Genomic DNA, 45,344 nt, shown 5'->3' on the forward strand with positions numbered 1-45,344 from the left:
CCCCCCAAGGGGAAGGCTTGAGGATAATACCAAAAACCTTCCCCCAAGGGGAAGGCTTAAGGATAATACCAAAAACCTTCCCCTCAAGGGGAAGGCTTGAGGATAATACCAAATGCCTTCCCCCTCTGGGGGAAGGTGTCACGAAGTGACGGATGAGGGTTACAAATCTTTTATATTTAGTTAATGGTTATGCGGTTTTCAATGTGTTACAATGCACATAGCAATACAATAAAAGGAGTATGCTCAAATGGAGAGGTATAAGGAAGAGTTTATCGAGTTTATGGTGGACAGCAATGTCCTTAAGTTTGGAGATTTTACTTTGAAAAGCGGCCGCAAGTCACCGTTTTTCATGAATGCAGGAGCATATGTTACAGGTGCTCAGCTTAAGAAGCTTGGAGAATATTACGCAAGAGCAATTCATGATACTTATGGTCTTGAGTTTGATGTTTTATTCGGACCTGCGTATAAGGGAATCCCGCTTACCGTAGCTACAACAATTGCGATAAGCGAACTCTACGGAAGAGAGATTCGTTACTGCTCTAACCGCAAAGAGATCAAGGATCACGGAGACAAGGGAATACTTCTTGGATCAAAGCTTCGTGATGGCGACAGAGTTATGATCATCGAGGATGTTACTACTTCTGGTAAATCCATCGAGGAGACAGTGCCGATCATAAGAGAGCAGGCTGACGTAGATATCGTTGGAATGATGGTATCCTTAAACAGACAGGAGAAGGGACAGGATTCCGATAAGAGTGCACTTGAGGAGATAACTGACAGATACGGCTTTGAAGCCAGTGCGATCGTCTCCATGAGTGAGGTTGTAGAATATCTTTACGGTAAGACCTTTGATGGCGAAGTTATCCTTTCAAAGGACATCAAGAAAGCTATCGATGAGTATTACAAGGAGTACGGAGCAGCAGGAATCTAAGCTGTTTCACTGATATATGGAGGAGAGAAAAAAGAGGAAAAAATTTAATATAAAGCTTCCTTCGCCGCGCCGCGGGAGGTACGTATTTACTGATAAGAAGCACCCTGAAAAAGGAGTTCTTTCAGCAGCGCTGGGGCTGATTTCGGTAGCCACCATTTTCTACGCTGTTTTTCTCAGCTACAAAAATGGAGGACTGGCTGAAGCTAAATACGGTGTTGCGGTTTTGTTCTGCACAATATATTCTGTGGCCGGACTGATCCTGGGGATCATGGCCAGGATGGAGAGGGACATATTCAAGCTTTTTCCTAATCTGGGGATATTACTCAATGTGCTGTCGCTCATATGGGTAGGGTTGTTGTTGTACTTTTCTGTATTGTGAGGTGCAGGTATGGACAGAAACAAGCGGAATGAGGAAATACGCAAGAGTATTCAAATAGTGATACTTTTATGTTACACCTTGTATTCTGTCGGCCTCGCGATCGTTTCAATTGCTAATAAATGGGAGTTTTGGGCGGTTCCGATTATCTTTATCGGAGCTGTCATCTCCTGGAGTCTTTATGTGGCCGGACAATTTGTTTTCCAGTTCCGGATTTACGTCTTTGCTGGCTTTATTTCGCTGGCGACATTCTTTTACGGTTCCCATGTTGAAGAATTATATAATGCTACGCTGATACTGGTTCTTGCCATGATGCTGTTTTCACTGACAGAGGAAAAGCCTGCCTTAAGGATTTTCTTTATGGCGTACATCATGCTGCTCCTTTATCACCTGATTCTTATGCTTTCGGGAGTTGAGGAATTCAGTAGTGTATCTGCTCCAATACTTCTATTGGATGTGATGTCAGTAATTCTCGCTGACAGGGTTGGCGGCTACATATGTGAGATGTTCTCTGTATCCAAGAGTATGGCGGATGACCTTGAAAAAGAGCTGGAGGATATGAAACAGCAGTCCGAGGACTTCATGGCAAATATCTCTCATGAGCTGAGAACACCTATAAACGTTGTAACAGGCTTGTCCGGACTCCTTATTGATGAGGAGAAGGAGGAAAAAAAGAAGGCCGACTTAACTGCCATTCAGGGAGCAGGTAAGAGACTGTTTTCAAGAATCGAAGATATCCTTGACTATACTGAGATAGATACCGGATCCCTTGTGCTTTCAGAGGAGGAATACCGCATATCTTCAATTGTTAATGATATTGCAACGGAGTTCAGATTCTGGAGAAGCGGAACCTGCGAGATAGTCATCGACATGGATGTAAACATTCCTGCGAGAATGGTCGGCGATGCCGGAAGAATTAAGCGAATTATCAGGCATCTCATGATAAACGCCATTAAGTTTACGGATAAAAACGGTTGTGTAAATCTCCATATTTTTACAAGAAAAAAGGAGTATGGTGCTAACCTGTGCATCGAGGTTACGGATACAGGTATCGGTATGACCGATGACGAGAGAGTTCGCGTCATCGAAGGAATGTACCAGATAGATTCCGGAAGAAGCAGAAGGGCTGAGGGCATTGGTCTCGGTCTTTCAATCGTGTTCGGATTTGTAAAGAAAATGGGCGGCTTCGTCAGAATTGAGAGCGAAGTTAAGAAGGGTACCAGAGTTAATATCAGTATTCCACAGCAGGTTGTTGATGATAAGCCCAGCGTTATCCTCGATCACCCTGAAAAACTGGAGCTTGCCTGCTACCTTAGAAATGATAAGTACAAGAGCCCTGCTGTCAGGGAGTACTATAACGCAATGATTTTAAATACACTAAAAGGTCTCTCTATCCCTATCCATAGAGCAGCTGAGTTTGAGGAGCTTAAGAAGCTCTGCGCATCAAATCAGATGACACACATTCTGATCGCTGAAGAAGAGTACATGGAAAACAGGGACTATTATGAGAATATCAAGGGAGATGTCTCTGTTATCGCATCGGTTTCGAGCAATTTCAAGATTCCTCGCGGAAGCAAGGCTACCTTTATCAGAAAACCTATTTTCAGCCATTCCATAGTGAATGCGGTTAACAGGAAAACTACAGTATGGGAATTCGATCCGGAGACCAGTGGAAAGAAGCTTGTTTTCAATGGTGTTAATGCCCTTGTAGTTGATGACGAGGAGATGAATCTTCTCGTGGCTAAAGGAATCCTTGCCGGATATGGAATGGAAGCAGATGTGGTGCTTTCCGGCATGGAGGCTGTCCGTAGCTGTGAAAAGAAGACCTATGATGTTATTTTCATGGACCATATGATGCCTGAAGTAGATGGCGTTGAGGCTATGAAGATGATTAGAAATAATGCGGGACCTGATGACCATACAGCGATCATAGCATTTACTGCAAATGCCGTGAGCGGAGTCAGAGAGATGTTCATGAAGGAGGGCTTTGATGAATTCCTGGCAAAGCCCATTGAGATTTCAGAGCTTGAGCGTATCTTGAAAAAACTGCTTCCGTCTACGATGTGGGAGTATGTAAAGGTACAGGATGATGAGGAGGAAGTTAAGTCTAAGGAAGCCACGAAGGAAGCAACTTCAAAGGAAGGTAAGCTGGTAACCCTGAACGCTGATCAGGGTATTAGTGTCTGCCGCGGAAGTGCTGAGCTTTTTGAGTCTGTACTTCTTGAATTTGCAAGGGAGGCTGATGGTATAGCTTCTATGACTCAGGAGCTTTATGATGCCAGAGATTGGGAGAACTATAGCATAAAGCTTTCGGGACTTAAGCTGTCATCAAGAATAATCGGTGCGAATGATCTATCGAAAAAGGCCGGCGAGATCGAGAAGGCTGCTAAAGATAAGTGGGAGGCTTATATCGTGGCTAACCACGAGGAGCTGAAACGACAGATAGGCGCTGTAAAAGAAGATATTTTGCGAGTTTACGGAGGTAATGCATCATGATTTTCAAGCGCTTTTTTACAGCTTTAAATGATCATGGCAGATCATTGCAGGAAAGAATTTTCTCCATAATACCTCTGGTTGGACTGCTGTCCATGTTTTTGGTTATTATAATCAGTGTAATTGTCGGAGATGATATTGTTGCGACCATAATTCTTGTGGTATGTCTACTGTTCTTTACGATTGTGGTAAGGGCATCTATCAAAAAGAGGCGGGTACAACTGGGAGCGACTATCATCGCTTTGGTGCTGGTTCTTATCATGCTTCCTGTCGCTTTTATTTTTGGCGGAAGTATTTATAGCGCTTCTCCGCTGTGGTTTGTTTTTGGCTTTGCCTATATTGGCATGACAGTTGAGGGAAAACGGAAATACGTACTTCTTGGAATTGGAGCTTTAACTACAGCTATTATTTATTACATCGCATATTCTTTCCCTGAAATTGTCAGTCCTCACTCTACAAAGGCTGCTTATATAGATTCATTTACGGGTGTTGTTCTGGTCAGTGCACTACTTACTGTAATGATAATTTTCCAGAATCAGGTTTACAAATCCGAAAATGAGCTGATGCAGGAGCAGAAAAAGGAAATCGAGGAACTGAGCCAGGCAAGAAATCAGTTTTTCTCAAGTGTCAGCCATGAGATCAGAACTCCTATTGATTCGATCCTTGGATTTAATGAACTGGTCTTAAGGTCGGATTCATTGGAAGAGGTTGCGGAAAATGCTGAAAATATAAAGAGTGCCAGCCGCATTCTTCTTTCACTAATAAATGACGTTCTTGATTTAAGCAAACTGGAATCCGGTAACATGGAGATCGTTCCCACAGAGTATGACCTTGCGGGAATGTTGTCGGAGACTATTAATCTGATTTGGGAGAGTGCCTCCAGAAAGGGGCTTGCTCTCTATGTTGACGTGGATAAAACCATCCCCAGAAGACTTATCGGTGATGATGTAAGAATCGAGCAGATTCTCATAAACCTTCTTAATAATGCGGTCAAGTTTACCAGCGAAGGAAGCATAAAGATTTCAGTAAAATGGAAACCTCTACAGAATAAGCAGATAATGATCAGCTTTTCCATAGAGGATACAGGTATGGGTATAAGGCGTGATAACATGCCATATCTGTTTGATGAATTCAAGAGAGTAAATGTTGAACAGACCAAGGGAATTTCAGGTACGGGTCTTGGACTTACAATTGCAAAACAGCTGACTGAGCAGATGCATGGCGAGATTCAGGTAAACAGTATTTATACCAAGGGATCCACCTTTACCGTATCAATCCCGCAGGAAATCGTACGAGAAGAGCCAATAGGAGATGTGGCTCTTGAAACACTTAAGAAGCGCGAGACCGATCAGTTCTACAGACAAAGCTTTGAGGCTCCCGACTGCAGGATTCTTATTGTAGACGATAATACGATGAACAGGATGGTTACTGCCAAGCTTCTTAAGGATACCAAAATGGTCATCGATCAGGCTGAGAGTGGACAGGAATGTCTTTCAAGATGCGGTGACGACGAATATGATTGCATTTTCCTGGATATTGAGATGCCGGAAATGGATGGAATCACCTGCCTTAAGCAGATCAAATCTCAGGTCGGCGGCTTAAATAAAGAGACTCCCGTAATTGTTCTGACCGCTCATTCATCGGCGGACGATCAGGTGAAGTATAGGGCTGCGGGTTTTGATGGTTATCTGTTAAAACCGGTTTCAGGTGAGATGCTTGAAAATACACTACTTAGAGTACTCCCTGCCGATAAGGTTCGCAGAATAACTCCCATGTACATTGACCCTGAGGATCAGAAGCTCATCTCCAGCAGAGAGAGGCTTCCTATACTTATTACCACAGAGAGTGCCTGCGATCTTCCAAGGCGCCTTATTGAAAACTTAAGGATACCAGTTATTCCTTTGTATATAAGAACGAATGCCGGACTTTTCCTTGACGGAGTTGAGGCCGAAACCGAGGGCGTTCTCAAGTATATGAGAGAGGGTGGAGCTGATAATCTTTCGGTTGATATTCCTTCGGTGCAGGAGTATGAGGATTTCTTTGCGGCTCATCTTTCCGATGCAGAGAATATTATTCATATAAGTATGTCAGGAAAGGCGGGCGGCGCATTCCATGTTGCAAGTGAGGCAGCAGCTTCATTTGATAAGATTACAGTTGTTGATTCCGAGAGTCTTTCAAGTGGTATGGGTATTCTTGTGCTGGAGGCTGTGCGTCTTGCGCAGGAGGGAAAAAATGTTCAGGATTGTGTAGCGGAACTGGATGTTATGAAGAAGCGCATTCATACCAGTTTTCTTATCGATAATATCGATTACCTCATAAGGATGGGAAGGATAAAGCGCAGAACCGGAGGCTTTAGCCGTGTGTTTATGCTCAAGCCCGCTGTTCTTTTCAGAGATGGAAGGGGAAGCCTTGGCAGAATGATGATCGGTTCCGTGACAAAATGTCGCAAGGGATATGTTGAAGACCAGCTGACAAAGTTTTCTCCTATTGATAAGAAAACTCTTTTCATAACGCATACTGATCTGACATCCTCTGAGATAGATGATATCAAGAAATGGGTTAACAGCATCATGAGCTTTGATGAGATCATTGTTCAAAGGGAATCTGCTTCCATGGCTGCAATTCACGGAAGCGGTGCGTTTGGTCTTTTGTATATGCTGGGAGAATCTGAAAGAAATGGCTATTTTGATCGTAGATGATGCGGAAATGAATGCCGAGCTTCTCGCGGAGATGGTGGGACAGCTCGGATTTAATACAGAGATTGCTTTCAACGGACAGGAAGCAATCGATTTGCTGCGCGCAAAATCCTATGATCTTGTTTTTATGGATCATCTTATGCCGGTTATGGATGGCATGATGGCAATGTCGGTTATAAAAGAGGAAAATCTGTGTCCCGATATACCGGTTGTAATGGTAACTGCCAATGATTCTTCAGCTGACGGGCAGTTTTATCTGAATGCCGGTTTTTCTGACTATATGCAAAAGCCATTTTCCATGGATCAGATAAGAGATCTGCTGAAAAAGCATGGAATTATCAAGACTATGAACATCGGGGAGCTATGGGATAATCTGTCTGCAGAGATGAAGGGGATGAATCTCGACAGGCCGAAAAAGTACTTCCTTTTTGATCCTACTTTTTATCTTGAGGTACTAAACGAGTATATGAAAACGGATACTCTTGAAGGCATTGAGAGCCACCTTGAGTATCACGATGCTTCGGAGCTCAAGTCTGCGGTGAGGTCAGCTAAGGATACTGCGCGGCTTATTGGCGCTGATAAAATGGCAGATTTTGCCAGGTCCATGGAGCTTGATCTTGAGGAAGAGGATGAAAAATCCTTTGCCGAACATCTTAAGGGATACCGTCAATTGGAAAAAAAGCTCAGAAAAATCATTTCAAAAGTTAAAACTTTAAAGCATTCTTACAGTTGATAACGAATAGTGTTATGTGGTAGGATTGCGGTAGTTGCGCAAGCACATTCGTTATCAATTAATTAGTACCAAGGGTGGAGGAGAGAAATGGCACAGGTTGGGATCGTAATGGGCTCTGACTCGGATATGCCGGTCATGGCCAAAGCAGCACAAATACTCGATGAGCTTGGTATCTCGTATGAGATGAACATTATTTCAGCACATCGTGAACCCGAGGAGTTCTTCACATATGCGAAGAGCGCTGAGGACAAAGGTTTTAAAGTTATCATTGCCGGAGCAGGAATGGCAGCACATCTTCCTGGTATGTGCGCCGCAATTTTCCCTATGCCTGTTATCGGAATTCCCATGCATACAACTTCATTAGGCGGCAGAGATTCGCTCTACAGCATTGTACAGATGCCTTCAGGTATTCCTGTTGCAACTGTGGCTATTAATGGTGGAGCAAATGCAGGACTTCTTGCAGCAAAGATACTCGCTACAAGCGATGCAGAGCTGCTTTCAAAGCTTAAGGAATATTCAATGGGCCTCAAGGAAGCTGTTGTGGCTAAGGATGCGCGGCTTCAGGAGGTTGGATATCAGAATTACTGATTATTTAAGTAAACAAATAACTTGAATTTTTATAGGTAATAAACTACTTGTAATTCTATTATAGGTAGGTGTAGGAAATATACCTCATTGCCTTCCCCTAGGGGGAAGGTGCCCGAAGGGCGGATGAGGGGCAAAACGGAGGAAAACATGTCAGAGCTTAACTACAAAAATGCAGGTGTCGATATCGAAGCAGGCTACAAGTCAGTGGAGATGATCAAGGGGTATGTAAAGGAGACCATGAGACCCGAGGTCCTTGGCGGTCTTGGAGGATTTTCAGGAGCCTTCTCCCTTGCAAACATTAAAAATATGAAGGATCCGGTACTGTTATCCGGAACCGACGGAGTAGGAACAAAGATAAAGCTTGCTTTTCTTCTTGATAAGCATGACACCATAGGAATTGATGCAGTTGCTATGTGCGTTAACGATGTAATCTGTGCAGGCGGCGAGCCTCTTTTCTTCCTTGATTACATCGCATGCGGTAAGAACTATCCCGAGAAAATCGCAGCAATCGTTAAGGGCGTGGCTGAGGGCTGCAAGCAGTCTGAGTGTGCTCTTGTAGGCGGCGAGACAGCTGAGCATCCCGGACTTATGCCTGAGGATGAGTACGACGTAGCAGGCTTTGCTGTAGGCGTTGTTGATAAATCAGAGATGATCGACGGAAGCACAATTAAGCCCGGGGATACACTTATCGGCGTAGCTTCAAGCGGCGTTCACTCTAACGGTTTTTCACTTGTAAGAAAAGTCTTTGATATGACAAAGGAGAGCCTTGAGAAGTACTATGACGAGCTTGGATGTACTCTTGGCGAGGCACTTCTTACTCCTACAAAAATATATGTAAAGATGCTCAAAGAGATTAAAAATGAGGGCATCACAGTTAAGGGCTGCAGTCACATTACAGGCGGCGGTTTTTATGAAAACATCCCGAGAATGCTTCCCGATGGATGCAAGGCAGTTGTTAAGAAGGACAGCTACGAGGTTCCTGCAATTTTCAAGCTCATGCAGAAGACCGGTAACCTTGAGGAGAAGATGATGTTCAACACCTTCAACTGCGGACTTGGAATGGTTCTTGCTGTAGATCCTGCAGATGCCGACAAGACACTTAAGGCTATCGAGGCTTCAGGTGAGAAGGCATGGATCGTAGGTAGCGTTGAGGCAGGAGACAAGGGAGTAGAGATATGCTAAACATTGCGGTCCTTGTTTCAGGTGGCGGCACCAATCTTCAGGCAATAATCGATGCAATTGATAACGGTACCATCACCAATACTAAGATAGGCATGGTTTTTTCAAACAACAGGAATGCCTTCGCTCTTGAGAGAGCGAGGAAGCACGGCATCAGAGCAGAGGTTCTTGTTCCCAGGGAATTTGAGAGCAGAGATGCCTTTAACGAAGCATTTTATGAGCTTCTTGTTTCCGAGAACCCGGATCTTATAGTACTTGCCGGATGTCTCGTTGTTATTCCTGAAAAAATCGTCAAGGCATTTAGTGGAAGAATAATCAACATCCATCCTTCACTTATTCCTTCATTTTGCGGAACGGGCTTCTATGGCCTCAAGGTCCACGAGAAGGCTCTAGAGAGAGGTGTGAGGGTATCCGGTGCAACGGTTCACTTTGTGGACGAGGGCACGGACACAGGTCCAATTATTCTTCAAAAACCTGTAATGATAAGACCTGATGACACTGCAAAGACACTCCAGCAGCGCATCATGGAACAGGCTGAGTGGAAGATACTTCCCAAGGCTATCGACCTTATCGCGAACGGAAAGGTTACTATTGTTGATGGTAAGGTAGTTATTGATGGATATGATCCCGAAGCGATATTGTAATAATGTTTTGAAATGGCTCAAAATCAGTAATGTAATAATTTATTGAAATAATACTCATTAAAAGTCTTCCTCCTTTGGGGGCGCACGACGTCCGGGGGACGTCGGCTTTGCGCGGACCGAAGCGGAGCGGAGACAGGTGTCACCGCAGGTGACGGATGAGGGTCAAAGGAGTAAGGTATGAACGTACTTATCGTAGGTGGTGGCGGCCGTGAGCACGCCATAGCAGAAGCAGTTTCACGCAGTAAGCATCTCGACAAGCTTTACTGTGCACCCGGCAATGCCGGAATCGCAGAACTTGCGGAGTGTGTGCCGATTTCTCCCATGGAATTCGACAAGCTTGTAAGATTTGCAAAGAACATGCAGATAGATCTCACTATAGTAGGAATGGATGATCCGCTTGTTGGCGGTATCGTTGATGCTTTTGAGGCAGAGGGACTCAGAGTATTCGGACCTCGCAAAAATGCAGCTATTCTTGAGGGAAGTAAGGCATTTTCCAAGGACCTTATGAAAAAGTATGATATTCCCACAGCTGCTTATGAGACCTTCGACGATCCCGAAAAGGCTCTTGAATATCTGCAGACAGCAAAGTTTCCTATAGTTCTTAAGGCCGACGGCCTTGCACTTGGTAAGGGCGTACTCATCTGCGAGACTAAGGAGGAAGCTGAGGCAGGTGTCCGTGAGATCATGGAGACCAAGAAGTTTGGCGATGCAGGAAACCGCATGGTCATCGAGGAATTCATGACAGGTAGAGAGGTTTCGGTTCTCTCATTTGTAGATGGTAAGACAATCAAGCTTATGAGCTCAGCTCAGGACCATAAGAGAGCAGGAGACGGCGATACAGGCCTCAACACAGGCGGAATGGGCAACTTTTCACCAAGCCCCTTCTACACTGAGGAAGTCGATGCGTTCTGCAAGGAGCACATCTATCAGAAAACTGTTGATGCCATGAGACAGGAAGGCAGAGAGTTTAAGGGTGTAATTTTCTTCGGACTCATGCTTACTGAAAATGGTCCCAGAGTGCTTGAGTACAACGCAAGATTCGGTGATCCCGAGGCTCAGGTTGTACTTCCCAGACTTAAGACAGATATGATCGAGGTTTGTGAGGCTGTTATCGATGGCACTCTCGACCAGGTTGATCTTCAGTTCGAGGATAAGGCAGCAGTTTGCGTTGTGCTTGCATCAGACGGATATCCTGTAAGCTATGAAAAGGGCAAGGAGATAACCGGACTTGAGAACTTCAAGGGGAAGGACGGTTATTACTGCTTCCACGCAGGAACCAAGTTCAATGAAGAGAGCAAAATTGTCACAAATGGTGGTCGTGTTCTCGGCATCACAGCTAAGGGTGACACACTCTCTGAGGCCAGAAAAAAGGCTTATGAAGCTACCGAATGGGTAAGCTTTGAAAATAAATATATGCGCCACGATATCGGAAAAGCAATTGACGAGGCATAATTCTTTCATTATCTCAATATGAGGTACAAGATTAAGCTAAATTGTGGTACAATATACTAAATATTGGGTTGATTATTCGACTTTTCCTATTTACCGGAAGATATTTCCTGTGTAATTAGTGATGAATAGTCGCGCATATAGAGATTTAAGTGCAGGTACAGCGCTGCACTGTTTGGAGGTAGAAGGTATGATTAGAAAAAAAATTGGGAATGTGGCCATAGGTGCTGCATCCGTTCTTACAGCGGGGGTATTGGCGTTCGCTATGCCGATAAGTGCTTTAGCCGCTACGGGAACGATAACATCTTCAAATGTTAAGGTCAGAGCTGAGGCAAGCACATCTTCTTCACAGGTATCGAGCCTTGATTCCGGGGACAAGGTCGATATCATCGATGAGACTACTGATTCACAGGGATATGTTTGGTACAGAATTTTCATTAACGATTCAGAATACGGATATGTAAGAAGCGATCTGGTTTCAAAGTCAGGTGCTACAAAGAGCACAGATGTAGGAACAACAAGCGCGGCACTTCCTGAGACACAGGCAACACCTGTAGAGGAGCAGCCTGCTACAGTAACTGTTGCAAGTGCTAATGTCAGAAGTGGTGCAGGAACCGGTTACAGCTCAGTCGGAACAGTTAAGAACGGCGAGGGCGTTACCGTAACAGGTGAGGCATCAGGCACTGATGGCAAGACATGGTATCAGATCAGATTCGGAAGTAGCGGAAGAACAGGTTTCGTTCGTTCCGATCTCGTACAGATGGGCGCTCCTGCTCCGGCAGAGGGCGAGGCAGCTCCCGCTGAAGGCGAAGCACCTGCAGAGGGTGAGGCAGCTCCCGCAGAAGGCGAGGCACCTGTAGAGGAGCAGCCTGTGGAACAGCCTGCAGCAGAGCCCGCAGTAGTTGGTAACGGCGAGTTTTCACTTGCTTATAAGGATGACGGAACAGGCACAGAGGTATGGTACCTCTATGATAATGTAGAAGGAACTCAGGTTAAGCTTAACGACCTTCTCGAGTATGCTAAGGCAGGCCAGCAGGCCAATGCACTTCAGGCTCAGGTTAAGAAGCTCAAGGGCGCCATCATCGGCATGGCAGTTGTGATCGGTATTCTCGTGCTTGGTGTACTTCTTCTCATTTACAAGCTTCGTGATTATATGTATGAAGATGATGAGGACGAGGGAGCAGCTAGGAAGAATAAGTACGAAGAGCTTCCTCCGCAGAAGCCCGCAAAGAGATTCTTTGACAAAGGTGATTCAGCACCGAAGTCAAATGGCAGAACAGTAGCAGACAGCAAGAGAACTTCAACTGTTACTCCTGCAAGAAAGGCACCTATCGGTTCAGCTGCATCTCTCCTTACAGAGGACAGACCACCTGTAAGAAAGTCAGTATCAGAACCCAGAAGTGAGCGTCCCGCACCTTCACGTGATCGTGCCGAGGCACAGAGGAGCGCAGCATCGGCTGCACCAGCAGGCGGACGTAAGTCACGCAATTTCCTTCTTGATGATGAGGACTTCGAATTCGAATTCCTTGATCTGGATGATGATGATAAATAAGATATAATAACGACAGGGAGCTGCATTGCAGCTCCCTGTTAGTTTATGGCTTTTTTATAGGTCTCTGTTCTGTTTTTGGTTGACTTTGACCTCTCCTTTGTTATACTAAATGTATCACAGAAAAGGAGGCGTCCATGGTAATACAAATTGATTTTAACAGTGATGAAGCGATATATGTACAGCTGTGCAATCAGATCATTATGGGTATTGCCACGTCTCAGTTCCGGGAGGGTGAGCAGTTACCAAGTGTGAGGCAGCTTGCCGAGATGATTGGCATTAACATGCATACTGTCAATAAGGCATACTCCATTTTACAGCAGGAGGGCTTTGTTAAGATTGACAGGCGCAGAGGTGCTATCATAGCAATTGATCTCAACAAGCTTGAGGCGCTTGAAGAAGCTCACGATATGCTGAGTGTTGTTCTTGCGAGAGCGATGTGTAAGGGCGTGACCAGGAATGAGATACATGAACTTGTAGATGAGATATACGGCCATTATGAGGCTTAGATCAGATACATTTGACAGTAACGGAACTCGAATATCAGATATGAGTTGCTGACCATATTTTGGAAAGCAACGGGAAGGAGTTTTTTTGAATAAAGAATATACAGAGAAGGCGCAGGAGGCGCTGAAGCTTGCGAGGAAAACAGCAAGAACTCTTAAACTCAATTATGTGGGTACAGAGCACCTTCTTTTAGGCCTTATCAAAACAGGAGGCTGCGTAGCTTCAAGAATCCTTATTGATAATGGCGTCAATGAAGATAAGATGATGGATATCATCAGAGATCTTATCGTAGAAGGTGGCAATTTGACGCTTCTTGATAAGGAGGGCTTTTCGCCGAGAGCTGAGAATGTCCTCGAGGAGGCTGAGAGGCAGGCAGACAGATTCCGTGCCGAGAAGATTGGAACAGAGCATATTTTGCTGGCTCTTATCAAGGAGGGCGAGAATGTTGCGGTTCGTCTTATAGGAACCATGAATGTCTCTATTCAGAAGATTTATGCTGAGACACTGGCAGCCATGGGAGAGGATGCCAACCTTGTAAAAGAGGACCTTGGAAGGAAAAACAATGCCAAGAAAAAGGCTTCAACTCTTGAGCAGTACAGCCGTGATCTTACGGCTCTTGCAGCAGAGAACAAGCTTGATCCCATAATCGGAAGGAATAACGAGATCCAGAGAGTTATTCAGATTCTCAGCAGACGAACCAAGAATAATCCCTGCCTCATCGGTGAGCCCGGTGTTGGTAAGACAGCCGTTGTTGAGGGCCTTGCACAGAGGATAGTTGCAGGAGATGTTCCCTTTACGGTTCAGAATAAGAGACTTTTGACACTTGATCTTTCAGGAATGATCGCAGGATCTAAGTACAGAGGTGAGTTCGAAGAGAGAATTAAGAGAGTTATCCGCGAAGTAATCGATGACGGGAATATTATTCTTTTCGTAGATGAGATGCATACCCTTATCGGTGCCGGCGGTGCAGAGGGCGCTATCGATGCGTCCAACATACTTAAGCCTTCACTTGCAAGAGGCGAGATACAGATGATCGGTGCTACTACCATCACAGAGTATCGCAAATATGTGGAGAAGGATGCGGCTTTAGAGAGACGTTTCCAGCCTGTTAACGTTGAGGAGCCTGACAGAGATGAATCCCTTGCCATCCTTAATGGAATCGTGAGCAAGTACGAGGAGCACCACCATGTAAAGATCACACCTGAGGCTATTCAGGCAGCAGTAGATTTAAGTAGCAGATATATCAATGACAGAAATCTTCCCGATAAGGCTATCGATCTTATTGATGAGGCTTCATCCGCTGTGAGACTTCGTCTTAGCGGCGCGCCTTCAGGTGTTCGTGAGATGGAGCAGCAGATCCATGAGATGGACAAAGAGGTTGAGGAACTTCTTGCAAAGGAAGACTTTGCAGGAGCAGGTGAGGTTCACCGCAAGCAGGAAGCACTTATTAAGAAGTACAACCGCAAGAAGGCTTCCGAGAATAAGAAAGAGAAAAATTCGGATTTTGTTGTAACTGAGAATGACATCGCTGAAGTTGTTGCGATGTGGACCAAGATCCCGGTTAAGAAGATCGCGGAGAAGGAGTCAGAAAGACTTCTTAAGCTTGAGAAGATTCTTCACGAGAGAGTCATCGGCCAGGAGGATGCAGTAGTTGCTGTTTCCAAGGCAATCAGAAGAGGAAGAGTAGGACTTCAGGATCCTAACAGACCCATCGGTTCATTCCTTTTCCTCGGACCTACAGGTGTTGGTAAGACTGAGCTCTCCAAGGCACTGGCAGAGGCTATGTTCGGAGATGAGAATGCTCTTATAAGAGTTGATATGTCCGAGTACATGGAAGGCCACTCCGTGTCCAAGATGATCGGTTCACCGCCCGGATATGTGGGATATGATGAGGGTGGACAGCTCTCCGAGAAGGTGAGACGTCATCCTTACTCAGTAATACTTTTCGATGAAATAGAAAAAGCGCACCCTGACATCTTCAACGTGCTTCTTCAGGTGCTTGATGACGGTCACATCACAGATGCTAAGGGCCGCAAGGTGAGCTTTAAGAATACAATCCTTATCATGACTTCTAACGTAGGCGCCCAGAGAATCGTTGAGCCCAAGAGACTTGGTTTCGACACAGCCTCCGATGAGAAGAAGGATTATGAGAACATGAAGAGCGGCGTTATGGAAGAGGTTAAGAGACTTTTCAAGCCTGAATTCATAAACCGTATCGATGAGATCATGGTATTCCATCCGCTCAATGAGAAGGAGATGATGGAGATCGTCACACTCCTTAGTAAGAACCTCGGCAAGAGATGCAAGGATCAGCTCGGAATCGACCTTGTAATGTCTCAGCAGGTAAAAGAGTTCCTTGTTAAGAAGTACTCTGATGCCAAGATGGGTGCAAGACCTCTTAAGAGGGCTATCCAGTCCGTAATCGAGGACGCTATGGCTGAGGAACTTTTGAAGGGCAATATAAAGCGAGACAGCAAGGTTACAATAGGAATCAAGGACGACAAGGTAGTGTTTTCAATGAAGGGCGAGACTGCAGCTAAGAAACCCGCTGCAAAGAAAACCGCCGCAAAGCGCACTACAGCTAAGAAAGCTGATGCGAAGAAAACTACCGCCAAGAAGTCGACAACCGGAAAAACTGCTTCGGCTAAAAAAGTGTCTAAGAAAACGAAATGATTCATAAATTTTTAAGAAAATAATTGTATTTGATGCTTTATAATTAAATCAGTAAAAACACTTTGTGCTATTATTCCGGGGGCCGGGTTGCCTTGTGAATGAGATGTTTACGTGGGATTTGGCGGACGGGATAATAAAATAGGAGGTAGAAAATGGCTGTCGTAGAGCAGTTGCTGAGAGCGGAAGCAGATGGAACTATCAGCTTTGGTAATTATGATCTGCCCGAGAAGAAAAAGCTTGATAACTTCGAGCATGAGGGCAACATTTTAAAGGTAAAAACCTTCAAGGACATTACCAAGCTGGAGCAGAACGAGATGTTCCTTTATGAGTCTGTTCCGGGGACAACGGTCACCCACTTTAAGGAGAACGACAATGGTGTTTCCTTTGAGGTTGAGGGACCAGGAGATGCACAGATAACTGTTGGACTGGAGGAAAATACCGATTATCACGTACTTGTGGATGGTAAGAATATCGGTCCGATGCAAACAGGAGTCGGAGGCAAGCTTAGCTTTAGTGTAACGCTTGGAACCGCTCCGTCAAAAGTGGAAATTCATAAATAAAATAGAATATCAAAAGGGCTGCATTGCAGCCCTTTTGTATGTTAGGGGATTAGTTACTCGTGAAGTGACATGCGTGTAGTGAAGAATAAGAATGGAGGTAAATGGGGGAAATATGGCAACAAAGATTAAGACAGTATTTTACTGTCAGGAATGCGGATATGAGTCATCAAAATGGATGGGACAATGTCCGGGATGTAAAGAGTGGAATACCTTTGTGGAGGAGACGATAAAGCCCTCGGTTACCGGTAAGAGCTCAAAGAGAGCAGCAGGCGGCATTGGTGGTTTTGCAGGCGGCGATACCCAGAGTAAGCCGGTTAAACTCTCCGAAGTAACAATAAATGAAGAGGATCGTTTTGACACACATATTGGTGAGTTCAATCGCGTTCTTGGTGGAGGTCTTGTAAAGGGCTCGCTTACCCTGGTGGGCGGTGATCCAGGAATAGGAAAATCCACACTTCTTTTGCAGACTGCAAGACTTCTGTCGGCTGACAAGCGGAAGGTCTTATATATTTCAGGTGAGGAATCACTTCAGCAGATAAAGCTTCGTGCCAACAGAATCGGTGATTTCACTGAGGATATGGAGCTTTTATGTGAGACGGATCTTGGAACAATCGAAGAGGTGATAAGACGAGCTTCACCTGAGGTGGTAATCATCGACTCCATTCAGACCATGTTCAATGAGAACGTTAGCTCAGCCCCCGGAAGCGTATCCCAGGTAAGGGAGTCTACATCAGTGCTCATGAGAATTGCAAAGCAGCTTGGCATTTCAGTTTTTATAGTCGGTCATGTTACAAAAGAGGGCACTGTTGCAGGCCCCAGAGTGTTGGAGCACATGGTGGATACTGTGCTTTATTTTGAGGGTGACAGACATGCGTCCTACAGAATCTTAAGAGCAGTGAAAAACCGTTTTGGTTCGACGAATGAGATAGGCGTATTCGAGATGAGAAATGAGGGACTTGTGGAGGTCAGCAATCCATCCGAGTTCATGCTTGAGGGCAGACCTGAAAACGCCAGCGGCTCAATCGTTACCTGCTCCATAGAAGGGACAAGGCCAATCCTTATAGAGATACAGGCACTTGTAAGTCATACCAATTTTAACTTCCCAAGAAGACAGGCAAACGGAACCGATTTTAACAGAGTAAATCTCCTTATGGCTGTCCTTGAAAAAAGAGTGGGCCTCGAGCTTTCATCCTATGATGCATACATAAATCTTGCAGGAGGAATGAAGCTGATTGAGCCTGCGCTGGACCTTTCCATGTGCATGGCTATCGTATCCAGCTTTAGGAACAGAGCCATTCCTGATGATGTCATCGCCTTCGGTGAAGTCGGCCTTTCAGGTGAGGTGAGATCTGTGAACATGCCTGATGTGCGAATTTCCGAAGCAGAGAGGCTTGGCTTTAAGACCTGCATAGTGCCCAAGCCCGTTGCAGATAAGTATGCAAAAAAATTCCCCGGGGTGAAGCTGATAGGAGTTTCTTCGGTGCAGGATGCAGTGGGGATGATCAGATAAGTGGTTGTACTACTTTTGCTTGAATTGTTCGCTGTAAATAAATAGAATGCTTGTTGGAAAAGGATTTGATGAGATGTTCATGGGCTGTACAAGCCTTAAAACAGTAGATCTCAGCGGACTTAAGTGTAAGTGCAACGCTCTTCGTACTTTCAAGGGATGTAGCTCATTAGAATCAGTTAATCTGAATAATTTGCAGCTATACTATAATTCAGAAATGTTTGATGGGTGTGATAAGCTTACTAAAGTTTTCACGCCGGTAGATTCAGAAAGCTGCAAGCTGCCTAACGCAATGTGTGAGTATGCAAACGGAAAGTTTGGAGCTACTTACTATAATGATTTAGCATTTGCACCTGCTCAATCACTTATTATGGTTCCGCCTGCACACAAAGCGATTGGCTCTACATTTGTAAAAGACGGAATAAAGTATAGGGTTACATACAGCACAGATACTCTGGCAAAGGTTGAAGTTATGGGCTTTGATTCAGAGGCCAGAGCAACTGTAAACATTCCTTCTGAAGTAAATGATGAAAACCTTGCAACCTATGAGGTTAAGTCCATCGCCAAGAATGCTTTTGCTGGAAACAAGACGATAAAAACTGTGAAGCTTGCCAATGGAATCGAAAAGATAGGCGCCAAGGCATTCTGCAATTGCAAGAACCTTGGAAAAGTCACTTTAGATGCAAGAACACTTAAGTCTATCGGTAAGAATAGCTTCAAGAAGATAAAGAAAAAAGCAAAGTTCACTATAATTGCTCCGTCCAAAAGCATTGCTTCAAAGATGATGAAGACAATAAATAAGGCCGGAGGCGCAAAGAACGGTAAGCTGAAATTTAAAAAGGGAAAATAATAAGGTAGTCTTGGGGACTGATGTAAGCTGTGATTTAAGGGGAAACTTGAATCACAGCTTTTTTATTGCTCCGCAATACAGCTTGCGAACTAGAGTTATGCAAGCAAAACTCTTTTAAAATGGCTTTTTGGCTGTGAAATGCTTTAAATTAGTTGGTTCACAGTTGTGGTGACTTGCAATCCGGCAGTGAAAAGCTAGAAATTAGGTGATTCACAGCTGCTGTAACAGATGCGAGCAGTGATTTCGCAAAAACTTGTATATTCACAGCTTTTTTTGAGAATCTGAGCAGTGAAAAGCTTGAAATCTGCTGATTCACAGCCGTGAAGACTTGCAAGCGACTTTCAAGCTTGCAATATAATCCGCAATTATGAGCGTATATGCCTACAAAACGATTTGATTTGTATGCCTAAGAAATGGGAAAAATGTCATCTGAGGCGTAAAAACCAATTTTTTTATAAATGAAGAACGATATATAATGAATGCCAGCAGCTTTATCCTGAATAATAAATGGATGCTGTGATTTAAGTGAAAATCTGAATCACAGCTTTATATTATATTAAAAAACGGCATTCAGGTAGTGCGAATATTAAAAGTTTGAAAAATACAATTAAAACTTTATAACAAATACACTTATTCTCTGCAGTTGAAGTAAAATTGTAGTATCAGCTTTTCTATGAAAGGAGACCTGCTATGAGAGCGCGTTATGAGGGATTTAAAACAAGTATATGTCTTTTTTCTTTTGCAGTAGCGTTTTTCCTGCTTTCATTTTTGGCTATTCCTGCAAAGGCACAGATAACATCTAATATAGATTTGGGGACAAATGTTACTGGTGAATATGATGATAGCACGAGAACCTTGACAATATTGTCTAATGATGGAGATCTTGATGGAGAGAAGTTTAAAAGCTTTTTGAATGAGAATCATGTATTTTATATCAAGACAGCAACAAATTCTTCAACACTTCATGCAAATTGCAATTTTCTGATTAGTGAGGACCAGTTTGTTAGATGTGCAGAACTATATAATATCGCCCCAAATTCTGTGAGTTGTAACAATATGTTTTTTGCTTGCACAAAACTATCAACTTTGAAACTGTCATTTACTGATACAAGTAATGTTTTAGACATTTCGAATATGTTCGCTTACCTTCCCAATTTAGCTAATCTAGAAATAAACGGTTTTGATACGTCAAATGTTAATACTATGGCTGGGACTTTTTATGGCTGCAGTAGCATAAAGTCATTGAACTTAAGCTTTATGAACACAGCTTCTGTTACTGATATGCGTGGAATGTTTGAAAACTGCAATAGCTTAGAATCATTAGACTTAAGTCTTATGGAAACATCTTCGCTAAAAGAGATTTCAGGTATGTTTTATAATTGTTCAAATTTGAAAAATTTGGATCTTTCTACATTTAATACATCAAAAGTTAAAGATATGTCACGGTTGTTTTATAATTGTACTAGTCTTCAGAAACTTGATTTGTCTTCGTTCGATACAACCAAAGTTGATGACTATACCGAGATGTTCTATTATTCTGCCATTGATGAATTAGATATAAGCAGTTTTGAGATTAGTTCTTTCTGCAACATGGATTGTATGTTTTCTGGTGCGAATATAAAATCTATTAAAGGTCCTGCTAGTTTAGGGGTATCCATTCCATTAGGCAGTAATCAGGGATATTACAAATTAGATAACAATGGTATTGCGGACTTGGACACAAAATTTACGGAAATACCTGCAGGTAGTGCTAGTGCGACTTATGTGTGTGGATCAGAGTTTGACTCTGTTGAATGTAATGTTGATGGTGTTGATACATATTATGATGGTGATCCACATTCAATTTCTATTAATGTTACCAAACCTACTTCAGGATATACGATAACTTACTCAATAGATGATATTAACTATTCGGAAGAGAAAACTACTTTTACTGATTGCGGCAATTATACTGTTTATTACAAAATCACAGCACCAAATCATATTAAGAATACAGGAAATGCGTCCGTTGTCATAAACAAATCTTATATAAATTGTGAAGCAGAAGGTGTTGATACAGCCTACGATGGTAATCCTCATTCAATTAGTGTAAATGTAACCACACCAGCTTCCGGGTACGCAATAGAATATTCTACTGATGATATTAATTATGATACTGAGAAGCCGGAATTCACGGACAGTGGAGAATATACTGTTTATTACAAAATAACGGATCCGAATTATAATGATAAAAACGGACATGAAACGGTACGCATTAGTAAAAGTAATATAATTTCATCAGCATCAGGGATAGAGACAGTCTATGATGGAACGCCTCATTCTATTTCAGTTAACGTAAATACTCCAATATCAGGATATGAAGTTGAGTATTCGACAGATGGTGCTGATTATTCAACAGAAAAGCCTTCCTTTATCGATGCTGGCGATTATACAGTATATTACAAAATCACAGCACCCAATTATAACGATAAAGAAGGACATGAGTCAGTAAAAATAATTAAGAATACTATAGCATATAGTTCAGATGGAACAGAAACGAACTATGATGGTCAGGAACACTCTATTTCTGTTAATGTAACAGCTCCAACATTGGGGTATACAGTTGAGTATTCAACAGATGGTACGGATTATTCAACAGAAAAGCCTTCCTTTATCGATGCTGGCGATTATACAGTATATTACAAAATCACAGCACCCAATTATAACGATAAAGAAGGACATGAGTCAGTAAAAATAATCAAGAATACTATAGCATATAGTTCAGATGGAACAGAAACGAACTATGATGGTCAGGAACACTCTATTTCTGTTAATGTAACAGCTCCAACATTGGGGTATACAGTTGAGTATTCAACAGATGGTACGGATTATTCAACAGAAAATCCGATATTTACTGATGCGGGAGATTATACTGTTTATTATAAGATTATCGCTGCAAATTATTATACTCAAACAGGTCATGAATCAGTAAAGATTAGCAAAAGTACAATGGTTTATAGTTCTGACGGAACAGAAACATACTATGATGGTCTTCCTCATACAATTTCAGTAGATGTAACCAAGCCAGCTTCCGGATATAATGTGGAGTATTCAAGTGATGGAATAGATTACTTTAGTGAAAAGCCAACATTTACTGATGCTGGGAATTATACAGTTTATTATAAAATCTCATCACCTAACTATAATGAGCAGACCGGATCTGAAACGGTAAAAATCAAGAAGGAAGATATTGCGTATTCTGCTGAGGGAGTTGATACATACAATGATGGCAAATCACATTCGATTTCTGTAAAAGTGTACTTTCCAAGCACAGGTTATTCCATTGTGTATTCTACAGATGGAATAAATTACTCTGCTACGAATCCATCATTTTCTGCAAATGGAACACATAAAGTTTATTTTAAAATTACTCATCAAAATTATAATGCTGTAATTGATAATAGCAGTGTTAAAATCTCGAAAGCAAGCATCAGCAATGCAGAGATTTCATTGTCCAATTCTACATATACTTATGATGGGACTGCAAAAAAGCCTACGGCAACTGTAAGTTTGGATGGTGTATTGCTTTATCAGGGTACAGATTACAGTGTGGATTATTCAAATAATATAAATGCTGGAACCGCTACGATTACTATAACAGGTAAGGGAAATAAGTATTCCGGGACTAGTACCGTGAATTATACCATTAGCAAGGCATCAATTAAGTACGCAACTATCTCGCTAGATAAAACTACGGAATACAATGATGGTTTTGAGAAAAAGCCATTAGCCTTAGTATCATTAAATGGAGCTATACTCACACAGAATATTGATTATATTCTGAGCTATGAAAATAACGTAAATGTCGGTACAGCTAGGGTTAATGTCGCAGGAATTAATAATTACGATAATTCCTGTTCAACCACATTTAGCATTCTTCCAGGCAGTAATAATGATAGCGGCAACAATAACGGAAGTGACAATAATAATGGTAGTAACGATAATTCTAATTCCAGCAATGGCAATAATAATACTAATCCCAACAATAGCACAGCTCCTAGTAATAATACCGAACCAAACAATAACGCTACCCCAAGCAGCAATACTAATCCAAATACTAACCCAACGCCTGATAATAATATCAATGGTGGCAATTATACCTATGATGGAAACGCAACCATTACAGGAGAATGCTCTTACACGATTACAGATAAGAGTAATAAGGAAATAGAAGTTGATGGTATTAACATTGAAGGCACAGAAGTTGTAATTCCTGCGACAGTAGTTGCCGGAAACGAGGAATACACAGTAACGTCAGTAGGTGAAAGTGCCTTCTCTGGAAACGCCAATATAACTTCCATTACATTGCCTGATACAGTTACAACTATTGAGCCGAATGCATTTAAGGATTGTACTAGTCTGTCATCAGTAAAATTAGGTAACGGCGTAGAAACAATAAGTGCTAATGCATTCCGGAAATGCACAAAACTTAAGTCTGTAACATTGCCAGGAAGTCTTAAAGAAATAGGTAAAAATGCATTCAATGGATGTAAAAACCTAAAAAGCATTACTATTAAGGGAAATAAGGTAGTCGCGATTAAAGCTAATGCTATTAAAGGAATAAATAAGAAGGCAGTGATCAAGGTTCCTAAGAAGCTTGTGCAGAAATATCAGAAGAAATTCACAAAAAAGACTGGCTTTAAAAATTCAATGAAGATTAAGAAAAAATAATCTGTTACATTTAGGTTATTGATTGCAAGAGTGCGTATATTTCTGATATATGCACTCTTACTTTTATGTGGTTTGGGTTAAATGAAAAAATGGTTAATCAACATCGGGGATGATTCAGATATTTAAGACTATTTTATTTAGAATTATTGTATAATTATCACACGGAGTATTAATATGTTTCTAAACTATGGAGACCTGTTATGTGTAAAGTTGTAGATGTTAAAGTTGGAAACAGGCACGTAAGAGTTGCTGATATTAAAAAGAAGTATTTGAATAATATTGTTACATCTGCTGAGGCTTGTGATTATATTGATAGAATTGTTCTTTTCGGGTCCTGCATTGAGGACAGATGTACTGATGAATCAGATATAGATCTGGCAGTGTTTGGGAATCAGTCAAAAAGTAAGGCATTGCAATCAAAACAGTTTATTGAGTTCGCTAATAAACTTTCTAGCTTTGATGACTTTCTTCAAACGTATGACATTTTGTACTTTAAAGAAGGAAAGGCAGATGATTCGGCAATATTAGAAGAAATAAGTAAGGGAGAGGTTTTGTATGTCAGGGAGTAACTATCCTTTGAACATGAAGCAGATTGCCGCAGATCTTTTTACAGCCAAAGCTCTGGTGGATGAGGCAAATAAAAGAACGCCCAAGGAAGCGAAGTATATTAAAGGTTAGACATGTGGTATGACAGGTTAAAGAATAATGGTTACAAATGATTATTAGGAAAAAAATAAGACAGTCGGAAAGAGTAATGTAAGCTGTGATTTAAGGGGAAACTTGAATCACAGATTTTTTTGTGGCTTACTAAAAATAGATAATAAAAATGCTGGGGGAAAACAGATGGAACTTATTGAACTTAATCCTGTGCAGGTGGAGAGCATATATAAAGAGCGGCTTATTGTAGATTTTCCAGAAGATGAGCTGAAGCCTCTTGATGTGATTTTGAGGGCAATGGAAAAAGGGATATATGAGTGCCTTGGGCTATGGGACGAAGGCGCTGTAATAGGATATGCCTTTCTTGTGAAGATGGATATAGACTATCTCATTGATTACCTGGCAATCTATCCGGAGAAAAGGAATTCCGGAATTGGCGGGAAGATGCTTGAGTTATTATCAGAGTATTTTGCAGAAGCTGATAATATTCTTATAGAAATTGAGGATCCTGATAAGGCGGTCAATGAAGAAGAAAAACAACTTCAGACACGAAGACGCTCGTTTTATCTTAGGAATATTTGTCAGGATACAGGGCTGAGAATCAAGTGCTTTGGGGTACCGTTTCAGTTACTTGTTCTTGGAAAAATCAAATCTGAAAACGTTGAAGCTCTAAGGGAGCTTTATATATCGTTTTACAGGATGGTCCTGCCAAAGCAGATATTTGACGAAAACATTTGGGAGTTTGATGAATGAAAGCTTACGAGCCTGTAGGAAGGCTTTCATGTTTGATGAATGAGGACTTATGAATAAGGAAATCAATTATACATTTTGGGGCGAGGATATTAAGACGAATTGGTATGACTGGTATGTGGAAGTGCAGAAACTCTTCGAAAAGATGGGCTACAAGATTTCTCATTACGGGATATCCAGCAAATCATATAGTCCGGATAAGATAGTTACTGCGTCGCGCAAAGAAAAAGAAATCATCAAGATATTAAATAGCGGAGAAGTTCCGGAGGATTTGGAATTCTACTCGCTGCCCAAGGACTATAATTCAGCAATTGGTGATTTTGATTTGTTGTGCGTAAGGACCAGTGAATTCATATCTGTTGTGTTTAAGGAAAAAGACATTTCTAATATTGATGAAAACGATATTCTTAGAATGAAGGAGTATATCACGTTCTCTTTCGGGGAGGTGTTTTCCTCGTCTGATTATTCTTCCATGGTCTATTCATATACAAAAGATAAGGAAAATGTTCCAACGTATAAGTTGATAAAAACGTTTAATTAGCTAATGTACGGGGTGTACAGTCATGGTACAAAATAGAATATTTTGTCCGCAAATATTGTCGGAACACATAAGGTAGACAATACAAATAGATAGACATGCCTTTACAGATTTCTTATAATTACCTCAGTGGGTTTTGTTTTCTTTAGGGGGATTTAATTTGAAAAGCATGGGTAAGGCGTACTACGATTTTGTATTGCTTCACGTCATATCACAGAGTAACTATGCCCTTTTTGCGGGGAACAAAACTGAATATATAGGAAAAATGTATGACCGTCAGATCATGGCAGATTAGTGCCATGCCTGGCGGTTTTGTGCATTATTAGTGAAAATCTCGGGGAAAAGGGGAAGCTTATGAGGGAGAAAATAGTAGATTTTAAAAGGATAGCGGTCATGGGACTATCTGCGGCGCTGTTTATTTGTCAGACGCCTATGAGGGCATCTGCGGGTACAGGGGACTCGACAATACCACAAGGCATGGGAACGGAGGCAAGTCCATATTTTGTTTATAATACCGCACATCTCAACTATGCAGTTACAAATGGCGGATATGCTGAACTTGACGCTGATTTGGAAAATATGTCCTGGTTTACGATTAAAGAAGATAAGAAGGTTACGCTTAATCTGAATGGACATACAATTAACCGTGGATTGAATACTGCTAAACACCTGGGTTACATCTTCGATGTTGAAGGAGAGCTTGTGATAAATGACGCAAGTACTTTCCAGGAAGGAAAGATAACCGGTGGATACAGCGATAATAATTGCGGAGCTATTTATGTTGGAGCTAAAGGACAGCTGACTCTAAATGGAGGCAATATTACCGGGAACAAAGCAGCGCGATATGCAGGCGGTGTTTGTGTTTCTGATGGTGGAGTTTTCACAATGAACGGGGGAAGCATTGCGGGTAATTCAACGGAACAGGAAAGTGGCGGAGGAGTTGAGGTCGCTAACGGAGCAGTTTTTAATATGTATGGAGGAAGTATATACTCCAATTCTTCAGGTAAATATGGTGGAGGAGTAAATAATAGAGGAATCTTTAACATGACTGAAGGAAAGATATACTCTAATTCTTCAAGTGATGATGGAGGTGGAGTATCTAATCATAAAACCTTTAACATGCTTGGAGGAGAGATATATTCCAATTCTTCAGATACAAGGGGAGGTGGAGTATATAATGAGAATATCGCCAATATGAATGGCGGATCGATTACGAAAAATACCGCCCGAAAATCCGGCGGAGGCGTTTATAATGTGAAAACCTTCAATATGAAAGGTGGATCAATTAAGGAAAACATCGCCTGGGAATCAGGCGGAGGTGTATATGGTGTATTGAATGTTGAAAATGGAGCAGAAATCATTGGAAATACACTAATCGGCGGAACAGTAAAACAAAATGTATATATACCCGGTGACGATACAATCACTGTTACTGATGATCTTAGTGGAACTATCGGTGTGACTCTGCAAAAAAGTAATGCGGTATTTGCAAAGGCAGATGCCAATTATAACGGAGGAAAGCTTAAGGAGTCAGATGCGGACGGGTTCGTTACAGATGATGGTTCAGTCTGTTTTCTTAATGATAATAAGGAAATGGAAAAGTTTTCACAAAGATTTTTAGAGTCTGAATATATTGTGATAGATGATCTTTTATATAACGGCAAAGATCAGACCGGCGAGGTAAAAGTGAAATATCTATCTTATGAAATGCGTGAAGGGACAGACTATGACGTTGCATTTGAAAAGGATGATGAAAATGCCTTGCAAGTCCTGGAAGCCGGTGACTATACAGCAGTAATTACCGGTAGAGGAAGATTTGATGGAGTAGTTAGGAATACTTTCTCCGTAAAGGAAAAAGAGATAACAATAAGTGGCATTAAAGCTAAAAACAAGGAATATGATGGAACTACCGATGCAGAGTTTGATTGCTCTGAGGTAGTGTATGGCGGAATTTGTAAAGGTGACAGCCTAACGGTTTCTGTTAAAGGAAACTTTATAGATGCGGAGCCCGGAACAGATAAGGATGTAATTATTACAGAAATAACGCTTGGAGGTACAAGCAAAGATAATTACATTATGGCAAGATCTGGCCAGCAGACAGGAACAAAAGCTACAATAAATAAGGTGGCACCGATGATAGTAAGAGCTCCTTCGGCTATAAATGGACTGTTTGCCAATGGAAATAGTCATCAGCTTATTAATGCCGGGATGGTTAATGGCGGAAAATTTGTATATGCACTTGGAGCTGATTCTGTACATGCACCCGCCGACATTTATTTTACCGAGGCTATTCCTGCAGCCACGATGGCGGGCGACTATAGCGTATGGTACAAAGTTAAAGGGGAAGGCTATTTTGGGGATACCGAACCGGTATGTATTACTGTTAAGATAGCAGGCGAACCCGAGACTCCAACAGATTCCGAAACACCGGGCACAAATCCCGGAAATGCTGAAGAAAGCACCAATATTCCTGCAGAAGTACCTCAGAATACTCCGGCAAAAACCGTTGAAGCTCAAAACCCTGTAGGTACGCAGTTTAAGGATGAGCCCTCAAAGGCATATTATATCGTTGTCCAGGATGAAGATGGAAAACCGGCTGTAAATTATATAGAAACATATGACATAAACAGCAAGAATGTAATTATTCCCGATTTTGTTGAAAAGGATGGTATATCCTATGCTGTAAAAGAAATCTCGGCTGGCGCATTTAAGAATAATAAAAAAATAACGTCTGTGAAGATTGGTAAAAATGTCACAGTAATTGGAAATAAATCCTTTTTGGGCTGTAAGTCACTAAAGAGCATCAAGATTCCTGCGACGGTAAACAGAATTGGTAGCAATGCTTTCAAAGGCTGCAGCAATCTGAAAAAACTGAACATCAAGACAAAGACACTTACAGCAAAGAGCGTTGGTAAGAATGCCTTCAAGGGAATAAATTCCAAGGCCACAGTAAAGGTGCCGGGCGCAGCTAAGAAGAGTTATGGAAAATTCTTCTATAAGAAAGGATTACCAAAGAACGCAATAATAAAGTAACGGGTTGACTTTTTCACTATACTACTTTAATGTATTAAAAAAGATTGTATACATGTATAAACGTTATACAAAGGGCTTTCGCAAAAGCGAATTCTATTACGAGGAGGACAACATTATGAAGAAGATGAAGAGCGTAGTTAGTCTGATGGCAGCAGCTGCACTTCTTGCAGGAACAATTGCAGGGTGTGGTGGCAACGCAGGTGGAAGTTCAGCTCCTGCAGGAGAGAGCACAGCAACAGAAGCAGCTGAGGGATCAGCAAGCAGCGGAGCTACATTTAAGATTGGTTCAATCGGACCCCTTACAGGTGGCGCAGCAGCATACGGACTTGCAGTTGTTAATTCTGTAGAGCTTGCAGTTAATGAGATCAACGCCAACGGCGGTATCAACGGATATCAGGTTGAGATGAAGGGCGAGGATGACGAGCTTAACGCTGAGAAGTCAGTTAACGCCTACAACACACTTAAGGACTGGGGTATGCAGTTCCTTGTAGGTTCAACAACAAGTGCTTGCTCACTTGCAGTTAGTGAGAACACACATGAGGACAACATGTTCCAGCTTACACCTTCTGCATCAGCAGCTGATTGCGTTAACTATGACAATGTTTTCCGTGTATGCTTCTCAGATCCTAACCAGGGTCTTGCATCAGCACAGTATATCGGAAGCAAGAAGCTTGCTTCAAAGGTAGCTATCATCTATGACAGCTCAGATGTATATTCATCAGGTATTTACCAGACATTTGCACAGGAAGCATCAAACCAGGGCTTCGAAGTAGTTTCAGCTGAGGCATTTACAGCAGATTCCAAGACTGACTTCTCTGTACAGCTTCAGAAGGCTAAGGACGCAGGCGCAGAGCTTCTGTTCCTTCCTATCTACTACACAGAGGCATCACTTATCCTTACACAGGCTAACACAATGGGTTATGCTCCTATATTCTTCGGTGTGGATGGTATGGATGGTATCCTTACAGTTGAGAACTTCGACACATCACTCGCTGAGGGACTTATGCTTCTTACACCTTTCGCAGCTGACGCAACAGATGATCTTACAGTTAACTACGTTAAGAACTATAAGGAAAAATACGGCGAGACACCTAACCAGTTCGGAGCAGACGCTTACGATGCAGTTTACATCATCAAGCAGTGCCTTGAAGAGGCCGGTGCTACACCTGATATGAGCGTTAGCGATCTCTGCGAGACTCTTAAGAGCCAGATCGTTAAGATCACAGCTTCAGGTCTTACATCCGATACAATGACATGGGATGCAAGCGGCGAGCCTAACAAAGAGCCTAAGGCTGTTGTAATCAAGGATGGCGCTTACGTTACAGCGGAGTAATAAAGCTTGAAATCAAGGATGGCTTTTAGTAGCAGCCGAAAAAAAAACTTGAAATCAAGGATGGCTTTTAGTAGCAGCCGAAAAATAAAAACTTGAAATCAAGGATGGCTTTTAGTAGCAGCCGAAAAATAAAACTTGAATTAAAGTGTCAGTAAAACAATATTAAAAGCCTTCCCCTTGGGGGGAAGGTGTCAGCGAAGCTGACGGATGAGGGGTTATAGACATGATCTTAAGTCTGTTGGTATAATAAAATATCGCGAGGTTGCGAGGAATGCTGTCACAGGCATTCCTCGTTTATGATTTAAAAGTTTTTTGAAAAAGTTTTATCTAAAAAATCCTTTAGTTGGAGGAATCTATGAGTTTTCTTATCTACCTTATTAACGGTCTTAGCCTTGGAAGCATCTATGCAATAATCGCCCTTGGCTACACTATGGTATACGGAATTGCCAAGATGCTGAATTTCGCGCACGGCGATTTCATCATGGTGGGATGCTACGTAATATTCACGATCTGTTCCACACTTAGTGGCAATACATTTGTGGGTATCATCGCAGCCATTATACTGTGCACACTTCTTGGTGTGACTACTGAGAAGGTGGCGTACAAACCGCTAAGAGGTGCGGCTTCTCCTCTGGCTGTTCTTATCACTGCAATCGGTGTCAGCTATTTTCTTGAAAATCTGGCACTTCTGATTTTCGGTGCAGATATCAAATCATTCTCATCAGTTGTTGCATGGCAGGGACTTTCCTTTGCAGGTGGCGACTTGAAAATTCAGGGCGTAACAATAGTTACCATCCTTTCAAGTGTGGTAATCCTTATTGTTCTTCAGCTTTTCATTCACAAGACCAAAGAAGGACAGGCTATGCTTGCTGTTGCTGAGGATAAAGGCGCAGCAATGCTCATGGGAATAAATGTAAATAAGACAATTTCACTTACCTTTGCAATCGGCTCAGCACTTGCTGCAATTGCCGGAGCACTTCTGTGTTCAGCATATCCTTCACTTTCACCGTATCTTGGAGCTATGCCCGGTATCAAGGCATTCGTTGCTGCAGTATTTGGCGGTATCGGATCCATCCCCGGTGCGATGATCGGAGGACTTGTTCTCGGAATCGTTGAGATTCTCAGCAGAACCTATATATCTTCACAGCTGTCAGATGCAATTGTTTTCGGAATTCTTATCGTGGTGCTTCTTGTTAAGCCCACCGGACTTCTCGGAAAGAAGATACAGGAAAAAGTATAATTTTAATACCAATCCATTGGAGGAATATATGGCAGCAAAAAAGAGATTTAAAGATAATCTTATAACATATGGAATTGTGATCGCTTTATATCTGATCATGGAGATCCTTATGAAAACAGGTAACCTTTCAAGTCATCTTAAAGGACTTCTGGTACCTATGACCTATTATGCGATAATCGCTGTAGCGCTGAACCTTTGCGTCGGAATCCTGGGTGAGCTCAGTATCGGACACTGCGGATTCATGTGCATAGGCGCATTCGCCAGTAGCGTTTTTTCAAAATTAACTCAGAATACTTTGCCGACAGCGCCGAGATTTTTTCTTGCATTTGTGACCGGAATTGCAGCAGCTGCGCTGTTCGGATTTTTAATAGGAATTCCCGTTCTAAGGCTTAAGGGTGACTACCTTGCAATCGTCACACTGGCCTTCGGCGAGATCATAAAAAATGTTATCAATGCAATTTATTTCGGAGTGGATTCAAAGGGCCCTCACGTTTCACTTAATAATGTGATGGATCTTAATATGGAACCCGATGGCCAGGTAATCATCAATGGAGCCATGGGTATTACCGGAACTCCCAGGGATGCGAATTTCACCATCGCAATTCTTGTATTGCTCCTTTCACTGTTTGTAGTTCTCAATCTTATGAATTCAAGAGACGGTCGTGCGATCATGGCAGTTCGTGACAACAGCATTGCCGCTGAGTCAGCAGGAATCAATGTAACAGGCTACAAGATGATGGCCTTCACAATCTCGGCCGCAATAGCAGGAGCAGCTGGCGTTCTGTTTTCACACAATATCACATCGCTCACCGCGACTTCACAGTATTTCGGCTACAACGCATCCATCATGATCCTCGTGTATGTGGTGCTTGGAGGAATCGGAAACATCAGAGGCTCAGTCATCGCAGCAGCTATTTTGTACCTGCTTCCTGAGATGTTAAGAGGCCTCAACACCTACAGAATGCTTATCTATTCAATCGTGCTTATCGTGATGATGCTCTTTAACTGGGCACCTGCAGCAGTAGCTTGGAGACAGAAGGTAGCACACAAATTTATTAAAAGGAATGCGTAATTATGACATTACTTCAGGTAAATCATTTAAGTATAGCGTTTGGCGGTCTGAGAGCCGTTGACGACTTTAGTCTTGAAATTGAAAAGGGCGAGCTTTACGGACTCATCGGACCTAACGGTGCCGGAAAGACCACGGTGTTCAACCTTTTGACCGGTGTATATAAACCGAATGAGGGCATTATCTGCCTGGATGGTGAGGATATCACAAGGAAAAATACGATTGAGATCAACCATGCCGGAATAGCCAGAACCTTCCAGAATATAAGGCTTTTTCATCAGATATCCGTTATCGACAACGTTAAGGTGGGACTCACGGAGCGTTTTAAATACAGCGGAATCGAGGGAGTTCTTCATGTTGGAAGATACAGAAAAATGGAGAAGGAAATGGATGAGGAAGCCATGAAGCTTCTGAAGGTCTTTGATCTGGACGGTGAGAGAGATGTCCTTGCAAGTAACCTTCCCTATGGTAAGCAGAGAAAACTGGAGATAGCAAGAGCTATGGCTACATCACCGAAGCTCCTTCTTCTGGACGAGCCTGCAGCGGGCATGAACCCTAACGAGACAGCTGAGCTCATGGAGACGATTGCTCTTGTACGAAAAGAGTTCGGTATGACAATACTTCTTATTGAGCACGACATGAAGCTTGTTTCAGGAATCTGTGAAAAGCTGACAGTTCTAAACTTCGGACGCGTGCTAAAGCAGGGCGAGACCAAAGAGGTTCTTAGCGATCCGGAAGTTATTAAGGCGTACTTAGGAGAATAACCATGGCATTACTTGATGTAAAAAATTTAAGCGTAAACTACGGCGTAATCAAAGCCTTAAAGGGCATCTCTTTTCATGTTGAAAAGGGTGAGATCGTAGCTCTTATCGGTGCAAACGGCGCCGGAAAAACAACAACACTTCACACTCTTTCAGGACTTCTTAAGCCCTCAGAGGGTGAGATAACCTATAATGACAAGAACCTGGTTACAACACCCGGCCACAAGATAGTATCTCTTGGAATGGCGCAGGTGCCCGAGGGCAGACGCGTATTCGCGGATATGACTGTTTTGCAGAATCTCAAGATGGGTGCCTATACCAGAAACGACGCGGCTGAGTTCGACAAGACCATAGAGATGGTATACAAGAGATTCCCCAGACTTGAGGAGAGAAAAAATCAGGTTGCAGGAACACTCTCAGGTGGTGAGCAGCAAATGCTTGCAATGGGTAGAGCACTCATGTCACATCCTGATATAATATTAATGGATGAGCCTTCCATGGGATTGTCACCGATTTTCGTAAATGAGATATTCAGCATCATCGAGGATGTGAATAAGGATGGCGTGACAGTACTATTAGTTGAGCAGAACGCCAAGAAAGCACTGACAATCGCCGACAGAGCTTACGTCCTTGAGACAGGAAGCATTGTTAAGGAAGGCAAAGCCAGTGATCTCTTGAACGATGAGTCAATCAAGAAGGCATATTTGGGAGAGTAGAAAATAAAAAACTATAAGGAAACAAAACCTTAGGGATAAAAGAATAGATATAAAGCCTTCTCCTTTGGGGCGCACGACATCCGGTGGATGTCGGTTCTGCGCGGACCGGAGCGGAGCGGAGACAAGGTGTCAGCGCAGCTGACGGATGAGGGGTATTAGGAGGAAGATAAGACATGAAGAATATAGTCATTACCATAGCGCGCCAGTATGGAAGTGGCGGAAGAACCGTGGGAAAAATGCTCGCAGAGGAGCTTGGAATACATTACTATGATAAGGAACTTTCTAAGGTAGCATCTGACATTAGCGGAATAAACGAGAGCTATTTTGTTGATGCTGACGAGAAGGTGAAAAGAAGTTGGCGAAGTAAGCTTCCGCTTAAATCAACTGTCTACGATGGAAGCGTAAAAAAGCCGGGTGATTACAACGTGGCTTCCGACGAAGACATTTTCGGATATCAAGCAAATGCCATAAAGATGCTTGCTGTTACGAAAGAGCCCTGTGTTATTATCGGACGCTGTGCGGATTTTGTCCTTAAGGATTATGATAATGTCATGAGTGTATTTGTTCATGCCGATCATGATTTCCTCATGCAGGAAGCCGGCAAGGTTCAGCCTCTCACAGGAAAAGATCTTGAGAAATTCATAGCGCAGATCGATAAGGCCAGAGGTGACTATTACGAGTACCATACAGGCCATAATTGGACTGATGCCCTTAACTATGACCTTTGCCTCGACAGCGGTAAGCTGGGCTTTGAGAAGTGCGTTGAAGCAATCAAGGCTTACGCCAGAGTGAGATTTGGTGAGGATGTCTTTGATTGATGAATGCAGTTAATGCTTATAGAATGTAGCGACAACGATTCATATGGAAATGAAAAAAAGATCTCTATGTCAGAAATGATATAGGGATCTTTTTTTCTTGGTTTTTATAGATATAAAAGGCTTGATACATCTATGATTCCTGCCTTTTTATCTGAATCATAGATTTCACATAGCTGGGCATCTATGAACTGGACAATTATTCTGATTTCACAGATATAAAAGGCTTGTTACATCTATGATTTTTGCTTTTTTATCTGAATCATAGATTCCACATAGTCAGGCATCTATGATTTGAACAATTTTCTTGATTTCATAGATATAAAAGGCTTATCACATCTATGATTCCTGCTTTTTTATCTAAATCATAGATTCCACCATATTTCAACCATTGACTCAGGAATTTAAAACCTTTGTGTAACCTTAAGAAATCTTAAGATTACGCAAAGGTTTTTTTTATGTAAACAATGTAACCTCTTTGATGGATATAAGAATGACGGCATTATCTGCGTTTTCTTAGGATACAGAATAATCAAAGAAATCAATTGACTGATTATGAGCCGGAAAACGCTGAAAATAAAAGCATCTGAAGTCGAAAGGGGTATACATAAATGAAATTTAAAGAGATTTTACTAAAGAAAAAGACAAGGCTAATCGCTATTACCATAGCTATACTGATGGCAACGGTTACGGTAGGTACTGCCTGCATTATAAACATAAATAAGGCGAAAGCCAGCGCTGCGGACATGATTCCAATGGTTGAGATTGCAGAGGTGACAAGGCAGGATATTAAGAAAACAATAAGCCTAAACGGAACGATAGCAGCCTTGGATAGTCAGAGTGTTGCAAGTGAGCTGACAGGAGTAAAGATTAATTCCCTTAAGGTCAGAGTCGGTGACAGGGTAAAGGAAGGAGATGTAATTGCGGTCCTTGATACAACAAGTATTGAGAAGTCCCTTGCTCAGGCAAAGGAAGCTCTTGAAATAGCAAAGAAAAAGGACTCCCTTGAGCTTGCCACTGCCCAGAGAAATTATGATGCTGCTGTTGAGACAGCAAGGATCCAGATAGAAAGAGCCCAAAGAGAGGCGGAGAAAGCGGACAAAGCCTATAACGATGCTGTAACGGAAGCCGGCACCGCAGATGCACAAAACAGCGGTGCTGTTAATGATGTAAATGAAAAGACTGCAGAAGCAAGCGGAGCACAGGATGCGGTAAACAATGCTGCATCTAATGCTGAAAACAGTGAGTCCAAGCTTGCAAACGCAAAACAGGCTTATGATGATGCAAATAGAACTGCTACTGAATATGAGAGCACCATCAGCACCCTGAAAACCGATTATGAGGCTTATACAAAGGGGGATTTTGCGACAGCCTCAAACAGATTTAACCAGGCAAGCGATGCCTTGAATTCAGCGAATAATGCCCTTAAAAGTGCAGAAGAAAAAAAGACAGCCCTTGATGGGAACCCGGATGCAAATCCTGAAGATGTAGTAAAGGCTCAGGAGGAGCTTGATAAAGCAAAAGCCGCAGCCCAGACAGCTCAGGGTGTTTATGAGGAGGCGCAGAGTAATTTTAATAATGCCAAGGAGAAACTAAATGGCATTCAAAACTCCATAACCCAGGCTGAGGAGGATTATAAGAAGGCTGTAAAAGCAGCTGAAAAGAAGGAGAAAAAGGTAGATAAGGCTCAGAAGGAAAGTGACAACGCAAAAAAGGATCTTGAGAGTAAACAGCAGGCCCTTGAAAATGCGCAGACAAACCTTTCAGACGCAAAGTCTAAGCAGGCAGAAACTGAAAGCGATGCCAAGACTGCCAAAGAAACTATAAAAACTGCCAAAGACAGCGCTGAAAAAGCAAAAGAGGAAGCAGAGGATCAAAAGAGGGAAAATGATAAATCCGTGGCGGATTCAAAGGACAGCTATTCTGAAACACAGCTGGGACAGGGATCCAATACTGTTCAGGCTCAGCAGGAGGTTGACAAGTATGAGCAGGATCTAGAGAAGGCCACGATAATCGCTCCCTGCGACGGTCTTGTTACAGCTGTCGGAGTAAAGGAGGGCGGCATATATGACAATGGAAATGAGATCGCACTTATCCAGAATGACAGCGGTTACAAGGTAACTGCCACTGTTGATCAGTATGACATCTGTGATATCAAAGAAGGTATGAAGGTTAAGATAAAAACCGACTCCGTTGATGAAGAGATGGATGGCACACTTACCTTTGTGTCCCCTATACCCCAGGGGGCTGCTCAGTCAGGCTCTGAACAGGCGGGTTCCGGTCAGGGAGCATCCGGCGATTATCCTATAGAGGTGTCCATTAAAAGCGGAATGGAGGACAGACTCAGAATCGGAATGACTGCTAAGATTACAATTTTGGAAGAAGAGTCTGATAATGCTCTTACTGTGCCTGATAACTGTGTGCAGACAGCGGAGGATGGAAGCCTTTATATAGAAAAAGCAGGCACTGATGAAAACGGAAACCTGGTGGCTACAGGTGAGAGAATCGTTGTGACCTACGGAGTTAAGACAGACTACTATGTGGAAATAAAGGGAGTAGAAATTGAAGAGGGGATGAGTATCATTGTTCCTTCCTCAGATGACTTTGGAAGTACAGGGGATGAAACCGGCAACTTGGAAGCTATAGACTTTGGAAGCGGGGTGGAATAAAAATGCAGGATATTATAACAGTTCCTCCCATAATAGAAGCAAGGGGCATTGTAAAAAGATTCAATGAGGGCAGTGAAAACGAGCTCGAAATACTTCACGGAATAGATCTTAATGTACGAAAGGGCGAATTTGTTTCAATAGTTGGAACCTCTGGCTCGGGAAAATCAACGCTTATGAATATAATCGGACTTCTTGATAAACCAACAGCCGGATCATATATGCTTGACGGCGTGGATGTATGCTGTGCAGGGGATACTGAGCTGTCCCATATCAGGAACAGCAAGATAGGCTTCGTTTTTCAGACCTATAATCTTATTGCAAGAACAAGTGCCATCAAAAATGTAGAGCTTCCAATGCTATACGCAGGTGTTAAGGCAAAGGAGAGAAGAGAAAGGGCAATGGAGCTTCTTGAACTTGTAGAGATGAAGGAGAGGATAAATCATACTCCGGATGAACTTTCGGGAGGCCAAAAGCAGAGAGTTGCTATAGCAAGAGCCCTTGTTAACCATCCCTCCATAATCCTTGCGGATGAACCCACGGGAGCCCTTGATTCAGCGACCGGAAGAAAGATTATGGACCTTTTTCATAAGCTTCATAAGGAGCAGGGAATCACCATAGTTTTCATAACACATTCACCGGAGCTTGCTAAGGAGACAGAGCGGATTCTCACCTTGAAGGATGGAGAATTCATAGATGAGAGGATGGGAATAAAATATGCTTCTTGAAAATGTAAAGCTGGCCCTGTCGGGGCTTTTAGCCAATAAGTTGAGAACCTTCCTTACCATGCTTGGAATAATAATAGGTATAGCCTCTGTCATCGCCATCATGACCGTTGGAGATGCCATGAATAAATCTGTTATGGGCTCCATGGGAGACATGGGTGTTAATAATATAAGCGTCTTTGTTACTCAGAAGATGAGTGAGGACTACGATTTTTCATATGATAGCGATGTAAGGGAAATGAAGGATAAGGACTATGTTTCTGAGGACATGCTGACAGACCTTTCAGAGCACTTTGAAGGCAGGATAGAAGGCATATCACTAAAAAAATCCGTGGGAGAAATCAAGGTAGAGGATGGAAAAAAGTATGCGAATATCAATCTTGATGGCGTAAATAACACAGGTCTTAAACAGAATAAATTAAAGCTCCTTTCCGGAAGAGGATTTTCTGCGAATGAGCAGAAGGAGTCCAGAAAGGTGATAATCGTGTCCGACAGGTATGTGGAGAATATGCTTGGAGGCGATACGGCCGCAGCCCTTGGTAAGACTGTAGAAACAGTAATCGATAATAAATATTACACCTATACTATAATTGGCGTATATGAATATTCTGAGAGCAGCTCGGGTGGCATGAGTGCAGGGAAAAATCGCAAGGATGTAAGGACCTCTGCTTATATACCTCTTAAAACCGCAATAATTCAGCTAAGGGAAAAGACCTTATATGACGAGTTTGAAGTAGTTGCCAGAACAGGTGAAGATCAGGGAGTCTTATCTGCGGATATACAGCAGTATTTAAATAAAAAATATTATAAGGAAAATGATGCCTATGAGACCTACTCCTACAGCATGAAGGAGGAGATCAAATCCATGGAATCCATGCTGAATACCCAGACCTATGCCTTTGCGGCGATAGGTGCCATATCACTTCTTGTTGGCGGAATCGGGGTTATGAACATCATGATAGTGTCCATAACCGAGCGAACCAGGGAAATCGGCACAAGAAAGGCCCTTGGTGCAACTAACGGCTACATCAGACTTCAGTTTATCACAGAAGCGGTTGTGGTCTGCTTTATTGGCGGCATTCTTGGGATAATTGTTGGACAGTTCTTTGGGATAATGGCTTGCAAAATGATGGGGTATAGCGGAAGTGCTTCGGTAGGCGGTATAATATTTTGTGTACTGTTTTCAATGGCATTCGGGGTATTCTTCGGATATTACCCGGCTAATAAGGCGGCAAAGCTAAATCCTATAGAGGCTTTAAGATATGAATGATAAAAAATACAAGATACTGATAGCTGAAGATGATGTGGATATTATCGCTCTTCTTCGGCTATATCTTGAAAATGCAGGATATGACGTGATATCTGCTACAGATGGAAGACAGGCCCTTACTCTTTTGGAGACAGACGAGCCCTCACTTTTCATCTGTGATATCATGATGCCCAAAATGAATGGGTATGAGGTCATAAAGAGTATCCGGGACAACAATAACAACATTCCGATCCTGGTGCTGTCTGCCAAAAACCTTGATAGCGACAGGATACTGGGGCTTAATATAGGTGCGGACGATTATATGGTAAAGCCCTTCAATCCTCTGGAAATAGTAGCCAGGGCCAACTCACTTCTAAGGCGCTTCTATCAGCTTGGAAGCGGCGATGTGCCTGCAGGTGCTGTTTACACTATAGGGGAGCTCACCCTTGATGTTGAGAAGGCAAGGCTTATGAAAAACGGTAGAGAGATACTTATTACGCCCACAGAGTTTAAGATACTGACTCTCCTTATGAAAAATCCGGGCAGAGTTTTTACCAAGGTCCAGATATATGAGTATATTAACGGAGAGTATTATGAGAGCGATGACAATACGCTAATGGTTCATATGAGTAAGCTCAGGGATAAGATAGAGGATGACAGTAAGAACCCCGGATATATCAAGACGGTTCGCGGACTTGGTTATAAGATGGAGCGTAATATATAGATGAAAAAATATTTTTCTTCCATGAAAAGCGGCCGGGGGACGCTCTATTCCCTTGTTACAAGATACTATATTTTCTTTGCGGCAGCAGTTCTGCTGCTGGTTTTTCTTGTTGTAAATGTATCGGGATATTTCATTGAGCGGACGGAAATGATTCCCGATATAAAAAATTTCATAAGTAATACAAGTCTCATAGAGAATGAAAAATATGACAGATTAAACATTCATAAATATTTAAGTAAAAAGAGCTATTTTGAGGTTCTTGATGAAGCTGCAAATGTCATATATACAAGCGATAAGAGCAGAAAGAATACCTACAGTCCTGAGGAGCTTGAGTTTATTCCGGAGGAGTCCGGAAACTCATATTACTACATGGAACAGGTTGCGGATGATAAGGGAAGGAATGTGGGATATCTGATTAATAAATATGCGGTTATAAACTCGGATGAGGGAGAAACTATTTCCCTTAGTGGAATAGTGATTCTTGATAAGGATAAGAAGGTGGTGTTTTCGGATCTTGGACTTGATATGGACTATATATCAGACAGGGAATTCGACATCCTTTATGGTAACGGAGAGGATACCTACTTGCAGAAATATGAGTTTACCAATGTTAAAGGTCAAAAGCGCACGATGCTGATCCATCAGGATTTTAGCAGTTCATCCCTGGCAGGAGCCTATAGAAGGATTTACACAACCGCAATTCTCTTCTTTATTCTGGTATTTGCAATTTTTGTTGTGATATTTGTCCTTCACACAGCTTTTGCCGTAAGAAAGCCAATTACCGTGCTGCAGGATGCCATGGGAGAGCTTGGAAAGGGAAACAGAGACGTTGCCATAACATACTCCGGACCCAGGGAATTTGTTCAGATAATGGATTCCTTCAATGACATGGCAGATAAGCTTAGCAGAGCGGAGCTTGAAAATAAAAAGCTGGAGCAGGAAAGACAAAAGATACTGGCGGATATTTCCCATGATCTAAGAACACCCATAACGGTTATTCAGGGCTATTCGAGGGCTGTGGCTGATGGTATAGTTCCCGAGGGAGAACAAGCGAAATATTTGGACACCATAAGCAGGAAAGCTGACAATCTTTCGGAACTCATAAATGCTTTCTATGAGTACTCCAAGCTTGAGCATCCTGAGTTTCAGTTATTTGAGAAGGAGTGCAATATCTGCGAGTATTTCAGGGAATATCTTGCGGGAAAATATAGTGAGCTTGATATTGCAGGTTACGAGATGGACATAGACATACCTGAAGAGAGGATTATGAAAACCATCGACACGGCTCAGTTAAAGCGCGTCTTTGAAAATATAATTTCTAATTCCATAAGATCAAACCCCGCAGGAACAAGAATTTATGCAGGGCTGAAAAAGGACAATGATAAGGTAATAATTTATCTTGGAGATAATGGCGTAGGAGTTCCTTCATCAATTCGTGATGAGATTTTTAAGCCCTTTGTTGTGGGAGATGATGCCCGCACAAGCGGAAAAGGAACAGGTCTTGGCATGTCCATAGCCAAACTTATAGTGGAAGCTCACGGCGGAACCATTCGCCTCATGGATGAAGGGGAAGTGCTTAAGAGTGAGGATGGCACTGTTTTTAAGACTATGTTTGAGATTACTATTTAAATAGAAATGGGTTACAAATTTTGCGTATTGATTTTGGGGCTAAATTTATTACACATTTATACGTCTCCTAAACCACAAAGAACTCCCATATTCCTGCGAACATCTTTCTATTGTTAACTAAAAACCTTCACCACACTTCCGGTCTACAAAAAATACCAAAAAAATTTACGATATAACAGTATATAACAGTTGACAACAGTTATATACTGTTATATGCTGTTTATGGAGGATAACGATATGCATATCATTTTAAACAATACCTCGATGGTACCCATATATGAGCAGCTTGTGAATCAGGTGAAGAACGATATCATAAGCGGAGAGCTTGCGGAGAACGAAGCGCTTCCTTCAGTCAGGGCATTATCAGGAGAACTGAGGATAAGTGCTCTTACAGTCAAGAAGGCCTATGACAGACTTGAGGAAGAGGGCTTTGTAGTAACGGTGCACGGCAAGGGCACCTACGTGGCTGCAACCGATAAGTCACTGGCTATGGAGGCCAGAAGGAAGACAGTGGAGGATGACTTCGCCACAGCTGTTCAGAAGGCAATCGCGGTTGGATTTACCAAAGAGGATATTCTGGAGATCGTACAGATCATTTTGGAGGAAAACTGATGGTTAAAGTTGATAAGCTTGTAAAGAATTATGGAGATTTCAAGCTGGATGTTTCACTGGAGATACCGGATGGAACTGTTACGGGAATAGTTGGAAAAAACGGCGCAGGGAAGAGCACCACGATCAAGTCAATTCTTGGGCTTGTAAGGCCGGATGGCGGGCACGTTACCATTAACGGCAAGGAAGCGTCGGCGCTCACCGGTAAGGATAAAGAGAATATAGGAGTGGCACTTTCTGATTCGGGCTTTAGCACATACCTTACAGTCAAGGATGTCATAGCCATTATGAAAAAGATGTACACATCATTTGATGAAGAGCTTTTCAGGAAAAACTGCAATACACAGGGGCTTCCATTAAACAAGGCAATCAAGGAATTTTCAACAGGTATGAAGGCTAAGCTCCGCGTGCTGGTGGCAATGAGCCATAATGCGCAGCTCCTTATAATGGATGAACCCACAGCGGGACTTGACGTGGAGGCGAGAAACGACATTCTGGATTTGCTAAGGGACTATCTCACTCAGGATGAAAAGCGCTCAATACTGATCACATCGCACATATCCTCAGACCTTGAGGGGCTTTGCGATGACATCTATCTTATTCATGATGGCAAGATCATTCTTCACGAGGATACAGATGCAATTCTCAGTAATTATGGACTTCTCAAGGTAAACGAAGAAACCTATGAAAAGCTTGATAAGAGCTATATTCTCAGCACTAAGAAAGATCATTTCGGATATGCCTGCTTTACAAATGAGAAGCAGTTCTACGCAGAGAACAATCCGGATATCGTCATTGAGAACAGCGACATAGACGATTTGATTTTGATGATGACAGGAGGTAACTGATATGCGCGGTCTCATAGAAAAAGATCTCAGACTTACACTAATCAGAAAACAGACAATAGTTATATTTTTAGTCATGGCACTGGCTATGGGAGTATCGATGAATGGAGCTTTTCTTGTGGCTTATCTCACGATGCTTGCTATGATAATCGGCACGGGAACCATAAGCTATGATGAATATGACAATGGCTTTCCGTTTTTGATGACGCTGCCCTTTGACAGGAAAACCTTTGTCAGGGAAAAGTATCTCTTCAGCTTTATCACAGCCATTGCGGCATGGTGCTTTGGTGCGGCAATCTTTGGAATCATGGATATGGTGCGCAATAATGGTGCGGGGCTCTCAGAAATTCCCATGATGACTGCCATCATCCCATCCATGTATATCGCATCGGCTGTTATCATTCCGCTTCAGCTTAAATACGGCGGAGAAAAAAGTCGAATTGCACTTTTCATAATCTTTGGTCTGGTAGCAGTTGTTGCAGTGGGTGCAGGAAAAGTTATTGAAAATCCGTTAAACCCCATAGCAGATGTGATCACTGCCTTGCAAGGACTCCCGGGTCCTGTAGTGCTCCTCATACTGTTGACTGTTTGTGCTATTACGACAACTGTTTCCTATCTGTTCAGCGTAAGGATCATGGAGAAAAAAGAATTTTAATCATACTGAAAAACGGCTCCTAAAGGGGCCGTTTTTTGCGTTAAAAAGGGCGTTTAGCTGATAGTAAAAGTCTATACTATAACGTATAATGAGATTATTACATTGGAGACAACTTCATGGGAGGAGTTGTAGAAAAGAGGGTATTTATGAGAAGAATGTGGAAAAGAGCGCTAGGGGTAGCACTCGCTATTTTTGTTGCGTCATCTTCGATGAATTTGACGGCGCTTGCGAGTGAAGAGAGCCCTTCCACCGCTGAAAGCACAGTGCAGCTTTCAGAAACGGATGATGGATCAGAATCATCGTCTGATGTCTTGGAGAATCAAAGTGATTCTGAAAACATGGAAAGTGGGGAGTCATCACAATCTGGAGATTCTTATACCGGTGATGAATCTGATGCTTTCCAAAATACGACTACTGATGAAGTAACTGACGACACAAACAGTGAAAACAGTAGTGATACCAGTCCTGAGAATAATCAGGCAGACACAGAAATTTCTAATTCAGACAATCAATCTGAAGGTTCCGAAGCTGAAAATAATCAGGATTCCTTTAATGAGAATTCTGCTGATAGTGATGCTCAGTCTGAGAACTCTTATGAGACTAATGACGAAGGCGCAGGAGCAGAAGCTGCGGTAATGCCTGCTGAGGATAATCCGGCAGAAGATGCAGAAGCTCCGATGACAGTTCAGTCTGTGACAGAAACCGAAGAAATTGATAGTTTAAATGCACAGCTCAGAAATGGAGTAAATACCACTGACTGGAACTATGAAACCCTTAATGGATCGTTTGTAAGAATAACGGGATATAAAGGTACGGATACAGATGTAACTATTCCATCTCAGATAGGGTCCTATGAGGTTCAGGAGATTGGAGCAAATGCTTTTTCAAAATCCAATTTTGTGTCAGTAACTATTCCCGGAACGGTAAAGATTATCAGGTCCGGTGCATTTAATGGGTCCACAGCTCTGACAAATGTTACGTGGGAAGAAGTAGTTGATAGCAAAGATACACAAAGTATTGATGAATATGTATTTAATGGTTGTAGTAGTCTTGAAAATGTAACACTTTCCGAAGGCTTGACATCTATTGGATATCGTTCATTTAGAGAATGTGATTCGCTTGTTGATGTTTTATTACCTAACAGTATTAAAACTATAGGAGCTGAGGCATTCTCCGGTTGCGATAATCTGGAAACAGTAAATTACCCTACTCATCTTGATTCCTGCGGTGGTAGCGTATTTGGAGCATGTAATAAACTGACGGATTTTGTTGTTCCTGATGGTGTTACAAAGCTTGCGAAAAATGTATTTAGCGGAAGTAATATCAGTAATGTAACCATGCCGTCCACCCTTGAGATAATAGGTGAGGGAGCATTCCAGCATGACCAGGCACTTGAAAGCATAGAGCTTCCTGCAGGTATTAAGATAATTGAAGACTATGCATTTCATGATACAGCTTCTCTTTCAGCGATAAAGTTTAATGACGGTATTGAAGAGATCAGGTACAGGGCTTTCAGAGACTGTACCGCGCTTACGGAGGTTGCACTTCCCGATGGATTAAAGACATTAGGAGTAGAGGTGTTCCAGAACTGCAGCAACCTTGAAAAAATAAACTATCCTCTTTCACTGACGGAAGCAGGCGGCGGAATCTTTTCAGGAGCCATAAAGCTTAAAGAAATGACAGTGCCTGAAGGAATAACGAAGGTGGCTGACAATGTATTCAAAAACAGTTCAATTAAGACGTTCCACCTTCCTTCAACTCTTGAAACAATAGGAAAGAGCTCATTTGAGAATGATACAGAGCTTGAGAGTATAGAGATACCCGAGGGAGTCACCCTGGTGGATGAGTATGCCTTCTGTGGATGCACAGGAATGACACAGATAAA

The 45,344-nt window shown here is 42.3% G+C and carries 37 protein-coding genes; all 37 read left to right on the forward strand.

Features of this window, described 5'->3' with window-relative positions:
* The first annotated feature begins 247 nt into the window (after positions 1–247).
* Positions 248–931: an orotate phosphoribosyltransferase gene (gene pyrE, locus G586_RS0120490; protein ID WP_026529190.1), complete on the forward strand. Its 684-nt coding sequence runs from the start codon at positions 248–250 to the stop codon at positions 929–931.
* A gap of 16 nt (positions 932–947) precedes the next feature.
* A complete protein-coding gene (locus G586_RS0120495; RefSeq protein ID WP_026529191.1) occupies positions 948–1,310 on the forward strand; it encodes a DUF6142 family protein in 363 nt (120 codons plus the stop codon).
* 9 nt (positions 1,311–1,319) lie between these two features.
* On the forward strand, positions 1,320–3,803 hold the full coding sequence (locus G586_RS0120500) for a hybrid sensor histidine kinase/response regulator (protein WP_026529192.1): 2,484 nt from the start codon (positions 1,320–1,322) through the stop codon (positions 3,801–3,803).
* A complete protein-coding gene (locus tag G586_RS0120505) occupies positions 3,800–6,499 on the forward strand; it encodes a DegV family protein (RefSeq protein ID WP_051204988.1) in 2,700 nt (899 codons plus the stop codon). Before G586_RS0120500 ends, G586_RS0120505 begins: the two co-directional genes overlap by 4 nt.
* Positions 6,477–7,229 (forward strand): response regulator, encoded by a 753-nt coding sequence (locus tag G586_RS0120510; RefSeq protein WP_026529194.1) that lies wholly within the window; start codon positions 6,477–6,479, stop codon positions 7,227–7,229. Before G586_RS0120505 ends, G586_RS0120510 begins: the two co-directional genes overlap by 23 nt.
* An 87-nt stretch (positions 7,230–7,316) precedes the next feature.
* The gene (gene purE / locus G586_RS0120515) at positions 7,317–7,817 is read left to right on the forward strand and encodes a 5-(carboxyamino)imidazole ribonucleotide mutase (protein ID WP_026529195.1); all 501 of its coding nucleotides are present in this window, start codon (positions 7,317–7,319) and stop codon (positions 7,815–7,817) included.
* A gap of 147 nt (positions 7,818–7,964) precedes the next feature.
* Positions 7,965–8,999 carry a phosphoribosylformylglycinamidine cyclo-ligase gene (gene purM, locus G586_RS0120520; protein ID WP_035773841.1) on the forward strand — a complete coding sequence of 345 codons (1,035 nt, stop codon included), beginning with the start codon at positions 7,965–7,967 and terminating at the stop codon, positions 8,997–8,999.
* Positions 8,993–9,640: a phosphoribosylglycinamide formyltransferase gene (purN, locus tag G586_RS0120525; RefSeq protein ID WP_026529197.1), complete on the forward strand. Its 648-nt coding sequence runs from the start codon at positions 8,993–8,995 to the stop codon at positions 9,638–9,640. Before purM ends, purN begins: the two co-directional genes overlap by 7 nt.
* 177 nt (positions 9,641–9,817) lie before the next feature.
* On the forward strand, positions 9,818–11,092 hold the full coding sequence (gene purD / locus G586_RS0120530; protein ID WP_026529198.1) for a phosphoribosylamine--glycine ligase: 1,275 nt from the start codon (positions 9,818–9,820) through the stop codon (positions 11,090–11,092).
* 187 nt (positions 11,093–11,279) lie between these two features.
* Positions 11,280–12,641: an SH3 domain-containing protein gene (locus tag G586_RS0120535; protein ID WP_026529199.1), complete on the forward strand. Its 1,362-nt coding sequence runs from the start codon at positions 11,280–11,282 to the stop codon at positions 12,639–12,641.
* 134 nt (positions 12,642–12,775) lie between these two features.
* Positions 12,776–13,147 carry a GntR family transcriptional regulator gene (locus G586_RS0120540; protein WP_026529200.1) on the forward strand — a complete coding sequence of 124 codons (372 nt, stop codon included), beginning with the start codon at positions 12,776–12,778 and terminating at the stop codon, positions 13,145–13,147.
* Positions 13,148–13,232: 85 nt separating this feature from the next.
* Positions 13,233–15,818: an ATP-dependent Clp protease ATP-binding subunit gene (locus G586_RS0120545; RefSeq protein WP_026529201.1), complete on the forward strand. Its 2,586-nt coding sequence runs from the start codon at positions 13,233–13,235 to the stop codon at positions 15,816–15,818.
* Between the two features lie 152 nt (positions 15,819–15,970).
* The gene (locus G586_RS0120550) at positions 15,971–16,378 is read left to right on the forward strand and encodes a hypothetical protein (RefSeq protein ID WP_026529202.1); all 408 of its coding nucleotides are present in this window, start codon (positions 15,971–15,973) and stop codon (positions 16,376–16,378) included.
* A gap of 112 nt (positions 16,379–16,490) precedes the next feature.
* Positions 16,491–17,888: a DNA repair protein RadA gene (gene radA / locus G586_RS0120555; protein WP_026529203.1), complete on the forward strand. Its 1,398-nt coding sequence runs from the start codon at positions 16,491–16,493 to the stop codon at positions 17,886–17,888.
* Positions 17,889–17,934: 46 nt separating this feature from the next.
* Entirely contained in the window at positions 17,935–18,735 is an 801-nt protein-coding gene (locus tag G586_RS0120560) for a leucine-rich repeat protein (protein ID WP_081674507.1), read from the forward strand.
* 690 nt (positions 18,736–19,425) lie between these two features.
* Positions 19,426–23,445, forward strand: coding sequence for a leucine-rich repeat protein (locus G586_RS0120565; RefSeq protein ID WP_026529205.1), 4,020 nt, complete (start codon positions 19,426–19,428; stop codon positions 23,443–23,445).
* Between the two features lie 200 nt (positions 23,446–23,645).
* Complete coding sequence (locus tag G586_RS0120570; protein WP_026529206.1) at positions 23,646–24,014, forward strand: nucleotidyltransferase domain-containing protein; 369 nt, start codon at positions 23,646–23,648, stop codon at positions 24,012–24,014.
* Positions 24,001–24,123, forward strand: coding sequence for a hypothetical protein (locus tag G586_RS27270; RefSeq protein ID WP_255346271.1), 123 nt, complete (start codon positions 24,001–24,003; stop codon positions 24,121–24,123). The genes G586_RS0120570 and G586_RS27270 overlap by 14 nt, the downstream gene beginning before the upstream one ends.
* Before the next feature lie 165 nt (positions 24,124–24,288).
* Positions 24,289–24,855 (forward strand): GNAT family N-acetyltransferase, encoded by a 567-nt coding sequence (locus G586_RS0120580; RefSeq protein WP_026529207.1) that lies wholly within the window; start codon positions 24,289–24,291, stop codon positions 24,853–24,855.
* A gap of 49 nt (positions 24,856–24,904) precedes the next feature.
* Positions 24,905–25,393 (forward strand): hypothetical protein, encoded by a 489-nt coding sequence (locus G586_RS0120585; protein WP_026529208.1) that lies wholly within the window; start codon positions 24,905–24,907, stop codon positions 25,391–25,393.
* A 157-nt stretch (positions 25,394–25,550) separates the two neighbouring features.
* Positions 25,551–25,685, forward strand: coding sequence for a hypothetical protein (locus G586_RS27275; protein ID WP_255346272.1), 135 nt, complete (start codon positions 25,551–25,553; stop codon positions 25,683–25,685).
* 59 nt (positions 25,686–25,744) lie between these two features.
* Positions 25,745–28,423: a leucine-rich repeat protein gene (locus tag G586_RS0120595; protein ID WP_026529209.1), complete on the forward strand. Its 2,679-nt coding sequence runs from the start codon at positions 25,745–25,747 to the stop codon at positions 28,421–28,423.
* Positions 28,424–28,547: 124 nt separating this feature from the next.
* On the forward strand, positions 28,548–29,756 hold the full coding sequence (locus tag G586_RS0120600) for an ABC transporter substrate-binding protein (protein ID WP_026529210.1): 1,209 nt from the start codon (positions 28,548–28,550) through the stop codon (positions 29,754–29,756).
* A 355-nt stretch (positions 29,757–30,111) separates the two neighbouring features.
* Positions 30,112–30,996 (forward strand): branched-chain amino acid ABC transporter permease, encoded by an 885-nt coding sequence (locus tag G586_RS0120605; protein ID WP_026529211.1) that lies wholly within the window; start codon positions 30,112–30,114, stop codon positions 30,994–30,996.
* Positions 30,997–31,024: 28 nt separating this feature from the next.
* The gene (locus G586_RS0120610; RefSeq protein WP_035773843.1) at positions 31,025–32,068 is read left to right on the forward strand and encodes a branched-chain amino acid ABC transporter permease; all 1,044 of its coding nucleotides are present in this window, start codon (positions 31,025–31,027) and stop codon (positions 32,066–32,068) included.
* Between the two features lie 2 nt (positions 32,069–32,070).
* Complete coding sequence (locus G586_RS0120615) at positions 32,071–32,829, forward strand: ABC transporter ATP-binding protein (protein ID WP_026529213.1); 759 nt, start codon at positions 32,071–32,073, stop codon at positions 32,827–32,829.
* A 2-nt stretch (positions 32,830–32,831) separates the two neighbouring features.
* A complete protein-coding gene (locus tag G586_RS0120620) occupies positions 32,832–33,542 on the forward strand; it encodes an ABC transporter ATP-binding protein (RefSeq protein WP_026529214.1) in 711 nt (236 codons plus the stop codon).
* 173 nt (positions 33,543–33,715) lie between these two features.
* Entirely contained in the window at positions 33,716–34,360 is a 645-nt protein-coding gene (locus G586_RS0120625; RefSeq protein WP_026529215.1) for an AAA family ATPase, read from the forward strand.
* A 608-nt stretch (positions 34,361–34,968) separates the two neighbouring features.
* Positions 34,969–37,026 (forward strand): HlyD family efflux transporter periplasmic adaptor subunit, encoded by a 2,058-nt coding sequence (locus G586_RS0120630; protein WP_026529216.1) that lies wholly within the window; start codon positions 34,969–34,971, stop codon positions 37,024–37,026.
* 2 nt (positions 37,027–37,028) lie between these two features.
* The gene (locus tag G586_RS0120635) at positions 37,029–37,751 is read left to right on the forward strand and encodes an ABC transporter ATP-binding protein (RefSeq protein WP_035773844.1); all 723 of its coding nucleotides are present in this window, start codon (positions 37,029–37,031) and stop codon (positions 37,749–37,751) included.
* Complete coding sequence (locus tag G586_RS0120640) at positions 37,741–39,018, forward strand: ABC transporter permease (protein ID WP_026529218.1); 1,278 nt, start codon at positions 37,741–37,743, stop codon at positions 39,016–39,018. Before G586_RS0120635 ends, G586_RS0120640 begins: the two co-directional genes overlap by 11 nt.
* On the forward strand, positions 39,011–39,721 hold the full coding sequence (locus G586_RS0120645; protein WP_026529219.1) for a response regulator transcription factor: 711 nt from the start codon (positions 39,011–39,013) through the stop codon (positions 39,719–39,721). The genes G586_RS0120640 and G586_RS0120645 overlap by 8 nt, the downstream gene beginning before the upstream one ends.
* On the forward strand, positions 39,722–41,350 hold the full coding sequence (locus G586_RS24300; protein ID WP_026529220.1) for a HAMP domain-containing sensor histidine kinase: 1,629 nt from the start codon (positions 39,722–39,724) through the stop codon (positions 41,348–41,350).
* A 237-nt stretch (positions 41,351–41,587) separates the two neighbouring features.
* On the forward strand, positions 41,588–41,962 hold the full coding sequence (locus G586_RS0120655) for a GntR family transcriptional regulator (RefSeq protein WP_026529221.1): 375 nt from the start codon (positions 41,588–41,590) through the stop codon (positions 41,960–41,962).
* Entirely contained in the window at positions 41,962–42,807 is an 846-nt protein-coding gene (locus G586_RS0120660; RefSeq protein WP_026529222.1) for an ABC transporter ATP-binding protein, read from the forward strand. The genes G586_RS0120655 and G586_RS0120660 overlap by 1 nt, the downstream gene beginning before the upstream one ends.
* A 1-nt stretch (position 42,808) precedes the next feature.
* A complete protein-coding gene (locus G586_RS0120665; protein ID WP_026529223.1) occupies positions 42,809–43,459 on the forward strand; it encodes an ABC-2 transporter permease in 651 nt (216 codons plus the stop codon).
* Positions 43,460–43,575: 116 nt separating this feature from the next.
* A partial coding sequence (locus G586_RS24305; protein WP_035773845.1) for a leucine-rich repeat protein occupies positions 43,576–45,344 on the forward strand: 1,769 nt, incomplete at its 3' end.

Source organism: Butyrivibrio sp. VCD2006 (assembly GCF_000423925.1).
GTDB lineage: Bacteria > Bacillota > Clostridia > Lachnospirales > Lachnospiraceae > Butyrivibrio.

Excerpts from the sequence above, each read along its gene's own strand:
- pyrE (WP_026529190.1), top strand. The coding sequence starts at position 248 with ATGGAGAGGTATAAGGAAGAGTTTATCGAGTTTATGGTGGACAGCAAT.
- G586_RS0120495 (WP_026529191.1), top strand. The coding sequence starts at position 948 with ATGGAGGAGAGAAAAAAGAGGAAAAAATTTAATATAAAGCTTCCTTCG.
- G586_RS0120500 (WP_026529192.1), top strand. The coding sequence starts at position 1,320 with ATGGACAGAAACAAGCGGAATGAGGAAATACGCAAGAGTATTCAAATA.
- G586_RS0120505 (WP_051204988.1), top strand. The coding sequence starts at position 3,800 with ATGATTTTCAAGCGCTTTTTTACAGCTTTAAATGATCATGGCAGATCA.
- G586_RS0120510 (WP_026529194.1), top strand. The coding sequence starts at position 6,477 with ATGGCTATTTTGATCGTAGATGATGCGGAAATGAATGCCGAGCTTCTC.
- purE (WP_026529195.1), top strand. The coding sequence starts at position 7,317 with ATGGCACAGGTTGGGATCGTAATGGGCTCTGACTCGGATATGCCGGTC.
- purM (WP_035773841.1), top strand. The coding sequence starts at position 7,965 with ATGTCAGAGCTTAACTACAAAAATGCAGGTGTCGATATCGAAGCAGGC.
- purN (WP_026529197.1), top strand. The coding sequence starts at position 8,993 with ATGCTAAACATTGCGGTCCTTGTTTCAGGTGGCGGCACCAATCTTCAG.
- purD (WP_026529198.1), top strand. The coding sequence starts at position 9,818 with ATGAACGTACTTATCGTAGGTGGTGGCGGCCGTGAGCACGCCATAGCA.
- G586_RS0120535 (WP_026529199.1), top strand. The coding sequence starts at position 11,280 with ATGATTAGAAAAAAAATTGGGAATGTGGCCATAGGTGCTGCATCCGTT.
- G586_RS0120540 (WP_026529200.1), top strand. The coding sequence starts at position 12,776 with ATGGTAATACAAATTGATTTTAACAGTGATGAAGCGATATATGTACAG.
- G586_RS0120550 (WP_026529202.1), top strand. The coding sequence starts at position 15,971 with ATGGCTGTCGTAGAGCAGTTGCTGAGAGCGGAAGCAGATGGAACTATC.
- radA (WP_026529203.1), top strand. The coding sequence starts at position 16,491 with ATGGCAACAAAGATTAAGACAGTATTTTACTGTCAGGAATGCGGATAT.
- G586_RS0120560 (WP_081674507.1), top strand. The coding sequence starts at position 17,935 with ATGCTTGTTGGAAAAGGATTTGATGAGATGTTCATGGGCTGTACAAGC.
- G586_RS0120565 (WP_026529205.1), top strand. The coding sequence starts at position 19,426 with ATGAGAGCGCGTTATGAGGGATTTAAAACAAGTATATGTCTTTTTTCT.
- G586_RS0120570 (WP_026529206.1), top strand. The coding sequence starts at position 23,646 with ATGTGTAAAGTTGTAGATGTTAAAGTTGGAAACAGGCACGTAAGAGTT.
- G586_RS27270 (WP_255346271.1), top strand. The coding sequence starts at position 24,001 with ATGTCAGGGAGTAACTATCCTTTGAACATGAAGCAGATTGCCGCAGAT.
- G586_RS0120580 (WP_026529207.1), top strand. The coding sequence starts at position 24,289 with ATGGAACTTATTGAACTTAATCCTGTGCAGGTGGAGAGCATATATAAA.
- G586_RS0120585 (WP_026529208.1), top strand. The coding sequence starts at position 24,905 with ATGAATAAGGAAATCAATTATACATTTTGGGGCGAGGATATTAAGACG.
- G586_RS0120595 (WP_026529209.1), top strand. The coding sequence starts at position 25,745 with ATGAGGGAGAAAATAGTAGATTTTAAAAGGATAGCGGTCATGGGACTA.
- G586_RS0120600 (WP_026529210.1), top strand. The coding sequence starts at position 28,548 with ATGAAGAGCGTAGTTAGTCTGATGGCAGCAGCTGCACTTCTTGCAGGA.
- G586_RS0120605 (WP_026529211.1), top strand. The coding sequence starts at position 30,112 with ATGAGTTTTCTTATCTACCTTATTAACGGTCTTAGCCTTGGAAGCATC.
- G586_RS0120610 (WP_035773843.1), top strand. The coding sequence starts at position 31,025 with ATGGCAGCAAAAAAGAGATTTAAAGATAATCTTATAACATATGGAATT.
- G586_RS0120615 (WP_026529213.1), top strand. The coding sequence starts at position 32,071 with ATGACATTACTTCAGGTAAATCATTTAAGTATAGCGTTTGGCGGTCTG.
- G586_RS0120620 (WP_026529214.1), top strand. The coding sequence starts at position 32,832 with ATGGCATTACTTGATGTAAAAAATTTAAGCGTAAACTACGGCGTAATC.
- G586_RS0120625 (WP_026529215.1), top strand. The coding sequence starts at position 33,716 with ATGAAGAATATAGTCATTACCATAGCGCGCCAGTATGGAAGTGGCGGA.
- G586_RS0120630 (WP_026529216.1), top strand. The coding sequence starts at position 34,969 with ATGAAATTTAAAGAGATTTTACTAAAGAAAAAGACAAGGCTAATCGCT.
- G586_RS0120635 (WP_035773844.1), top strand. The coding sequence starts at position 37,029 with ATGCAGGATATTATAACAGTTCCTCCCATAATAGAAGCAAGGGGCATT.
- G586_RS0120640 (WP_026529218.1), top strand. The coding sequence starts at position 37,741 with ATGCTTCTTGAAAATGTAAAGCTGGCCCTGTCGGGGCTTTTAGCCAAT.
- G586_RS0120645 (WP_026529219.1), top strand. The coding sequence starts at position 39,011 with ATGAATGATAAAAAATACAAGATACTGATAGCTGAAGATGATGTGGAT.
- G586_RS24300 (WP_026529220.1), top strand. The coding sequence starts at position 39,722 with ATGAAAAAATATTTTTCTTCCATGAAAAGCGGCCGGGGGACGCTCTAT.
- G586_RS0120655 (WP_026529221.1), top strand. The coding sequence starts at position 41,588 with ATGCATATCATTTTAAACAATACCTCGATGGTACCCATATATGAGCAG.
- G586_RS0120660 (WP_026529222.1), top strand. The coding sequence starts at position 41,962 with ATGGTTAAAGTTGATAAGCTTGTAAAGAATTATGGAGATTTCAAGCTG.
- G586_RS0120665 (WP_026529223.1), top strand. The coding sequence starts at position 42,809 with ATGCGCGGTCTCATAGAAAAAGATCTCAGACTTACACTAATCAGAAAA.